The following is a 55910-nucleotide window of genomic DNA, read 5'->3' on the forward strand; positions in this document are numbered from 1 at the left end:
GCCAAGGCCACAGAGGTATAGTGTGAAAAAAGCCAATAAAAACAATGCCAGTCAGGCTTAACTGACTGGCATTAGGGCCAGGCCCCCTCTCATCTTCATGCATTGTGTAATTAACGGATCTGCAGAATGGTCTGCTGCAGCGAACTGTTAACCTCTAGCGAACGGGAGTTGGCCTGGAAGTTACGCTGGGCAGTGATCAGGTCCACCAACTCGGAAGTCAAATCCACGTTGGACTGCTCCAGCGACGATGACTTGATGGCACCGAAGGTGCCCGAGTTCGGGGTTCCCGGCAGGGCATCACCGGAGAGCAGAGATTGCCGCCAGGAGGTATCCCCTACCTGAGTCAACCCCTGGGAGTTGGCGAACTTGGCCATGGCCACCATGGCCACCTTGACGGTGGTGGCATTGCTGTAAGTGGCCGATACTATGCCGTCCGCGGTGATTTCGACCTTGGTCAACCGGCCGACGGTGGAGCCATCCTGAGTCAATTTGTTGACTTCAAATGGTGAGGCATATTGAGTGACAGTACCCAACCGATACTCAAACTTTTGAGTCGGATCAGCACCATTAGTTATGATACCTGCGCCAGGGGTACCCAACGTATCGGTGACAATGGGATTAGGCAACGTGCTGGTTAACTTACCATCAGAGCCGAACGTCAGAGTGGCTGGTGCGCCGCCAGGGGTAATAGAAGTTGTACCCTCATACAAATGCATCTCCCAAGTAGGGGGATTCAATGCTTGTGGAGGTGTTTGATTATCCCCTTTTTTCACAAAATATTGAGTGATGGTATGTGGCTCGCCAAGTGAGTCATATATGACCACTGAGGTAGAAGAGGAATAAGTCTTAGAGTTGGTGGTATCAAGCGGCGTTGCTGTCACATCGATCGGCTTAGCTGACGATGGCAGGTTAAAACTCGCCTCCACCAAAGTGGTTTTAGCCGGCTCGCCGGCCTTGTCCGGGATCTGGATAGGCTTAGTCGCGTTGATGCTGACCGCCTTGGGGGTACCGTCAGAGTTGATCTCGTACCCCTGCAGATAACCGCCAGAGTTGCTGACCATATAGCTGTTTTCATTGAGCTTGAAGGCACCGGCACGGGTGTAAGTGCGATCCAGGTTGGTCAGACCGTCAGAGGTCACAAAGAAGCCGTTACCCTGAATCGCCAGATCCAGTGCGTTATTGGTGAATTGCAGCGCCCCCTGATGGAACTGCTGGGCAACCGCGCCGGTTGCCACACCGTTACCGACCTGGGTCTTGGCATTGACAAAGATGGAGTTGGCGTAGACATCCGCAAACTCGGCACGGGACTCTTTAAAGCCCATGGTGTTAACGTTGGCAATGTTGTTGGCGGTGACGTTCAAGTCTTTTTGTGCCGCGTTGACACCGCTCAAGGCATTGTTAAATGACATATCCAGCTCCTTAGATCGATGCTGTCGACGTGGTTTTTGACGGTGTAACCGTCGGATTTGAATTGGTTCCTGAAATTTGCAGAATATTGTTCAAATATTCGCTACCCAGTCCTCTCAAATTGAGGCGAGTCGGGTTAGTGGCATTGCCCAAGGCAACACTGTCCACTTTGGCATAAGCAAATGTGGCAATACTTTCCGACTTGCCATCGAGAGTGCCGCTGGCTTTGATGACATACTTGCCTGCCGCGACTCGGTTGCCGGCCTTGTCTTTACCGTCCCAAGCAATTTCAACATTACCTTTTTGGTCTCCTTCGAGAGGAAACTCCTTGATAACCTGCCCCTTTTCATCCTCAACGGTAATTTTGACGCCCGAATATTTATTCGTTGTACCAACAGCAACGACCGCAGATAACGAACCATCCTGGTCTAAAAATCCGGTATTGCCCTGTAACAACACATTTTGACCTACCAGAGAAGACGCTTGCAGAGCCTGGCTGGATATCATCTGGTCATTAAGCTTGCCCATCTGGGTAGACAGACTACTGATCCCCTCCGACGTAGACATGGAGGCCATCTGGGAAAGCATCTGGGCATTGTCGACCGGCTTGAAGGGATCCTGATATGACAGCTGCATGGTCAGCAGTTTCATAAATGAAGCCTGATCCAGCTCTTTCTTGGGCGCCGTTGTGGTGCCTGTCGTCTGGGTCGTGGTACGGCTGATACCGTTCACATTATTGGTTGTATCGACCATGCTGCATCCCTCCTATCAGGACTTGCCAAGCTGGAGCGTCTGCTGCAGCATCTTCTTGGCCGAATCTGCAACTTGGACATTGGTCTGGTAACTGCGCGAGGCGTTGATCATGTCGGCCATCTCTTCAACCATGTTAACGTTCGGCTTGAAGATGAAGCCGTCTTTGTCCGCCATCGGGTGGTTGGGGTTGTACTCTTTAAGCAGTGGCGCCTTGCTCTCGACAATGCCCTTCACCTCAACCCCGACCGAGCCCTGCTTGTCAGACATCGCCTGATCGAGCTGGGCGGCAAAGACTGGCCGCCTGGCGTGGTAAGTATTTTCCACACTGGAGCTGACGCTGTCCGCGTTGGCCATGTTGCTGGCAACCGTGTTGAGCCGCACGGACTGTGCGCTCATAGCCGAGCCTGCTATGTCGAAGACCTTGAACAAACTCATCACTGCTCTCCTTTCAGGGCCTTCAGCAGGCCACTGATCTTGCTATTCATAAATTCAAGGGAGGTTTGATACTCGAGGCTATTGCGCAGAAACTCGCTGCGCTCCTGCTGCACATCGACCGTATTGCCGTCACCGGTATCCGGTTGCAGCGGGTTGCGATATTGCACGGTACCCGGAGCGTCCATATTCAAGGCAAAATGCTTTTCGCTGGTCGTTGCCAGACCAAAACCCTGATGCGACTGGGCCTCCTGCAATGCCTGTGCGAAGTTGATATCTCTGGCTTTGAAGCCTGGGGTATCCGCGTTGGCAATATTGCTGGACAGCACTTCAGCCCGCTTGGCGCGAACGCTTATCGTGTGTTGATGAACACCGAATGCCTTGTCAAATGAAAGAGCCATAGCACACCTCCTGCTTGGTATATTTTGTTTGCAAGAGGTGTGCCATAAGCGAATCACTCAACTCGATGGTCTGGGAATGAGCACATTTCAGACCAAAAACCACGGGAGTATCTCGCCCCCGCAGCCAGGTGACGTCTGGCTACCACAGGTTGTTAACCATCTTGGTAGTGGTTGGAAATGGCAAGTAAATAGAGACATTGAGCTGGAGAGAAAGAAAGAGGGAAGCTAATCGCTTCCCTCTTTACATGAACTGGCAAGAACCCAGAATATAAAGGCTATCAGGCCTATTTGACCTTGTAGACTATCCCCGGATTACAGCGGATCATCTCGAACCGGTCGGTCAATCCGGCCAGTGATTCCGACGCCCCCAACATCAAATATCCACTAGGATTGAGGCTGGCAGCAAACTGGTTGAGGATCTTCGACTTCACTTCCGGCGCAAAATAAATGAGCACGTTACGGCAAAAAATAATGTCAAACTTGCCGAGCAGGCTGTAACTCTCCAGCAAATTGATCGGGCGGAAGGTGGTCAATTTTCTGACTCGCTCCACTACCCGCATCTTGTTGTCGCCGTAAGGCTCAAAAAACATCTTCTTGCGCTCGGGTGACAACCCGCGAGCCAGTGCAAGACTGTCATAAATGCCTTCCTTGCACTGATTAAGCATGGTCGTCGAAATATCCGTTCCGACAATTTGCACGCCACCAGGCAAGGTGCCCGGCTTTTTCATCTGTTGTTCCAGCGCCGTCATGGCAATGGAGTAGGGCTCCTGCCCTGACGACGATGCGGCAGACCAGATCTTGATGGGGCGGCCGCTTTTCCCCAATTCCGGGAAAATCTTGTCGGTAAGCAGTTGAAACGGATAGGTATCACGAAACCAGAGGGTCTCGTTGGTTGTCATGGCATCCACCACGGCCATTTTCAGGTCACGCTCTCGCACACTCATTGCACGGGTAACCAGATCAGACAGACTCTCGATGCCAAACTGAGCCATCAACGGTGAAAGACGGCTCTTCACCAGATACTGTTTGTTATCACCCAGCACGATCCCGCTCTGAACCGCCAGAAAGTTGCTGAACTGTTTGTATAAGTCGTCCGAAAGTGTCTTCATGCAGCTGTTCTTCTTTATTAGAGTGCGTTTTGTACGGCCTTGGCCAATTCATCCGGTTGGAACTTGGCGATGAAATTGTTGGCCCCCACTTTCTGCACCATGGCCTGGTTGAATACCCCACTGAGGGAGGTATGCAGAATAACATGCAAATCCTTGAGATTGGGATTATTCCGGATTTCTGCAGTGAAGGTGTAACCATCCATTTCCGGCATTTCGATATCCGAAATCACCAGCGCAATCTGATCCTTGATGGGGCCATTTTTGGCCATTTCCAGCAGCATATTCAGTGCTTCACGACCATCTTTTGCCAGCACGCACTCGACCCCGATGGCCTCGAGCGCACGCTGCACCTGTTTGCGCGCAACAGAAGAGTCATCGGCAACCAGCACAGGACGTCCCAGGGTCGGGTGTTCGACACTCGCTTCCACCAGCTCTTTGCTCACTTCGGTAGAGACAGGGGAGATCTCGTTGAGAATACGTTCAACATCGAGGATCTCTACCAACTCGCCGTCCACCTCGGTGACCGCAGTCATGTAGTTGATGCGCCCCGCCCCTTTGGGCGGCGGCAGGATCGACTCCCAGTTCATATTGATGATGCGCTCGACCGAATGCACCAGAAAACCCTGAATGGAGCGGTTGTACTCGGAAATAATAATGAAGCACTTGCTCAAATCTTCAATCGGACGCTTGCCAACCGCCATGCTGAGATCGATGACCGAAATCGTCTGGCCACGAATGTGGGCGACCCCGCGAATGCAGGAGTTCAGTTTGGGCATCACGGTCAAGGGGGGGCACTGCAACACTTCACGCACTTTGAATACGTTGATGCCAAATCTTTGACGTCCGTTGAGACGAAACAACAACAACTCCAGCCGGTTTTGTCCCACGAGCTGGGTACGCTGGTTGACCGAGTCCAGAATACTGGCCATAAACACTCCCTAAAAACGCTTGGCATTAATCATGCATGCGTGATGGATTGCGTCAGACTATCGATGTGACAACGAACAGATTCTGAAGCAATCATAGTTAAATATGGTGATATGCGTGAACAACTTATCGACCAACGAGCGAAAATGATTAACCGACTTTTACTCATCAGCCTCTTTTTTGGCAGCATATCTTCCAGCTACGCCTCGGACGTCACTACTTATCTGCAAGAAAGGGCACAAGAGTTCGTTTACAGCCAGCTGGATGTTCCGTTGGATGCCAGAGCGGAGGTCACCCCTGCCACGCTGGATGAACGGCTCCCACTGACCCGCTGCGAAGATCTGCTCACTATCAGCTTACCAGCAAAAATGGAAATTCGCCGCAATACAACAGTTTACCTTAAATGTGAGGAAGACAAACCCTGGGACGTCTATCTCCCGGTGCGGGTCAGCATTCAAAAACCCTATGTCACGGTGGCCAACCCCATTGCCAAGGGGGATCTGCTGAGTGAAAGCCAGCTGGTCCTGGCCTATCAGGATCAAACCCTGATCCGCGGCGACTACCTGACTGACACCACCCCTCTTATCGGGGTGCGCAGCAAGCGGGAGCTAAAACCGGGGCAGCCCATCCGTTTGAGCCAGGTTTGTGTAGTGTGTAAAGGGGATCAGGTCACTCTGACGGCAGAAAACAGCAACTTCCAGATCAAAACCATGGCCCGAGCCTTGCAAGATGGCAGCTTCGGAGAGATCATCAAACTCGTCAATATTCGCTCCGGCAAAACCGTTGAGGGTAAAGTCAGTGCTGTGGGTGCCGTATCGGTCACGTTTTAAATCCGGATCCTTGACAACTTTTTTCTAAAGTTTTGACCTGCCGCACCGATAAACAGGTAAGCAAACCTTAAAGCAGACGAAGGTAACTAAAATGGCCATCAACAATATCAACAACTTGGCGAACAATCGGTTGCAAAATACCGCTAATAGCCAGGGGACAGGCAGCAAGTCAGTCACCTCATCGCCCGAAAACAAAGCGGCTACTGTCAAGCTGGACTCCGTCTCCTTGACCAGTGAGGCGCAACAATTGCAAAAGATGCAACAAAACCTCAATACCGCCTCGACCGGCAATGAGAGCAAGGTCGAACGACTGAAAAAAGCCGTCGCGAGTGGCGAATATCAGGTCAACAGTGACGCTGTTGCCAAGAAGATGTTCAGTTTCGAGGCCAATCTGGACAAAGTTCTGGGATGATGGACTTACCTTCGTTACTGCACACCCAAGATGATTACCTCAGCCAGATGCAAGGCATTCTGGAAGAGGAGTTCAGCTTGCTCGAGCAGCATCAGGCACTGGCACTGCCTGCACTGACCGAACGCAAACAGCAGTTGCTTGCTGCGATAGAAACCCTGGACAAGACGCTGGCAGAGATGCCGGAACTGGCACTGCAGCTGGCAGCCTATCCCGACGAGATAGCGCAGCTTCGTGCAAAACTGGATGCCTGCCAGACACAAAATGATATCAACGGTCGATTGCTTGAATTGAGCATGGTTTCCAACCGTCGTCTGGCAACCTTTCTGAGTCAGTTGCGAGATCGCAACAGCCTGACCTATGACGCCAAGGGCAACACTCGCTCTGGCACCCGCTCCTACGGTATCAAGGCCTGACATCTCTTATCAGGCCTTGCATTTTTGCTGTCCGTTTTAAAACATCAGTCGCAGCAACTCTCGCCCATCCTCACACGCATTGACGCGTAGCACCCCGTCTTCATAGCACCCGTAACTGGCAGGCAGCTCGCCGCGCGGGAAACAGATCGACCCAGGGTTCATCAATACCCGATCCCCCTGCCACTCCAGCACCGGCACATGAGTGTGGCCACTCAGGAACAGACTGCCTGCCGGCAGCTGTACCTCGTCCGGACGGTAAAGATGACCGTGGCTGACAAACCAGCGCCGCTCATCGACCAGCAGCTGGTTGTAGGGGGCGGTAATGGGAAAGCGCAACAGCATCTGATCCACTTCGGAATCACAATTGCCCCGCACCGCGATGATCTGCGGTGCCAACTCGTTGAGCCGATCGGCCACCGCAGCCGGGTTATACCCCTCCGGCAGAGGATTGCGCGGGCCATGGTTGAGCAGATCGCCGAGCAGCAGATAGTGATCCGGCTGCCAGGGCTCAAGTTGGGTCAGCACCCGCTCCAGCGCAATGATGCTGCCGTGGATGTCGGAAATGATGGCAAGTTTCATGAAATGCTCCTCACTGCGGGCTGAAATAGAGATCCTTGGTGGCAATCGTCCCTTTCAAATTCTGGCTGGGCAGCCCTCGCAGCGCGGGATCGACCAGTCTCATCTGATTGTAATGATATACGGGGATGATCGGCGCCTCTTCGAGCAGCAACTGTTCGGCATGGTGGTACAGTTCGCCCCGGCTCGCACTGTCCAGCGTGTTGGCTGCCTGCTCCAGCAGCAGATCAAAATCGGGATTGCAGTAGCCGCTCTCGTTGCGCAGATCCTGACAACGGAAGCTGCCCAGCATGGCTGACGGCTCGACGTAATCGCCAAACAGGAAGCTTCTTGCCACCTGAAAATCACCGCTATCCTTGGCCACCTGATAGGCGCCCCACTCCAAACTGTTGAGGGAGACCTGCACCCCCAGCTTCTGCCACATGGCGGCAATGGCCATCGCCATCTGCTTGTGGGTATCGGCGGTGTTGTAGGTAATGCTCAGCTTGAGTGGATTCGCACTGTTATACCCGGCTGCTGACAGCAGGGCTGCCGCTTTGGCCTGGCGGGTCGGCATATCCTCGAGCGCCACAGGCAATACCACCCGGGGATAACCCGGCATCTCCGGCAACAGCGACCATGCCGCCTGTTCATCCTGCCCGCTCACCGCACCAATGAGCTGCTGTCGATCAACCGCCATGGAGAGCGCCTGACGCACCCGCACATCCTGCAGTTCCGGGCGCTTCAGATTGAACGCATAGAGATAGGTGCCAAACAGCGGCAAACCCCACAGCCGCTCCGGGGACTCGCGCTTCATCTTCTGGTAATAGCCGAGGGAGACCTTGTTGGTCAGCTGGATTTCACCGGCCTCATAACGCAGCCGCTCCGCATGTTGCGAGGTGATCGGCAGGTAGGTGACTCGCCCGATACGGGTGTGAAGGTCGTCCCAGTAGTGGATATTGCGCTCGGCTTCGATCCGCTCGTTCGGCGTCCAGTTTGTCAGCCGGTACGCACCGTTGCTCACCAGCTTGCCGGGCTCGGTCCACTGCTTGCCAAACTGGGCTATCGCCTTCTGATTGACGGGCACAAAGGGGCGCTGACTGATGAGCTGCAGGAAATAGGGAGCCGGCCGCTCCAGAGTGATTTTCAGGATCTGGTCGCTTTGCGCCTCAATGCCCAGATTGTCGAGCTCCAGCGCACCGGCATAGATGGATTGCGCGTTGTTGATCCCCGTCGCCAGCAGCAACCCGGCAGAAGGGGAACTGATGGCAGGATCGAGCAGACGGCGCCAGGCATAGACGAAATCAGCGGCCACCAGCGGCTCGCCATTGGACCACTTCAGTTGGGGGCGCAGGAAAAAGCGCCACTCCAGCCCATCGTCACTCACCTCCCAGCGCAGCGCCTGAGCTGGTACGATACGCCCCTGCCCGTCGTCACTGACCAGCCCTTCAAACAGATCGACCAGTACCGCCTCCCCCGGAAAACTGGATCGCACCAGCGCCGGATCCAGCGACTCCGGCTCGGCACCATTGCCCTTGACCAGGGTTTGCCGATCGGCCAGCAGAGGCTGCTGCTCAACGGTGGTGGCATGGGCCAGAGGCCCTGCCAGCACGGCAAGCAATAGCGGGGAGAGCCAGCGTTGCGCCAGCTTGGGGAAGAAACCATACCTCATGACAAAACCTCGAATAAAACCACTGCAGGAGGGGAAGGCCGACGGCGCGCCTGATGAATGCCTGATGCCGCTCTTGTTATCCCCGAAAACGCCCCGTATTGTATCGGGCTTGCCCGGGAGATGGAGTCTTTCGGGTTAATTTTTTCAGGAGTTTTTATGGGTTATGAGTGGCTGGCCCTCGCATCGGCCAGTTTATGGGCAGTTGCAGCGCTAATTTCGGTCAAACCGGCCCGTCATCTCGGCGCATTCGCCTACAGTCGCTGGCGCATGTTTCTGGTCAGCCTGATGCTCGGCACCATGAGTCTGCTCACTGGCGGCTGGCAAACCCTCACCGCAAGCGTCCTGCCCCTGCTCGCCATCTCGGGGCTGGTCGGCATCTTCGTCGGCGATACGGCGCTGTTTGCCTGCATGAACCGGCTGGGACCAAGACGCAGTGCCCTGCTTTTTTCCTGCCATGCGCTGTTTTCCGCCCTGCTTGGACTGTGGCTCTTTAATGAACAGCTGACGGGCTGGCGACTGCTGGGGGCCATGCTGGTCTTTGCCGGCGTGATGCTGGCAATCCTGTTTGGCAGACGCAGTAGCAGCAACGAGTGGGAACAGATCCGTGGCAATCTGGCGCTGGGGATTGGCCTTGGCCTGACGGCGGCACTGTGTCAGAGCGTGGGAGCCATCATCGCCAAGCCGGTGATGATGAGTGGTGAGGTGGATGCGGTGAGTGCATCGGGTATCCGGATGGGCAGCGCCCTGCTGGCCCACTGCGTCCTGCGGCTGGGGCGCTTGCCGCTGGCTATGCCGCTCAAACCGGTCAATCAGCAGATCCTCGCCATGATTGCCACCAACGGTTTTCTGGCGATGGGGCTGGGCATGACGCTGATCCTGATGGCACTGCGGCAGGGCGAGGTGGGCATGGTGGCGATTCTCTCCTCCACCACGCCGGTACTGCTGCTGCCGCTGTTGTGGTGGCACTCGGGGGAGCGGCCATCCGTTGCCGCCTGGGCGGGGGCACTGATTGCCACCTTGGGCACGACGCTGGTGCTGGGTTTCAGCACTCACTGACACCCGGCACCATCGCTGATCAGAACAGGGCAATCTCCTCAGCGGTCAACTCGCGGTATTCACCGGGGGCCAGCTCTTCATCCAGCGTCAGGCCGCCCACCCGCTCGCGATGCAAACCAACGACCTTGTTGCCGATGGAGGCAAACATCCGCTTGACCTGGTGGTACTTGCCTTCATGGATGGTCAGGCGGGCCTCGCACTCGCCGAGAATTTCCAGCTGGGCAGGACGGGTTTTATCGGTCTCGTTACGCAGGTAGACCCCTTCGGCGAACAACTCGATTGCATCCGGGCTCACCGGATCGGCCAGCCAGACATGATAAGTCTTGGCACACTCGTGACGCGGTGAGGTGATACGGTGCGACCATTGGCCGTCGTCGGTCACCAGCACCAGACCCGTGGTATCGAGGTCGAGGCGCCCCACCACGTGCAGCTTGCCCATCGCCGGCTCATCCATCAGGAAGAAGACGGTCGGGTGATCCGGATCCTCGTTGGAGCAGACATACCCTTCCGGCTTGTGCAGCATGAAATAGCGGTTGCGCTGCTCCAGCGTCAGCACCACGCCGTCAAACTCGATCTGGCTCTGCTCATTGATATGAAAGGCGGGCTGCTTGACCACAATGCCATCCACCATGACCTCACCCTGACGGATCAGTTTGCCTGCCAGCGAGCGGGTCAAATCGGAACAATCGCACAGAAATTTATCAAGCCGCATTCACAACCTCGGAGTCCAACAAGTAAAGGGGCGTCATTATATCGGGCGGGGGCGACAACGCCACTGTTAAGGGGTTGCCAATTATGACGAAGTGGTCATCCAATGTTACACTTCTCCGGTGTGACCCATCCGAACGATACTCATAATAATAAAAGTCAGGAAGCCCTCATGAAGTCTCAAGCATCCTATCCCGTCATTCCCGTCAACCAGCTAAAACCCGGCATGTATGTGATTGCTATCGCCAGCCAGACAGGTGGGATGGAGATCGCCCAGATGGGCATGGTGACCAGCGTGGCACAAATTGCCAATCTGGTACGCCAGGGGGTGCTCACGGTGCGCATCGATCTGGCCCGCAGCAAGCTGGGCAGCGCCGAGAGTGACGCCGTTATCTCCCCCGACCTCAATGCCAACAGCGCTCAGGCGGGACGCCGGGCCAGTGCCAACGGTGAAGGGCGGGAGCTGAAGATCCGCCGCCTTTACCAAGAGGCCCGCGAGCTGCAAGGCAAGTTCATTCGCCAGCTCCAGGCGGGTGAACCCATCGACATCACCCCGCTGGCGGAAGTCGCCGAAGAGATGGTGGACACCATGTTCAGCCACGGCGATGCCATGCTCTGTCTGGCCCGTATTCGCGCCAAGGATGCCTACCTGATGGAGCACTCCATGAACGTGGCCATTCTGCTCGCCAACTTCGGTCGCTATCTGGGTCTGGAGCGCAGCGTGCTCAAGGAGCTGACCTTGGGTGGCCTGCTGCACGACGTGGGCAAGATAATGACCCCGGACGAGGTGCTCAACAAACCGGGCAAGCTCACCGACGAGGAGTTCACCATCATGCGCCAGCATGTGGTGCACAGTTACGAGATCCTCAGCAATACACCGGGCATCACCCCCACAATGCTGGAAGTCGCCGCCAACCACCACGAGCGACTCGATGGCACCGGCTACCCGCAGCGGCTCAAAGGCGATCAGCTCTCGCTCTATACCCGGATGAGCGGCATCGTCGATGTCTATGACGCCATCACCGCGGATCGGGTCTACAAAGCGGGCATGCAGCCGACCCAGGCCTTCCGCATCCTGCTCAAGGGGATCAATCAGCACTTCGATGCCGAACTGGTGACCAAGTTCATCAAGTGCATGGGGGTCTATCCGGTGGGAACGCTGGTGCAACTCTCGAACCAGCGGTTGGCCATCGTGATGCAGCGCAACGAACAGCAACCGCTCAAGCCGGTGGTCAAGGTGATCTATCACGCCACCCAGCGTCACTACCTCGAGGTGCAGTGGCTGGATCTGGCCAAATCAGGTGTGCAGGAGAGCATCGAATGCACAGTCGATCCCAAAGAGTTTGGCATCAAACTCGCCAACTTCTTCTAATCCCTTACCTCAGATATTCATGATTGGCGCTGGCTGTCGAGCCAGTGCTGGATCAGAAACTCCTCATCCAGTGGCGAGAGATCAAAACGCAGGCTGGCTTCTTCAATGGCAGAGATATCGTGCTGGTGATGCTCGCTGAGCCAAAGCACCGCACGACGCAAATCTTCACCATGGGGGAGTAGCAAATGGTCGCTCATGGGATACCTCCGGTAGACTGCAGGGCGGCCCGCGAACGTGGCCTCCTCTTTCAAGTCTAGTCGGTCAATCCCCACAACCTGTGCTTCACCCTCCCCCCTTTATCACAGCAATCCGCTTGTCACTGCAATCAGCGACCGAAGGCGCGCTGCCAATCCTGATCAAACGTCACCAGCGCCGCATCCACCGCAGGCACGTTCAGCAACTGCTCCGCCACATCGAGCGGCAAGGTGATGGACTGGCAACCGGCCAGCAGGCAGTCAAGCGCCTGACGGGGAGTGCGGAATGACGCCGCCAGCACCTTGCTGTTCGGGGCGTGCAGCTCAAGCAGCTGTTGCAGCTCCTGCACGGTGGCGATGCCATCGCCCCCCTGGGCATCCAGTCGGTTGACATAAGGTGCGACATATTCAGCCCCCGCTACCGCAGCCAGCCAGCCTTGCAGCGGGGTATAGACCGCAGTGCCCAGAGTCGGCACGCCGTTGGCGGTCAGGCTCTTGATGGCTGCCAATCCCTCCGCACATACCGGGATCTTGATCACCAGATCCGGGTCCAGCTCACGCAGGGCGAACGCCTCGCGCACCATCTCGGTGTCGGTTTTGGCCATCACCTGGGCAAACAAGCGCGCCTTGGGCCCCAGAACGTCGCGCAGGGCGGGCAGCAGCTCGGAGAGCGGTATGCCCCCGGCGGCAGTAATGGAAGGATTGGTGGTGACACCGGCCAACGGCAGGATCCGTGACCAGCGACGCACTGCCGCCACATCGGCGGTATCGAGATACAGCTCCATCTCTAACTCCTTAACGGGATGTTCAATATGTCGCCATTCTAGCGATAAAACATCTGCAAATTGCTTGATCGAAATCAAATCAGCTTTCGAATGAAAGCAAATAGAATGAAAAAACAAAAGGAGGCGGTATGATTTTCGACCTGCAACGATATTCAACTCACGATGGCCCCGGCATTCGCACCCTGATATTTCTCAAGGGGTGTTCGCTGGCCTGTCTGTGGTGTCAAAACCCGGAGAGCCGCTCTCCCACGCCGGACATACTACTCGACCGGCGCCAGTGCATCGAGGGATGCCAGCTCTGCAGCCAGGCTTGTCCGGCAATCTTGCGTGACAGCCAAGGCATCCAACTCACCCGTTCAGCCCTCAAGGCCGACGATATGGAACGGCTGCGCGGCCTCTGCCCCAGCGAAGCGCTGCAGGTGTGCGGCCGCGATGAAACCCTGGACACCCTGATGGACACCATCTTGCGGGATCGTCCCTTCTTCGAGCGCAGCGGCGGTGGCGTCACCCTCTCCGGTGGCGAACCTTTTATGCAGCCCGACTTTGCAGCAGCTCTGCTGGCCCGCTGCAAGGCACAAGGGCTGCACACGGCGGTCGAGAGCTGCCTCCATGTGCCTTGGCATCAGATTGAGCCAAGCCTCCCCTCACTGGATCTGGTGCTGGCGGATCTTAAACACGTGGACAAGGAGCGTTTCTTCAACTGGACCCGCGGCAAGGTAGAGTTGCCCATCGCGAACCTCAAACGCCTCGCCGAGCGCGGCGTGCCGATGCAGATCCGGGTGCCGCTCATTCCCGGCTTCAATGCCGACCGTGCATCGATCGAAGCCATCACCAACACCGCCGCCAGCCTCGGCACCGTGCAGGAGATCCACTTTCTCCCCTACCACACGCTGGGGATGGGCAAATATGCCCTGCTGGATCAGCCCTACCAGGCGCCGGACGCACCGCTCGACGACCCCGATTTACTCCGCTTTGCCCACGCATACGCCCAACGTCAGGGGCTGACCCCTGTGACCAGAGGATAAGATCATGACCCAGCTCGACCTCAATACCCTCAGCCCGCGGATCCGCGCCCACAAAGAGAGCCTGATCCACATAGTGCAGCCACCGGTCTGCACCGAGCGTGCCCGCCACTACACCGAGGCCTATCAGGCTCATCTCGCCCGGCCGCTGCCGGTGCGCCGTGCGCTGGCGCTGGCCCATCACCTCAAGCAGCGCACCATCTGGATCAAGCACGACGAGCTTATCGTAGGCAATCAGGCCAGTCAGGTACGGGCGGCGCCGCTGTTTCCGGAATACACGGTGAGCTGGATTGAGAAAGAGATCGACGAGCTGGCGGACAGACCCGGTGCCGGTTTTGCGGTCAGCGAAACCGACAAGGAAATCATCCACGCCCTCACCCCCTTCTGGCGCGGCCAGACAGTGCAGGATCGCTGCTTCGGCCTCTTTACCGACGAGCAGAAAGCGCTACTGGAGAGCGGCATCATCAAGGCCGAGGGCAACATGACCTCGGGGGATGCCCACCTCGCGGTCAACTATGAGGAGCTGCTCACGCTGGGTCTCGATGGCTTCAAGGCCAAGGTGGCCGAGCGGCGCAGTCGGCTGGATTTGGCGGATTGGGCCGATCTGCAGCGCGAGCAGTTCCTGCACGCCGTCGCCATCACCCTAGAGGCGGTCAGCGATCACATCGGGCGCTACGCCGCCCTTGCCCGCGACATGGCTGCGCAAGAATCGCGACCCGAACGCCAAAGCGAGCTTGAGACCATTGCGCTCAACTGCGCCCACATCGCCCACCAGCCCCCCGAGACCTTCTGGCAGGCGCTGCAGCTCTGCTACTTTATCCAGCTCATTCTGCAGATCGAATCCAACGGCCACTCGGTGTCGTTTGGCCGGATGGACCAATATCTCTACCCCTGGTATCGCCGCGAGGTGGAACTGTCAGAATCCCTGTCACGCTCCCGCGCCATCGAACTGCTGCAAGGGTGCTGGCTCAAGTTGCTGGAGGTGAACAAGATCCGCTCCGGCACCCACTCCAAGGCCTCCGCCGGCAGCCCGCTCTATCAAAACGTCACCATCGGTGGCCAGAACTGGCGGGATGGCGCGGCCCATGACGCGGTCAACGGCCTCTCCTACGCGATTCTGGAGTCCTGCGGCCAGCTGAGATCCACCCAGCCGAACCTGTCGGTGCGCTACCACGCCGGGATGAGCGAGGATTTCCTCGACGCCTGCATTCAGGTGATCCGCTGCGGCTTTGGCATGCCCGCCTTCAACAACGACGAGGTGGTGATCCCCGAGTTCATCAAGCTCGGGGTGAGCGTGGAAGATGCCCACCACTACGCCGCCATCGGCTGCATCGAGACCGCCGTGCCCGGCAAGTGGGGCTATCGCTGCACCGGCATGAGCTTTATCAACTTCGCCCGCATTCTGCTGGCATCCCTCGATGGCGGCCGCGATGCCACCACCGGCAAGGTCTTCCTGCCCCAAACCCAATCGCTGCGAGACGGTAACTTTGGCAACTTTGACGAGGTGATGGCCCGCTGGGATGAGCAGGTGCGCTACTTCACCCGCAAATCCATCGAGATCGACTGCGTGGTCGACAGCGTGCTGGAAGCGCAGGCCCACGACATCCTCTGCAGCACCTTGGTGGATGACTGCATCGAACGCGGCAAGACCATCAAAGAGGGGGGTGCCGTCTATGACTGGGTCTCCGGTCTGCAGGTGGGGATCGCCAACCTCGGCAACAGTCTGGCGGCCCTGAAGAAACTGGTGTTCGAGCAGGGCGTGGTGGATCAGCACGAGCTGGCTGCCGCCCTGGAGCAGGACTTTGCAGGGCTCCAGGGCGAGCAGTTGCGCCAGCGCCTCACCAATGCCGCCCCCAAATATGGCAACGATCTGGACGAGGTCGATCTGCTGCTGGTGCAGGCTTACCAGAGCTACATCGACGAGCTCAAGGGGTTGCACAACACCCGCTTCGGGCGCGGCCCCATTGGCGGCACCTACTATGCCGGCACCTCCTCCATCTCGGCCAACGTGCCGTTCGGTGCCGCCACCATGGCCACCCCGGATGGGCGTCACGCCCGCACGCCGCTGGCGGAAGGAGCCAGCCCTTCGTCAGGTTCGGATCGTCTCGGCCCGACGGCGGTATTCAACTCCATCGGCAAGCTGCCCACGGCGGCGATCCTCGGCGGGGTACTGCTCAACCAGAAGCTGAGCCCGGCGAGCCTTGAGAACGAGCGGGACAAGACCAAGCTGATGAGCCTGCTGCGCACCTTCTTCGAGGTGCACAAGGGGTGGCACGTGCAGTACAACATCGTCTCGCGCGAAACCCTGCTGGCAGCCAAGGCCAATCCGGATCAGTACCGGGATCTGGTGGTACGGGTGGCGGGCTATTCGGCCTTCTTCACCGCCTTATCCCCGGATGCGCAAGATGATATCATCGCCCGCACCGAGCACAGTCTCTGACGGGGCGCGCCCATGGCGCCTGTGACGTCATATGATTGGCAAGCCACCCCACGGGTGGCTTGCCGCTATCCACCACCTTGCATGCGAGCGCACCATGAACCCACGCCACCAACTGATCCTCACTCTGGTCCATCAGGCGCGCAAGATGAGCGTGAGTGAGCTCGCCCAACACACTGGCGTGTCTGAGGTGACGGTGCGCAACGACCTCACCGCGCTGGAGAAACAGGGGCTGCTCAGACGGGTACACGGCTCGGCCATGGCGCTGGAGACCGATGACCCGGATGCCCGGATGAACATCAACTACCTGCTCAAGGAGCGCCTCGCCGAGCGGGCTGCCCAGCTGGTAGAAGATGGCGAGACGGTCTTTATCGAAGGGGGCAGCGCCAACGCCATGCTGGCGCGCCATCTGGCCCTGCACAAGCGGGTCACCATCATCACCATCAGCAGCTATATCGCCCATCTGCTCAAAGACACCCCGGCTCAGGTGGTGCTGCTCGGCGGGCTGTTCCAGCATCAGAGCGAAAGCGTGGTGGGGCCGCTGACGCGCCTCTGCATCGAGCAGGTGCACTTCTCCAAAGCCTTTATCGGGGTCGACGGTTTTCACCCCGAGGTGGGCTTTACCGGTCGTGACATGATGCGGGCCGATGTGGTCAACAGCGTGCTGGCCAAGGGGATGACCAATGTGGTGATCACCGACAGCAGCAAATTTGGCGCCATCCACCCGAGCCAGCTGGGCGCACCGGGCCAGATCACCGTGCTGGTCACCGACGATGCCCTGCCCGCCCCCATGCGTGCGGCTATCACCAACCGTGGTATTGCGCTGCACTGCGTCACAGCCTGATCTGCCCTGACCTTGCCAGCAGTCCCCAGGCCCCTCAACTAAAAAACCCAAACGGGTCTTTAGCCTTGACACTCACCACCTGCTCAGGGGTATGCTCGCCCTCTTGCCGATCGCGCCGGGCTGTGTAAACCCTCGCGCCGCACTGCTGATGACAGGGATTTCAACCATGCAAACCAAAGACAAGTGTCTGGCCGCTCTGGTCATCCTCTGCTGGGGGCTCAACTTCATCGCCATCAAGTGGGGACTGGAGGGGATACCACCGCTACTGCTGGGGGCACTTCGCTTTATCGGCGTGGTCTTTCCCGCCATCTTGCTGGTGCCCAGGCCCGCCATGCCCTGGCGCTGGCTGCTGGCCTACGGCGGCGCCATCAGTCTGGGCCAGTTCGCGTTTCTGTTCAGTGCCATGAAGTTCGGTATGCCCGCGGGCATGGCCTCGCTGGTGCTGCAATCCCAGGTGGTGTTCACCCTGCTGTTTGCCATGATCTGGCTGGGGGAGCGCTGGCAGCCTCACCACTGGGTGGCGCTGCCTTTGGCGGGATTCGGCCTCTATCTCGTCGCCACCCACGGTGAAGGCAACCTGACCCTGCTCGGCTTCATCCTGACGCTGTGCGCCGCAGCCTGCTGGGGCCTTGGCAACGTCATCAATCGCCAGATTGGTCTGCGCTATCAGACCACACTGCCGAGCCTGATCGCCTGGGGCGGTCTGGTGCCCATCCTGCCATTTTTCGCCCTCTCCTGGCTGTTCGAGGGGCCGGAGCTGATGGCCAGCAGCCTGCTCAACTTCAGCTGGCAGGGATTATTGTGCGTGCTCTACCTCTCGTATGTCGCGACCTGGTTGGGTTACGGACTGTGGGGGCGACTGCTGATGCGCTATCCGGTGGCGCAGGTGGCGCCGCTCTCCCTGCTGATCCCCTGTGTTGGCATGGTGGCGGCAGCCCTGCTGCTCGATGAACATCCGACCGCCATGCAGTGGCTGGGCTCAGGTCTGGTGCTGCTCGGCTTTGTGGTGCATCTGCTCGGTGGCAGACTGCGCGGGTTAAAACCACAGAGCGTGACATGATGAGCGCCTGTCAATTCGCGCTATTTCATTGACCTGACAGGATAAAATTTTCATGATGAGCCAGTCCCCATCGGGACGGACATCACCAGAGCGTGATCTGCAGGAAGCAGACTTCAGGAGAGCAAGGACATGCCATCGACCATCACCACCGGGGGGCGCCGCCTCCCCCCTATCATTCGCGCCACCGCCATCACCCTGACCCTATGCTGGAGCCCGTTTGGCTGGAGTGCCACGCTACCTGCTGACTTGAGGTGGGAGAGCAACAACCAGGATCCGGTCTATGCCGATCCGGCCGCCAAGCGCGGCGGCACCTTTCGCACCTTTATGACCAGCTTCCCCCTGACCTTGCGCAAATATGGCCCCGACTCCAACGGCGGCTTTGCCGGTTACGTGCGGGAGAGCAACCTGCCACTGCTGAGCACCCACCCCGTCACCGGCAACCCCATGCCGATGCTGGCCAACGAGTGGGCCTTCGGCGCCGATCACAAGACCCTCTATTTTCGCATCAATCCCAAGGCGCGCTGGTCGGACGGCCAACCGGTCACCGCCGATGACTGGCTCTTTACCCTCAAGATGATGCGCAGCAAAGAGATCAACGATCCCTGGTACAACAACTACTACAGCACCCAGATAGCCGACATCACCAAGTTTGATGATCACACCCTGGCCATCACCAGCGGCACCGAAAAGAGCCGCCAGGATCTGCTCGAATCACTGCCCATCAGCCCGGAGCCGAGCCACGCCATCAAGCTCACCGCCAACTGGGTCAAGGAGTACAACTGGAAGGTGTTGCCGGTCACCGGCCCCTATCAGCTCGATCAGGTGAAAAAGGGCAAGTCGGTCACCTTCAAACGGATTGAAAACTGGTGGGGAGATGACGAGCGTTACTTCCAGCATCGCTTCAATCCCGCGCGGATCGAGATCAAGGTGCTCAGGGATCTGAACATCGCCTGGCAACACTTCCTGCGCGGCGATCTCGACACCTTCCCGCTGGTGATGCCCAACTGGTGGCACGACAAGACCAAAACCGCGGAGTTCGAGAAGGGTTATATCTCGCGTACCTGGTTCTACAACCAGACCCCGCAATCTCCAATGGGGCTCTATCTCAACACCGCCGATCCGCTGCTGAATAATCTAGATGTGCGGCTCGGGGTTCAGCATGCCCTCAACCTCGACAAGATGCTCACCACCCTGCTGCGGGGGGATTACCAGCGACTCAACAGTTATGGCTCAGGTCAGGGTGAATTTACCAACAGCGAGATCAAGGCCCGTCCGTTCGATCCCAAACTGGCACGGGAATACTTTGCCAAGGCAGGCTTTGACAAGGTAGGGCCACAGGGGATTTTGCAAAACGACAAGGGGCAGTCACTGACCCTCGCCATCACCTACACCACCGCAGAGCACGCCCAGCGGCTCACGCTGTTGCGGGAAGAGGCCAAGAAGGCGGGGCTTAATCTGGAGCTCAACCTGATGGATGCCTCGGCCGGTTTCAAATCGATGCTGGAGAAAAAGCACCAGAGCGCCTGGATGGCCTGGGCGGGCAGCCGCTACCCCGCCTATTGGGAGTTCTTCCACAAGGTCAACGCCAACAAGCCCCAGACCAACAACATCATGAACATCGATGATGACGCCATCACGGCGCTGGTGGAGCAGTACGACAAGGAGTTCGACTTTGCCAAAAAGGCGTCCCTGTCACGGCAGATCCAGCAGCGGCTCTATGAGCTGGCCAGCTTCGTCCCTGCTTATCAGGTGCCCTACACCCGGGAAGGGGCATGGCGCTGGATCAAACTGCCCAAGGTACCTGCAACCCCCAAGAGCGAGCAGCTCTACTGGCCCCTCGGTGGCGACAACAGCGGTTACAGCTACGGTGGCCTGCTGTGGATTGATGAAGAGGCAAAGGCACAGACCAAAGCGGCCATCAAGGCCGACAAAACGTTCCCGGTCGTGCTCCTGACTGACACCACTTATCGGCAACCCTAGTCCTGGCCGCCCTCCTCTGCTCCAGCGAGCACAGGATGGCCGCCCCAAAAACGACAGACCCCGCACAGTGGCGGGGTCTTGTTTTGCAACCGGGTTGCTTGCAAGCAAACGAGGCAATTAGCCGCGCTTGGCCTGCTTCTCGGCAATGGCGTCAGCCACATCGCCCGGCTCCAGCACAATACCTTCCTGATCCGGGGTCGGGAACACGGCAACACACAGCTCGTCCTGCTCCATACCGTCAACCCAGCGCTCCAGCCACACCTTGAGGGTGATGGACTGCGGCTTGCAATCGGCCCACTCACCTTCGGCCCACGCCTTGGCGTACTCCGGGTGCGGCCATACCGGGATGCAATCTTCATCATCGGTGGTCAGCATCATGACGCCATGCTCGTCAGTCAGCACAAACAGCTCTTCATGCTCGACCAGCTTGCTGATGAAGTGTTCGTAACGGTAATCAGCGTTCAGTTGCAGCGCGGCATTGCGCTCGGTGTCGCTCAGTTCATAGCTCATTGGCCAAGTCTCTCTCTCGATAAAGGGCGCCATGTTCACATCTTGTCGGCAGCTTGTCCAGCTTGCACCCGCGCCAGGAGGGTGGGAGCGCACTGCGAATATGAGCCAGTAATGCACTGACCTTGCGCGGCTGCCGCCCATAAGGATAGAGCAATCCCACCTGCCATGGCACCGCTTGCCAACCGGTCAAACAGGGGATCAAGCTGTCCGGATGGGCCCGGTTCAGCGCCCGGACACGGGTATCTGGTAAAATACCGATGCCCCGGCCACGTCGCATCGCGCTGATCTGCATCCCCACATCATCAAACAGCAAGCGGGAGGGCGTAGGCTGGCACAGATACTCCCCCTCCTGTATATGCCGTAACAGCACCCCGTCGTTGATCGTCGCGCCCCCACCAATCCAGTCATGGGTGCTCACATCCCTGGGGTGTTGTATCGGCTGTTGTCCTGCCAGATAGTCCGGGCTGGCATAAAGAGAGGCGGGCAGTTGCACCAGTGGTTCGTAACGCAAACCACACTCGGGATCTGCTCCGAACCAGCACCAGATCTCACCCTGAGCGGCACTGTTGGGAGAGAGCTGCTCGTCTGTTTTCAGACTGATCCTGGCCCCGGGATAGTGCTCCAGAAACGACTCAAGCGCTTCCACAAACCATGTCTCGGCGCAGACGGGGTGACAGCGTACCAGCAACTCCCCGCTCACCTCTTCCCGCAGATCCTCCATCACCTGCAGCCCTTGCTGCGAGAGTCGCAACATCTGCCGGGCATAGGATTCAAACAATCGGCCCGCCTCCGTCAGCTGTAGTCGATTACTCTGACGACGCAATAACGGCTGACCAACCCGCAGCTCCAGCTGGGCGAGACGACGGCTCATGGTCGATTTCGGGAAACCGAGTTGATCGGCGGCAGCGGTTAGACCGCCGCACTCGACCACAGCGCAGAATATTTTTATTTCGATCAGGTCCAGCATTCACATTCCCGCATCAATCGGCTGTTGGCGCGAGCTGGCGAACCAGAGCTTGCTGATTTTGCATCAGCCAGACTTCGATCGGCTGATCTCCCAGCCGCAGCAAGGGGTCCGGCTGCCAGATGCCAAGGGAACGCCCTTTGTGCGGACGACTGGTCAGCACCAGATCGGCCTGCTGTTGCGGCACCAACGGCAGACCGAGCGCCTGCGCCAGTGGCATCAGCCGTTGATCTGCCACCGCCAGGCTGGCCACATTGTGCGCCAGCAGCACATCGTCAAACGCCATGGCACTGCCCTGCACCGCCCGCAGCAATCGCTGGCGATTGCGTTCAATCTGCGCGCTCTGGGCTGGCCACATACGGGCCAGATCCCGCGCGGCCACATTTCCCATCAGGGTCAAATTGCCAAAATCGAGCCAGAAGTAGTCCCCCTCCCCGTCCGCTCGCAGGGTCACTTTGGCGCCAGCCGGCGCCAGCTCCCGCGCGACATCAATGGGCACGACCCGGATCTGGCGCTGGCGCAACAGGGGATAAATCGCCAGCTCCGGCTGCAACGACTCCATCGTCAGCAGGGCATCGGCCGGTCCCAGAGTGGCCACATCCACCTTGCTCAGCCAGCCGGGGATCCGGTTCAGCGGCAATCTGGCGGGCGGCAGATAACGGGCGACGATACCGGTGTCGGCCAACAGCGAAAGGTTGATGGCGTGCAACACCGGCACGGTACTGACCACGGTCGGCGCGGCCCACAACGGCAACGCCAGCAGGCCGAGCAGCAAACAAACAAAAGATCTCATTCAATGGTTCTCCAGCGACGGTAACCGAGCGCAAGTACAAAAAAGAGCGAGGCAAACATCACGATGGCTGCCCCGGAAGGCAGTGGCAGGGCGCCCGCCATCGGCACCAGAATGCCGAGGAAGCAGCTGAGGGTTGAAAACAGCACCGATAGCCAGAAAAACTGGGCACCACTGCGACTCACCAGTCGGGCCGCCGTCGCGGGGATAAGCAGCAGCGCCCCCACCAGAATGGCCCCAATCACCTTGACCGAGGCGACCGTCATCAGGGCAATCAGCAACACGAACAGATAGTCATAGAGACGCACCGCCACCCCGCGGCTGCGCGCCAGCTCCGGCGCCAGACTCGCCAGCAGGGCGGTATTGGTTCCGCGCAGCAACATCAGCAGTGCAGGAATGGCAATGAGCTGCAGCACCAGAAGGTCGAGATCCTTGACCGTCAGGATCGAGCCAAACAGCACGTTTTCCAGGATATGTACGTTGACCCGCTTGGCTACATAAAGCAGCAAGGCGGCCCCCAACGCGATGGCAAACGAGAGGAACACGCCCACCAACGCATCATAAGGGATCTGGGTGCGGCTCTTGACCCAGTGGAGCAGCAGGGCAAATAGGATGCAAAAACAAAACAGCGCCACCAGCGGCGCCGTGGCGGGCTCCCCCAGCAAGATCCCGAGTGCCACACCGGTCAGGGCACCGTGACCGACCGCTTCGGAGAAAAACGCCAGCCGCTTGACCACCACCAGCGGGCCCAGCGCCCCGAGCAGAGGCCCCATCAAGAGAGCCGCAACCAGGGCATTGGTCAGGAAGGCGTACTGGAACATCTCGGGCAAATAGCCGCTTTCAAACAGGGAGAATACCCATTGACGCAGACTCTCCATCACGCCACCTCCAGTTGGGCATCGGCAAACACCTCATCCGGAGTGCCGACCGCCGCCAGCCCGCCATCAATCACCCACACCCGGTCGGCATAACGCCTCACCCAGGCCATGTCATGATGCACCACCAGCAAGGTTGCCCCTTGCCCACGCAGTTGCAGCAGCAAGCGGTTAACCATCTCTTGTCCCTCTTGATCCAGCCCGGTCATGGGCTCATCCAGACACCAGAGTTGACTCCCCTGATCCAGCCCTTGTGCCAACAACAGGCGCTGGCGTTCCCCCCCAGACAGCTGACCGAGGCGCAAATGTCCCTTGCCGGTCAGCCCGACTTGCGCCAACAGCTGATCGATCCGCACTTTCGCCGCCGACTTCATCGGCAACCACAGGGGGCGGCGCGAGAACGTCGCCAGCAGGAATTCGTTGATGGTGATGGGCAGAGATGGCTCAAACTGGCTCTGCTGCGGCACATAGGCCACCGGACCCGGCGCCCCCACCCACTCCCGAAACACGTCGCCGCTATGGGGTCGCAGACCCAGCACGCACTTGAGCAAGGAGGACTTGCCCGCCCCGTTGGGGCCGACGATGGCATGCAGCTTGCCCGCGGCGAAGGTGCCATCGATGGGCTGGAGTATGCTCACCCGATTGAGCGACAAGGCAAGCCCTTGCAGCAGGATTGACGGCCCCATCAGCTGGCCTGCGCCGCCAGTGACAGCGCCTTAACCAGGGTCTTGAGGTTGTGATCCATCTCGCGGCTCACCAGATCGGGGTCATAGTCACCAAACGTCATGTGGGAGAAGTGGTAAATCCGGATCCCGGTGGCGTTCTGGATCAGCTCCACGTAGCGGTTATCCATATCCAGTTCGGTAAACAGCACCTGAATATTGGCCGCCTTGATCCGCTCAATGGTCTGCTGCAACTGGGTCGCATTGGGCTCAACCCCGTGGGCCGGTTCAATGACGGTGTCGATGCCGATGCCAAACTCCTGCAGCAGATAGCCGTAGGCATTATGGGTACTGGCGATGCGCACACTGGCCAGATCCAGCGTCAACAACTCGGCCCGGTAGCGGTTCTTGATGGCTCGCAGGCTGCGGGCATAGGTCAGGGCATTTTGCTGAAAATAGTCGCGATTGGCCGGGTCAAGGCGCCCCAGCTCGCGGGCAATGGTATAGACCTGACGCACCGCGGCATCGATGGCCACGAAGGTATGGGGGTTGTAGCTCCCCTTGCTGGTGGCGAGCAGCGGCAAATCGGCATTGGCGTAAATCCGGGTCAGCTTGGGCAGCGCCAGCCCCTCAAGGGCATGCACCGCAAACTCGTCATGGCCGATGCCGTTGAGCACCAGTGCATCCATGCTGCTCAAGCGCTTGATATCGCTCGGTTGCAGTTCATAGCTATGGGGGTTGAAACCGCTCTCGATCAGCGGCACCACCTTGGCACGATCACCCACGATATGGTGCACATAGCTGTAATAAGGGTGCAGGGTGATCCCCACGGTCAACGGCTTGCTCCATGCAACAAGGGGGGTCAGCAGCAGGCTCAGGCCCAGAAAAATACGCATCATGGTGTCATCAAAATCCAGTGGAGAGGTGTAGTGCAGTCAGGGATGCCGGATGCCCCTTCGCCATCGAGAAAAATGGCATGAGCGGACAACGAGACAAGCCAGCGCGCATCGGGCTGGCCCACTCGCGGTCCCAGCCAGCAGCCATTGGCCAACTCTTGCCAGCCCCCCTCGCTAAAAGGGGGGATCAGGGCTTGCTCCATGGCGGCCAGCGCGGGCCAGTGGCCGTCACTGGCCATAAAGCCGGCCTCATCGAGGGCGATAACCAGCTCGGTCAGCTGTTGACGGCCAGCCGGGGTGAGATCAGGCGTTTGTGCCACAGGCGTGTCTGGCGCCTGACGCAAATAGATCCCCACTACCCCGCACAACAAGACGGCGGCGGTGAACAGTGCCACCCAGCGATTCTCATTGCGACCATCATCCGGCACGACGCGCTCACGACAGCCGCTCATCTCAGAGCAGCTCGGCATAATCAAATTCAGCGGGTTCTTCATGTCCGGCATCGAAGCGGATATAAAACTCCCCCTCCGGCTCGGTGAAACGCGCTTCCGAGCGGCCGTTGGCCTTGACGGTGAGCAGCACCTCGTCGTCATAGCTATACATGACGACCTCGGCACCGCTCGCCAGGGTACCGTCGCTGTAGCCCACCTTACAGACCAGTTCGTCACCTTCACGACCACAATCCATCACCGGATAGTGAGCTTGAGCGGCCAGCGGCATCAGCAGGGCCAGGGCGGGCAGCCACTTGTTACACAGGATCATTGCGGCAATACCTCGAAGGTCAGCAGGTAATTGATCGCAACCTTGTCAGCCATCGGCGATTGGCTGGCCTGCTCAATGTTGGCAGAGAGCAGGTGCGGGCCGGTCTGGGTCGGGGTCACCGTCACCACACCATCCTTGTCGCTGACCAGTTCCTGCTGCTGGCGCCCGTCGCGCCACTGAGTACCGTGCCCCACCACTTCCACCTTGCGATCGGCCAACGGCTGACCCTCAAACGTCAGACGAAAACGGGCTGCTTCACCGACCACCACATCACTGGGGTGGGTCAAGGGTTGCAGCTCCAGTCCCTGACCCGTGCTCTTGAGCACGGTATCGCTCGGGGTGTTACGGGTGACATAGAAGGCGCTGACATTTTGCATGGCATAGGTGGTCACCCCTTGCGCCTTGGCGGGCACCTGAGCGGCCGCCTCCTGCTTGTTCGCCATGATCCGGCGTTCGGTATTGCGCTTGCCAATGGTGTAGGTGGTGACATAGCGAGGCGGATTGCGTAGCTCGATCTTGTAAGTGCCCACTTCATTCACGGCCAGATCGAACACGCTGCGGCGCTGTCCCTTGTAATAAGGACCGGTTCGGCCGGGGTTGCCTGCCGGGTCATAGACGGTGACATTGTCCAGCCCGATCGGCTTGTCAAAGCTGAAGACCCCGTGGGAGGCGGTACCATCCACGGTGATCCAGTGATCCTTGTCGCTCGACACGTTGAACTCGCTCGGCAGCATCCAGACCGGATGAGCGGCCGCACAGGTGGCGAACAGGGCGAGCAGCCCCCAGCCAGCAGAATATTTGGTCATGATTTAACTCCGGTATGTATGGTGATCGGGCCCAGTTCGGCGACCGGTTTCAGGTGATAGCTGGCTGTTTGGCCAAGCTCAATGGGTTGGCTGACCAGAGAACGGCTGCCATGTTCGCGCACGGCTTCGATATGAAGGGTGTAGCGTCCCGCCGGCAGGGCATTCCCCTGATGGTCACGGCCATCCCAGTACAGCTGGTGCACGCCCGGTTTACGGGTCGCCCCGGAGACGCCATCCGGCAGGTCGTTCTCATAACGACCACTCTTGCGCCACCAGCGCCGCATATCCTTGAGCCAGTCCGCCTCTTTGCGCCAGACGGCGATGGTTGCCACCGCCTGTTGCCGGGGGTTTTCAACCCAGACCGCAACATAAGGACGGTATTGGCTGCCTTCGTGGCGGGGCAGTTCCAGCGACAGAGTGACGTCAGCAACCGCTGGCAAGCTGGCCAGCGAGAATGCCAGCATTGTGGATTTGAGCATCCGGGACTCCGTTTAGTAGTAGAGGATCACGAAATAAAGCACGCCCATCAGGGCCGCGCCCGTCACACTCAGGCCAAACAGGCTGGTGCGACGTTTGCGCTGGGACAACACCAGCCAGAACCCGGTCAGGGTAAAAAGCAGCATCACCAACGAACTTAAGTCGATAAACAATCGCCACATCTCACCGCTGTAACGACCCATGTGCAGATCGTTGAGCACGGCCAGGACGCCAGATGGCTGGGTCTCAATCCTCACCTCTGCCAAGGCAGGTTCAATCTCGACCAGGCTGTAACCGCCGGGACGCTTGATGTCGAGGGTGAGCAACTGCTCTTCGGCATTCCACTCCATCACCATCTCTCCTCCCTCGAGCCCGTGTTGCTGGCGTAACCAGTGAAACAGCTGAGTACCAGCCAACAGCGGATCCTGTTGCCATAGGCCGGTTTCGGCCCACAGGGGCGGTAATGACAGCTGTTGCTGGATCAGGGGAGACGGGGCGGGTAGCCATTGGCGGTTATTGAGAGTCAATCCGGTCAGGGTGAAAAAGAGCATGACCATCAGCATCAGCATGGAGCTGTAGGTATGCAGAGGCCGGACCCAGCGAGGTACATGGTGAGGACGGGCAGAGTGGCTCGACATGATAAAGAAAAGCTCCCGCAGGATGGTCGTCATAAGCGGCGGCAAACTATTGCAAATGCAAATCATTGTCAATGGCATTTAATTAACGTTATTGACAGCAACACTTTTTTTGCGGGAGGGCGGCGTCGTCATGTTGTGCTACTGAAAAAATAACCAACTGATTTTAAATGAAATTAATCCTAAAACGATTAATTAACTATCACCCGAGGTACAGCCTCCCCTCGCGAGTTCCAGTTTTTGGAACGACAGGTTCCATAAACATCGCTCTCTGCTCGTTGTGACTTTGCATAGAATGCTGCCGCGACAGGATGATAATGATTATCAATAAGAATTTTGGTAGTTCAGCAGAGTTCAGAATATAAACAGGAGAGCTAACATGCCCATACCCCAACCATCCCGCCTCGGTTACGCCATTGCGCTCGCCTTGCTGCCTGCGGGTGCAACCCTGGCCCAGACCATCAATGAAACCATGGTGGTCACAGCATCCGGATTTGAGCAGAAGGTCACCGATGCCCCCGCCAGCATCACGGTCATCACCCGCGAAGATCTGGAACAAAAACGGGTGGCCAGCATTGCTGATGCACTCAGCGATGTGGAAGGGGTGGATGTGGGAGGCAGCGTCGGCAAGACTGGTGGCCTCAATATCAGCATGCGGGGTATGCCCAGCGACTACACCCTGGTACTGATCGATGGGCGCCGTCAGAACAATGTGGGGAACGTGACCCCCAATGGATTCGATGAAACGTCCAACAGCTTTATGCCGCCAGTGGCCGCCATTGAGCGCATCGAAGTGATCCGTGGCCCCATGTCGACGCTCTACGGCTCAGATGCCATGGGGGGCGTGGTCAATATCATCACCCGCAAACCCGCCAAGAAGTGGATGGGTGCCCTGACGCTGGAAAATACCCAACAGCAACACAGTGAGTTTGGCGACAGTGCCGGCGTCAGTTTCTATACCAGCGGCGCCGTCATTGAAGACAAGCTGGGACTGACCCTGCGTGGCAGCCTGTTTGATCGCAGTGCCTCTGACATTCGCTATCAAGATGAGAATGGCGTGGAAAATACGCCAATCATGGGGGCAAATCCGGTTAAATCGGATATCCGCAACCTGGGAGGACGGTTGACGTTCACCCCTACCGACAATCAGGACATCTGGTTGGATGTTGACCGCGGTACCCAAGAGTATGACAACGGTGAAGGCCAGCTTGGCACCCTGGATACGCCGACCAAGATCGGGGGGTATGACAAACAGCAACGCTATACCCGCGATCAGTATGTGCTGGCTCACGATGGCCGTTTCAATTTCGGCAACCTCTCCAGCAGCATTACTCGCAGTGAAACCGACACCGCAGGGCGTACCCTGCCCAAGGGCGTTCCGGGCAAAACCGCAGGCGCACCGCGCACTCTGGAGCTGGAGAACACCATTGTCGACAGCAAACTGGTCACCGTACTGGGCGATAACACCCTCTCGGTTGGTGGTCAGTGGTGGAAAGCCGAGATGATCGACGGCGTTGCTACTGCACCGTTTGAGCATACCCAATGGGCGCTATTTGCCGAAGATGAGTGGCGTTTCCTGCCCGACTGGGCACTGACCATCGGCGCCCGTCACGATGATCACAGCGTATTTGGCAGCCAGCTCAGTCCCCGTGGATATCTGGTATGGGATGCCAGCAGCAACTGGACCTTTAAAGGTGGTGTCAGCCAAGGTTACAAGACCCCTCGTCTGGATCAACTGACCAGCGGGATCGTCGGATTTGGTCGCCAGGGCGCCTTGCCGCTGATCGGCACTCCCAGCCTGACGCCAGAAACCACCACCAGCTCTGAAATAGCCGCCTACTATCAGGCCGATAACGGCTTTAACGCCAACGTCACCCTGTTCCACAACGACTTCCACGACAAAATCGCCAGTGGTACGCCGGTGGCTAACTGTCACTACAGCAAGGCGCCCAATCAGCCGGGTTGTATCGACATTGGCACCAACTGGAATGACATCAAGGAGTTTGGCCAGACGGTCAACATCGATGAAGCCATTACCCGGGGCGTAGAGGTGGGCTCTTACATTCCGTTGGCCGAGTACTGGGATCTCAAGGCCAACTACACCTTCACCGACAGCGAGCAGAAATCGGGCAAACAAGCGGGCCAGCCACTGACCGATACCCCCAAGCACATGGTTAACATGAAGCTGAACTGGCAAACCACCACCCAGCTCAATACCTGGTTGCAGGGGGAATATCGCAGCAAGCGTTGGCGCGGAGTGGGTGCCGAGCAAGATGCGTTTGGTGATTACAGCGCGTTTACCCTGTTCCATCTGGGGGCGTCTTACCGGATCAGCGACAACGTAACCGTCAATGGCACCATCTACAACTTGCTGGATGAGGACTTCTTGCAGTACCACGCCTATAACGACGGTGGCAAAACAACTTATGCCAACGAATACAACAACAATCAGGAAGGTCGCCGCTTCTGGATCTCGACCAACATTACCTTCTGATCTGCTGACTTTTGCTTAACCAGGATGGCCCGTCATGGGCCATCTATTTTCAACCTTCCCTGGCCAAACGCACATCATGGGGGAGCAGATACTCTTCTCCCGACCACTCCTCGCGCTACTGCTCAACCTTCCTGTACAACCGCTGTTTGTGGTGGAACAGCCTCTTAATCTGCATACCGAAACCACCTTCCTACTCACTCAATCGAGGGAGCGCACAGGCTGATGTCCGTTTGCTCACTGAGCTTTTGCCGCAGCCAGTAGGCGGACTCCACTTCGACAAAGCAGAGCAGATCCCGGCCCTTGGCCGCCATCGCCATCAGCTGTTCAAAACGCAGCTGTTGTTGCTGCTCCCAGGCGGCAGCGAGTTTGGCCCCGTGGGCCTCATCCACCACTTCTCGGCGCAGCTCAAACAGGTTATCGGTGATCGGGCTGTTGATCTTGGCGGCGCTGTGCCAGTACATCAGCAGGTTATCCATCATCTCGCTGTCGTAGTTGGCAAGAGCATCCAGCTCGGGCGTCTCGCCACTGTCGCTGGCGGCAAAATCACACCAGCCCGCATCGAGTGACGCCAGCTCATGAGCCCCCTTGGCATGCTTGCGCAATAGCGCGATGTCGGCCCCCTTGCGTGCAGGCAACCACACCTCGCCCTGATGGGCATCCAGCAGGGACGTCAACGAAGCAGCGGGGTAGACAGGAAAGCGAGCACAAAGTGAATGCAGCAGGGATACCAGAGTGATCTTGACCATGAGCGATACCTTGAACAGGACGAACAGCCACCAATAGACCGTCCGATTTAAAGAAGTGCCCTATCCTATCACGTTTGGTCCGGCTCGGCCCTTGGCGAAGCTGTTAGCCAACCATCTGATTACGCCGAAAAAAACAGCATTTGAAACACGGCATCCAGCCAAAGATCAATAATTTGAGCCAGCGCCCACTAAAGTGGATCCGGGGATGCTAGTTTGCATACATCTTTAGCGTAAGGAGTAAATCCATGATTGGGATCGACCAGGTTTCTAACGACTTTGTAAACGATTTGAAAATACTGGCATGCTTTGATCCGGCCAACATGAGCCTGGGGATTAAATTACGCAGCGATATGTCTGATGAATTGTGCCAAGCCGCGGTTCGTCTGCATCAGCAGGGACTGATCAGTGCAGAAGATGGTGGCTATCTCACCCCGTTTGGCATGACCATGGTTGAACACCTGCAGCACCTGCTGGTCGCACTCAAACCGCTTTGACGGGCTGTGGTGCCCAGAGTGAAAAGTTAAGTAGCTCCCAATGTGCCCCCTGGCGAAGATGACAGGCAAACAGCAAAGGACCTTCGGGTCCTTTTACTTTGCCATCCACCAGCCACTCCCCTTCCCTTTCAGGCACCAGTCGTGCATGGACCTCATAGGGCTGTAGAGCAGCCCCCATCCTGACCTGGACAAATTGCTGGCAGATAGCCTGCACTTCCATCGCGGATTGAACCGGTACCGGCGCGTCAGAGATCGGAGTAAGGGTGGCAACAAGCAGAAGCGATAGCAGCATGATTCAGCACATGTGAGTCAGTAGCGGGAGCCAGATAAACAAAAAGCCGTGGCACCAGAGGTACCACGGCTTTCTTAAATTCTGTAAGAATTACAGAGCAGTTACGTTCTCAGCCTGCGGGCCTTTCTGACCTTGGGTCACAGAGAACTGTACGCGCTGACCTTCAGCCAGGGTGCGGAAACCGGCACCTTGAATAGCGCTGAAGTGAACGAAAACGTCCGGGCCGTTTTCTTGCTGGATGAAGCCAAAACCTTTGGTTTCGTTGAAAAACTTAACGGTACCGGTGATCATGTTAGACATATCTTTAAACCTGTATTCAAAATAATTACTTATGCTTTTCAGCGGATAAAGCTCAAAAAACGGGATTAACTTATGAACAACAGGACAAGATGTAGAACATCGTATTCATTGACATAACTATCGCCCTTTCAAGCTGATTTGGATTATACGTGGCTTTGTAGATTACGCAAACAAATTTGTGCCCTGCTGATAACAGGGCACAACCGTTTATGGGCGATTTATGATGTGGGCGCCTCCAGTGCTTCGACCAAGGTCTTCAGGAAGCGCGCAGCTTCCCCGCCCGTGCATGCCCTGTGGTCAAATGTCATCGACAGTGGCAATGCCCTGACGGGGCGTGCCTCACCATGTATGAACATCACTTTCTCGAACAATTTACCTGCCCCTATGATGGCCACCTGCGGCGGCGTGACGATGGGGCTGGCATAGCGGCCCGCGATAGCACCGAAGTTAGTGAGCGTAATGGTCGCCCCCTGCAACATTTCGCGAGGCACAGCGCGCGCCTTCACATCGGCGATCATCCGATCCAGCCCCTGCCGGATATCTGCCCCCTCGCGCTCGGCTACGTTCTCCATCACCGGCACATAGAGACCATGTTTGGAATCCACCGCAATGGCCACATTGACCTCGTTGAACAGCCGTCTTGACAGGGTTTCGCCATCAAACCAAGCATTCATCGAGGGCTCGGCGCGGCACGCCACGCCAATGGCCTTGATAAGGCGCACCGTCACGTCTTCATCGGATCGCCAGTGACGCAAATCAACCTCGTCGGTGATGCTGACCGGCACCACCGTCTGATGAGAGTGCTCCATCGCCTTGGCCATGGCCCGCCGCGACCCTTTGAGAAACTCGTTGCCACTGCTCTGCTGGGCCTCGAATGCCTGCTGCACGTCCAGCTCGGTCACCATGCCGCCGCTGCCATTTCCCCTGATCCGCTCGATATCCAGACCCAGTTTTTGTGCCAGCAGCCGCACCGCTGGCATAGCTTGTACCAGCATGCCACCCGGGGCAATGGCCCCCACCACGAAGTGATCCTCGATACGCTGCTGATGGGCGCTTACCTTGCCCACCACTGTGCCATCATCCTCGCCACCTTCGAACTCCACCAGTGGCGCACCGATATGGAGGATATCCCCCTCGGCGCCACAGAGACGGGCAATCACCCCGGCCACCGGAGAGGGCACATCCACCAGCGCCTTGGCGGTTTCCACCGACAGCAGCACCTGATCGACCGCAACGATATCACCTGCACTCACCTTCCATTCGACGATCTCGGCTTCAGCCAACCCTTCACCCAGATCCGGTAATTTGAAAAATTTCATAGCCACTGGTTCTCCATCAGCTGGTGAGCAGCATCGGCGATATCCTGCTCGGTGATGAGGTAGTACGCCTCGTTGCGATAGTAGGGAACGGCGGCATCCACGCCGGTCAGCCGCCTGGGCGGCGCCTTGAGGCTGGGAAGTGCCTGCTCGGTCACCCGCGCCACAATTTCGGCACCGACCCCGAAGCTACCGCACGCCTCGTGCACCACCAGCAAGCGCCCAGTCTTGCGCACCGAGGTGAGGATGGTCGCCATATCCAGCGGCTTGATAGTGGCCAGATCCAGCACCTCGCACTGGATGTCCTGCTCGGCCAACAGGTTCGCCGCCCGCATCACCTCCTGAATGCAGGCACCCCAGGCCACCACTGTGATATCCCGGCCCGGGCGCAGGGTGAAGCAGACATCCAGCGGCAGGCCGACACCGTCATCCACCACCTCGGATTTCATCGAGCGATAGATGCGATCGGGTTCGAAAAACATCACAGGATCCGGATCACGGATGGCCGAGAGCAGCAAGCCATAGGCGCGCCTCGGGCTGGAGGGGATCACCACCCGCAGCCCGGGAATATGGGCAAACAGCGCCTCGACGCTCTCGCTGTGGTGCTCCGGCGAATGGATGCCTGCGCCATAGGGAGAGCGATAGACAAGGGGACAGGAGAGGCGGCCACGAGTACGGTTTCGCATCCGCGCCGCCTGACAGATGATCTGCTCCATCCCGGGGAAGATGAAGCCCTGAAACTGGAACTCCGCCACCGGCTTGAGCCCCTGGGTGGCCATGCCGACCGCCACCCCGGCGATCAATCCTTCAGCCAGCGGCGTATCGATCACCCGCTTGAAACCGAACTTGTCGCGCAGGCCAACCGTGGCGCGAAACACACCGCCGTTGACTCCCACATCCTCGCCCAGCACCACCACATCCGGGTCGTGTTCCATCTCGTAGTGAAGGGCCATGTTGACCGCTTCCAGCAAACTGATCTCACTCATGGCCAACCTCCTGCTTCATCCCCTTGGCAATCACTCGCTCGCGCTGGGGCAAGAGTTCGGCGGGCAGGCTGGCGTAGTGATAATCGAGCATCGCCTCCGGTGGCTGGGGCGCCATCGCCTCATAACGGGCGACCGCTTGCTCTACCTCCTGCGCGGCTTCAGCGAGCAAGCTCTGTTCCTGCTCTTCATCCCACCAGCCCTGGCTGTGCATAAACTGGCGCAGCCGCTTGACCGGCTCTTTCGCCCAGGCGGCCTCGACCTCTGCCCCGTCGCGATAGCGAGTGGCATCGTCAGCCGTGGTGTGATCGCCGAGACGATAACTGACCGCCTCGATCAGAGTCGGCCCCTTGCCGCTGCGGGCCCGTTCGACGGCACTGCGGGCGGCATCGTAGACCGCCACCACATCGTTGCCATCCACCTGCAGGCTGCGCACCCCGGCGCCAATCCCTTTCTGGGCCAGCGTAGGGGCGCTCGATTGCAGCTTACGCGGCACCGAGATGGCCCACTGGTTGTTGTTGACGATGATGACCATGGGCAGGTGCCATACACCGGCGCAGTTGAGCCCCTCCAGAAAATCCCCCTTGGAGGTGCCGCCATCACCGATGGTGACCACGGCAACGCGCGCTTGATTACGCAGTTTGAAGGCAGACGCAATGCCACAGGCGTGGGTGATCTGGGTGGCGATGGGGACGCAGATGGGGAGATCTTCAGAGGGGGTCACATCGGGTTTGAGAAAGTAACTGCCCCGCTCGTCACCGCCCCAATATTGCAGGTTCTTCTCCATCGGCACGCCCCGCACATAGAGGGTAGGCATGTCCCGATAGTAGGGGACGTAGACATCCTGCGGCTGCATGGCGAGACCAATGCCAATCCCCACGGCTTCTGCGCCGAGATGGGAGGGAAAAGTACCGAGTTTGCCGGTTCGTTGCAGCGCAATCGCTTTTTTGTCATAGCTGCGCACCATCACCATATTGCGGTAGAAGGTGTGCAGTATCGCCTTGTCCAGCCAGGTCGGTAAGGTGGCGACCGGGCACCCTTCCGCATCGAGGTAACGAAGGAAAGGGATGTCGACATGGGTCATAACTGGCTCCTTGCCGTTGTGAGCGTCACCGATGCTGGTGACACCCAGATGTAAATACCTTGTTAAATAAAAAGCAAAGGAATTTACTCAGGTAAGACCAGTAGAAACTTCTTTAAAGTAACGAAGGAGCTGAATTTTCGGCGATGAGAGGCACGTTATGCCGTAAATGGTGCAACTTTGCAGCACTGAATGCAGGATGCCAAATGTGAAAAAGGGGAGCCTTGCTCCCCCTTGAGTTACTTCAGTCAGCGGCTACGCCAGCCACTGTTGCAGCTGGCGGGCCATGCCAGCTGGCAGCAGGTGAGCACGGCCCAGCAAGCGGCTGCGCCAGGGCTCTGCCAGCAAGGTGGGGCAAATTCGCATCTCCCGCCCCCTGTCAGCCACGCGCACCAGCCGATCTATGAGAGTCTCCAGCGGCGGATGCGCCGGCCAGTGGGGATAGAGACCGGCTGTCGTGATACCGACCAGTTCGCTCACCCTCTCCTCCTCATCTCCCATCTCATCAACCATTGGCCAGGGGTGAAGCACCTGCAGCCAACCCGGCCGTGCCGCTTCCAGCAACTGGCCCAGGGTCGGCTGCGTAAAGTGCGGATCCCCTGCAGCTTTGAGCAGATGGCGCGCCCCCGCCAGCACCACCACGCCGCGGGCGGGAAGTGCAAGAAGATGGTCGGCCAGCGCCTGATCCCGCCCCCTGTTGTGCTGCTGCCACCGCTTCGGGCTCATCTCCTGCCACTCGAATAAGGGCTCGCAGAGATGCACCCGCAGCCGCATATGTTCAGGACGCGCCAGATTGTTCTGGCGCAGGGCGGAAAAGAGAGCCGGAAACTCGGGGGCCATCCAGGCGGGAAAGGCGCAGGAGTCGAGCCAGACCGGATAGAGCCGCGCCAACGTGAGCGGCGCCCCCTGCCAGCTCTCCTCCCCCGCCAGCCAGGCATCGAGCAAGCCCTGATGGCGGCGGTTGCCGCACTCCAGCATCAGATCGGTCATTATTCCCCAAAGCGCCGGATCGCAAAGCCAGGCGTGCTGGCGCCGGATAAAATCCGGGTGCCAGTGCGGCTCCCCCAGCCCCACCAGCTTGCCCGCCAGCAAGGCCTCCCGGATGGCGTCTATCGGAGTCATGGCGACCACTCTGACCACGTTTTCACTTTCCTGCGCTATCCCCGACATCAGGTTTATCTCCTCGCTCTCGCCCACCATGACAACCCGCTTCTCGCGTTTATTGATGACATCAGTTATCACGGCCAGATCCATTCCCCCCCTGATAGTCTCAGCCATCGATCACGGGTGGTGGTTGCCATTACACCGCACCCGCCTCGTCAGCTCGTCAGCTCGCCAGTAAAAATGTGTTGCGAACGGAACAAGATAGTCGAGATAATGATAATGCTTATCATTTATATATTATGGAAGATGTAAATAATGAAATTCTCAACCTCCCGTTTTATTGCCCCCAGCCTGCTGGCCACCACCATCGTCACCCTGCTGACCCAGCAAGCGATCGCCGCCAACAACGCGCCTCAAGCCGATGAGGTGATCACCGTCACCACCACGGCGCACAATACCCGCTCGGCACCGGCCTCTATCTCTGTCATCACCGCAGAACAGATCGCAGCCGCACCGGTCAATGACCTTGCCGACCTGCTGCGCCACGAAGTGGGCATTCAGGCAGAAGCTGACACCAATGGCCGCAGCGATATCGGCATTCGCGGCATGTCGGGCAAATACACGCTAGTGCTGGTGGATGGCAAACGCCTCTCCTCCTCCAATGCCCTGTGGCGCGGTGGCAACTTCGACAACACCCCGGTGCCCCTCGGCATGATCGAACGGGTCGAGGTGATCCGCGGCCCCATGTCGGCACTTTACGGCTCCGATGCCATCGGCGGTGTCATCAACATCATCACCAAGCAACCGGGCAAAACCTGGCAAGGGGCAGCCGATGCCGACTTCAAGGCCATCGAGGGCAAAGATGGCGGCGATCAGCACAGAACCAACCTGGGCTTTACCGGCCCGCTGACCGACAACCTGCTGATCCGGATGAATGGCGAAGTGTATGACCGTCAGGCCTGGACTCCGCCCGAAGCAGCCGACGGCATCCCCCTCATCGAAGCCAAGCAGACCCGCAACTTTGCCTCCACCCTGAGCTGGCTGGTAGATGAGCAGCAGCGCTTCGAGTTTGACTATCTCTACAACCAGGATGAGCGCCCCCTCGATATCTTCCGCAAGACCGGCAACAAGGTGCACAGCCGCCAGCAGCAGAACGATCGCAACCTGTTTGGTCTGACTCACAAGGGGAACTGGAGCTGGGGTGACACTACCGTCATGGCCAACTATGAAAGCTCCCAAATCGACGATTTCAATACCAGCTACTCGGCCCCGCAGCAGCGCGAACTGGAAGAGAACACCTTCACCCTCAAGGGCTACACCAACCTGGCGCTGGCCAACCACTACCTGACGCTGGGTGGTGAATATCTGGATCGGGAGCTGGTGGATGCGGTGAGCTACAAGGATATCGGCGGCAAAGAGAGTCACTCCCAGGAGGCGCTGTTTGCTCAGGACGAGATCGGCCTGACCGACAGCCTGACCCTGACTCTGGGTGGCCGTTACGATCACCACGAGATCTACGGCAGTCATTTCACCCCGCGCGGCTATCTGGTGTACGAGCTGAACGATGTGGTGACCGTGAAAGGCGGAGTCAGCCAGGCCTTCAAGGCGCCGGCACCGCACCAGTACTCCAATGGCTACAGCATCGAGAGCTGCGGCGGCAGTTGCCGCATCTATGGCAGTGACAAGGTCAAGCCGGAAACCAGCACCAACTACGAGCTGGGCGTCATCGCAGGGCAAGGGATCTGGGAGACCAGCGCCACCCTCTTCTACTCCGATATCGACGACATGCTCACCTTCAAACAGCTGCCGAACTCCACTGACCGTACCTGGTACAATCTGGAGAAGGCCACCACCAAAGGGCTGGAGCTGACCGGCAGGCTCGATCTGACCGACCACATCAATCTGGGTGCCAACTACACCTACCTGAAAGCGGAAGGCGATCAGGGTCAGGCCCTGCCCGAACGGCCGGAGCACAAGGCCAACGCCAAGCTGACCTGGCAGGCCACCGAGCGGGTCAATGCCTTTGTCGGCACCACCTACACCGGCACCCAGTTTGCCGAGCAGACCGTCAACAAGGTTGTCCTACTGCACAAGCTGCCCAGCTATCAGACCTTCGATCTCGGCACCGGCTTCAAGGTCACCGAGAACTTTGACCTGCGACTGGGGATCAACAACCTGACCGACGTGCGCCTGCAAGAGAAAGACACCGTCTTCCAGAACGTCGAACCGGGTCGCAGCTACTACGTCAGCGGCTCAGCCCGCTTCTAAACTGGCCGACAGGCAGACAACAAGCAAAAACAAACGTGGCCCCATTGGGGCCACGTTGTTATTCGCGGTTTGACGTTCATCAGGCGACCGATTCACGCTCCACCAGCTGGGCTTCAAACTTGAGCGCCAGGCCGTCAACCGGCTTGTGATCGAGCAGGCGCAGCGCCAACTCGGCGGCGCGGCTGCCCATCTCCTCGATGGGGTAACGTACCGTGGTGAGCTTGGGATAGATGTAGCGGGCATAGGGGATATCGTCGAACCCTACCACCGACACCTGCTGCGGGATCTTGTAACCCCGCTCCAGCAAGCAAGAAATCGCCCCAGCCACCATGCCATCGTTGAAACCGAGCACGGCGGTGAACTCGACACCGCGGGTCAGCAGTTCACTCATCGCCACATAGCCGCCGTTCTCGTCGGCAAAGGCGCGGCTGATGAGAGCCGGATCAAACGCGATCCCGGCCCTGGCGAGAGTCTGGGTATAGCCCGCCATCCGCTGCAGGCCATCGACAAACTCTTCATCATCGGAGGTGATAAAGGCAATTTTGCGATGACCGGCATCCAGCAAGTGCTGGCACGCGGTGGTGATCCCGGCCTTATTGTCCAGCCAGACGCAGCGATCTTCGGCCCCGGGTACCTGACGGTTGATAAAGACAATGGGGGTAGAGCCTGCCGCCAGCTCGCTCAGCTCCTCGTCCGGCAGCGCCTTGCTGTGGAGGATCAGCGCATCGCACTGGCGCTGCAGCAGTGCCTGAATCGCATGACGCTCGCGGGCGATATCATGGTTGCCAGACATGACGATGGTGAACTTGTTGGCCTGATCGACCATGGTCTCGATGCCACGCATCATCTGGGCAAAGAAGGGGCCACCGCAGAGGTCGCCGACCAGCACGCCAATGCAGTTGGAACGCTTGCTGACCAGTGCCTGAGCAAAACTGTTGGGTCGAAAATTCAGTTCCTTCATGGCCGCCAATACGGCCTCACGCTTTTCCGGTGCTACCTGTGCCGTGTTGTTGATAACGCGCGACACGGTGGAGATAGACACATTTGCCAGCTGAGAAACGTCTTTAATCGTTGCCACTATCCATTCCTTTATTGTGGGGGAACCTGTCGGTGCCGACGCCTGAGTATACCCTGCAGCCTGATGTAATTCCCTGAGCCAGGTCACCGAGCATGTTTCCTTTGGTAACAGAACCTTACCCGATGATACCCGGCGTCAGGAAAATTTGAAAACAGGGGCCGCGGGCGGCCCCCGACTCAATAGGCGTGATTGAGCTCCCGCTCCGACATGAAGCGCAGCGGCTGCTGCAACTTGTGCTGATAGATGAGATCGAACGACAACACGTTTTGGACGTAGTTGCGGGTCTCCTTGTACGGGATGCTCTCGACCCACACGTCCATCGGCTTGTTGTCACTCTGATCACGCCAGCGTTTTACCCGGCCCGGCCCGGCGTTGTAGGCGGCCGCCGCCAGGATCCGGTTGCCATCATAGACATCCAGCAAGCGCTTGAGATAGGCGCTACCGAGGCGAATATTCATTGCCGGATCAAACAGTTGCTGCTCGTTGCGATAAGGCACCCCCAGCTTGCCGGCGGTCTCTTTGGCGGTGGCCGGCATCAGCTGCATCAGGCCGCGCGCCCCCACCGGCGACTGGGCCAGCGGATAGAGGGCACTCTCCTGACGGGAGATGGCATAGAGCAGGCTGGTGTTCATGGTGCGCTCTTGCGCCATCTGGGAGAAGGTGCGCTTGAGCGGCAGCGGGAAGCGCAGGTCGAGAGCATCCCACGCTTCGGCGCGAATGCTGGCGAGAATGGCCAGCTCGTGCCACCCCTGATTGAGGGCGATATGGCCAAACTCGATGCGCTGGGCAACCGGATTGCGATCCATGTTGTGGATCCACTCCGAGCGGGCCGCCGCAATCTCGTTCATCGACAGCAGCTCGCGCACCCGCAACAGGAAGGGCCAGCGCTGGCTGGCCGTGCGCCAGTCCGGTACATGCTTGACGCTCTGATTCTTCATGCGATAGGGCACACCGGTGCGCTGGGCCGCCATAAAGCCGTAGAAACCGCGCAGGTTGGCGGTCTCCAGATAGAGATCTCGCGCCGGTTTTTGCTGCCCCTGCACCTCAAGGGAGCGCGCCATCCAGTAGCGCCAGCGATCCTCTTTCTGACGGGCCATCGGCATCATCTTCACCCAGCCGGAGAGGCCACGCCAGTCCTGCTCCCAGATGGCCAGTCGCGCCCGCAGCTCGGTGATATCGGGATCCGCCAGCTTTTTCACCGTGCTGTCGACCCAACTGCGCTGGGCAATAGCGCGATCCAGCAACAGACGGCGGGCAATGGCGCGCTCCACCGGTTTCACCTCGGCCTGGGTCAGCCCGAAACGGCTTCGAAACAGCGCCAGCTGGCGCAGCACCGACTCCGGCTCCTGATTGGCATAGCGGGTCAAACCGAGGGAGAGCAGCTTGCGTGAATAGGGGTTGTTGCTGAAATAGGCCGGATTCATCGCCTTGGCGGGTTGCTCGAACAGGGTCACCATCTGATCGCCATAGCTCTGCAAGCCGCTACCCAGGGTCGCGCCAAGGTGGCGGATCAGGTTGGGGTTTTCCGCCTCGAACGCCAGCGTCATCCGCTGCCAGATCTTCTGCTGGGTACGCTGACCGGATGCCTGCCACAGCTGGAACAGCGGGGAGCAGGCATCGGGGCGGGATTGTCCGCTCATCCAGATCTTGCCCGCCCCCTGCAACGCCTCTTTCGGCTTGCCGGTGTAATAGAGCGCCTGATAGTGCATGCAGAGCAGATCGGTGGAGCTCGGCTTGGCGGGATAGAAGCGCAGGAACTGCGACCACTGCTGGCTCTGGGCCAGATAGGTCAGATAGCTGCGCTCCAGCCGGTTGGACTGGGGGGTATCCCCATGCTGGCGGATAAAGCGGGTCACATCGTTGTAATCCGCCGCCCCCGGACGAAAGGCGAGCTGATAGTAATCGAGATAAGGCAACAGGGGGTAATGGGTCAAACGGGCACGAATTTGCTGGAAACGGGCCTGATCATTGGCCCGTACGGCGTCATACGCCTGACGGTAGAGCGTCTGGTCGGCAGTCTGCGCCATCAGGATCGGCACAAACAGCGCCGACAAAACTATTCCCCATACAGCTTTCACTGAACATCTCCATTGAGGGCAATACACCGCCCGGTGGCGGTGGGTCTACTGCCTCTCATTCTACCCGTTGCCGGGCAGCGCTACAGCGGGGAGCAGGGACTATTTTTCTGCCTCGCTCAGTTGCATCTCGCGCAGTTGCTCCGGTCTGGTCAGCCGCTGTACATATTTCTCCAGATAGGGCACCGGCAGCGGCTTGGAGGCGAGATAGCCCTGATAGAAACTGCACCCCTGCGCCTTGAGAAACTCCAGTTGCTGACGGGACTCCACCCCTTCCGCCGTGACGTTGAACCCCATATGTCGCGCCATGGCGATCACCGCCTCGACGATGGCCATGTTGTCGCCATCTTTCGGGATGTCCTGAATGAAGGAGCGGTCGATCTTGAGCTCATCGGCAGGCAGCCGCTTGAGGTAGCTCAGGGAGGAGTAACCGGCGCCAAAATCGTCGATGGCAAAGCTGATGCCGAGCTCTTTGAGCTCGGTCATCTTGCTGATGGTGTCCTCGGCATGACCCAGCACCACGGACTCGGTGATCTCCAGATTGAGGCAGGCCGGATCCATACCGGTTTGCGCCAGCACATCGTGGATCCGCTCGACAAAGTCGGTGGCATGGAACTGCTTGGCACTGACGTTAACCGAGATCTGCGGAATATGGATGCCGTTCTCCTCCCACAGCACATATTGGGCGCACGCCTCGTGCAGCACCCAGTTGCCGATATCGACAATCAGGTCCGTCTCCTCGGCGATGGGGATAAACTCGGCCGGCGAGACCAGCGAACGACCGGCCGGCTGCCAGCGAATGAGCGCCTCGACACCGATGATATCGCCGCCATCGACCATATGCTGGGGCTGATAGTAGAGGGTCAGCTCTTGCTGGCTGAGGGCGTTGCGCAATTCGTTGTGAATGAGCAAACGGCGATCCGCCTGCTGCTGCATCGAGGCATCGAAGAAGCGACGGGTCTTGCGGCCAGCGGACTTGGCCTGATACATGGCGGTATCCGCCTGCTTGAGCAGATCATCGACCCCCTGCTCCCGATCCGGAAACAGGGTAATGCCGACGCTGGCACCGATGTGCAGCACCTGCCCCACATAGGTATAAGGAGCGGCAATCTCGGTGATGAGCCGCTCGGCAATGATATCGGCCTGCATCTCCGCCTGGGGCGGGCTGGCCGAGAGCGATGGCAGCAGCAGTACAAACTCGTCACCACCGAGGCGGGCCAGACAATCCCCCTGTCGCACCAGCCGTTTGAGACGGGCGGCAACCTCCTTGAGCAGCCAGTCACCGGTAGCGTGGCCGAGGGAATCGTTAATGGTCTTGAAGTGATCGAGATCGATAAAGAGCAGCGCGCCAATCAAGCCATCACGGGTCGCCTCGTTGAAGGTCTGCACCAGAGTCTCGTGGAGCTGACGGCGATTGGGCAATCCGGTCAGCTCGTCGTAATAGGCGAGATCCTGAATGCGCCGCTCGGCCGCCTTGCGCTCGGAGATATCCTCGAAGCAGATGACAAAGTGGCTGATCACCCCCTTCTCGTCCTGCACCGGCGTCACTATCTCCCACTGGGGATAGGTGTGACCATCGACATGGCGACGCTGGGTCTCCCCCTGCCAGCGGCTCAGGGTATTGAGCTCGTAGCCGAGCCCACCCAGATTGGGCCAGAGATCCTCTTCCAGATGCAGGCCCAGCACCGATTGGCTGTCAAAGCCGGTGATCTGGCTGAAGGCGTTGTTGACCCGCAGGATCTTGAACCCCGGATCCGTGATGATGATCCCTTCGTGGGTCTCGAATGCAACGGCAGAGAGGCGCATCTGGGCATCGGATTGCAAGCGCTCCAGCTCGGCCACCATCCGTACCGAGAAGGTATTGAGCACCGAGGTGAGGTTGCTGGTATCTGCCGGGGCCGAATAGAGCAGCGCCAGATGACCCAGAAGTTGACCTCTGGCATCAAACAGCGGCTGACCATAGTAAGTCTGCCCGGCCGCCAGCCAGGGTTGATACTCCTGCGACTCGTCGATCACCTCGAAACAGATGGCACCTTGCTTGTAGAGCTCCTGACAGGGGGAACCCGCCAGCGGGTAATCCTTCTGCGCCAGCCCGTCGGCGGCCAGCACTCTGACCCGGTCGGCACCGCACAGCTCCCCCACCCAGACCGCATCCACCTTGAGAATGTGAGCCAGCTGGCTGACCAGGGTATTGAAGAAATCGAGCCCGGTGCGGGCAGAGAGCGCCTGTGCCAACTGGGTGAGCAGGGTGGTTTGCAGCAATGGCAAAGAGAGGTTGAGGGAGGAGACCGCGCTGTTGGCAGTATCGAGAGGGGCCAGCCAACCACAGCAGATCTGCTGGGTGGGCACAAATTGGCCGCTCCAGAGCACATGGTTGAGCTGACCCTGATCATCTTTCAGATGACCGATGAACTGCTCTGGCAGATGTGATTCATGAAGCCGGACGAGAAAGTCGGCAAAGCCTGCCTCATCTTCCGGTAACAGGCGAGCGGCCCAGGGATGATTGCCCTCCCCTTGCCACTGCTGGTAGGCCCCCTGATCAGAGAGACTCCACTGATCATGTTGCCGATCGAAAAACCACATGACTTGCGTGGCTTGCTGCTTCATTTACCACCCCAACACAACAACCAACCACGTTTGATGTCCCATCGGGCACAGCAACGCCCCCTGCATCCACTCATCAGATCAGCGGTTGCGAGGGAAGAGTACAAACATGCGATATCAAGCAGTGGAAACCGGACATGAGGTCGACACGAAGTGCTGCCAAGAAGGGACAGAAACGATCCTATTCCCGTCATACTGCCTGCCAGTTTCATGGAGCTCAAGCTGTTTTTGGCACGAAACCGGAAAAGATCACAATTTATAAGTTGCTGAATAGCCAAGGGAAGGTTATGTGACATGGATCACATTTCAATCTTTACCAATGAGTAATCTGAAGGTGAAGACACAAGCAAGACGACCCGAAGGGGGCCAATATGAAAATCGAAATTACCAGCAAAATCATCGACATCACCCCGGCTATCCGCGAGCGCATCGAATCCCGTTTTGAAAAGCTCGAACGTCTTCAGGTGCCTCTCATCACACCCCATGTGATTGTTTCCAAAGAGCGTCTGATGTTCACTGTCGAAGCCAGTGCTGGCATCCCCAACGGCAAACTGTTTGCCCAGGCAGAGCATGAGGATCTCTACGCCGCCATCAACGAACTGGGTCAAAAGCTGGAGCGCCAACTCAATCGTCACACCGAGAAGCCGATTGCCCGTCGTGCCAACGCCGCGCTCAAAGAGCAGCCGCAACCGGATGAAGCCGACGCTTGATAGCATGCCGCAAGGCTAAAAATTCCAAAGAGCATAAAGGCGGGGTCACCCGCCTTTTTGTTGCCTGTAATTTACCCCACCAGCACCGCGTTACGCCAGTGAACAGGCGCCATCAACTGAGCCAGTGCAACCGGGTATCCACCCCCTGTTGCAAACGGTTGAGGATCGGCAACAGTACCAGCGGATCCTCCTGGCGTGGCATATCGGCCAGCTTTCCTTGCAACCGCTCCCGCGCCAACGGCGACAGGTTGTCGTAGACCGCCTCATCCAGCAGCGGTTGCTTGACCGCCAGCGGCGGTGTTTGCAGCGCCAGCCAGAGCCGCACATCCACCATGCTTCCCCCCTGTTGCAACCGCTCATTGATGGCACTGCAGTCACTCCCCGCCCCTTCAGCCACCAGCACCTCTGCCGGTCTCAGGTCAAAGTGCAGACGCCAGTCACGGCTCTGGGGACTGGCCGCCGGTTTGGCATCAAACCAGGGCTGCTCCTCCACCGCGTCGGTGAGCAGGGCCAGATGCAACCGGAAATCCGCCCGATCGCCATGCTGCAGGTCACGGTTGAGGCGCTGCCCCAACTGGCCCTCATCGACGAGCAGGTGATTACGGATTGAACTGGGCAGCATGAGATAACTCTCGAAAATGGCGATTTCACTGGTTATCGGCCACAAATCCAATTCTTTTAATGGAAAAATCCTGCTTGGGGGTTCACAAAACCAGAAGATCTGTTAGTATGCGCCTCGCACTTGTGGAGGGGTTCCCGAGCGGCCAAAGGGATCAGACTGTAAATCTGACGGCTCTGCCTTCGAAGGTTCGAATCCTTCTCCCTCCACCATTTCAAGTGCGACAAATTAAAAGCAATACCCCGTGGAGGGGTTCCCGAGCGGCCAAAGGGATCAGACTGTAAATCTGACGGCTCTGCCTTCGAAGGTTCGAATCCTTCTCCCTCCACCATTTCAAGTGCGACAAATTAAAAGCAATACCCCGTGGAGGGGTTCCCGAGCGGCCAAAGGGATCAGACTGTAAATCTGACGGCTCTGCCTTCGAAGGTTCGAATCCTTCTCCCTCCACCATTTCAAGTGCGACAAATTAAAAGCAATACCCCGTGGAGGGGTTCCCGAGCGGCCAAAGGGATCAGACTGTAAATCTGACGGCTCTGCCTTCGAAGGTTCGAATCCTTCTCCCTCCACCATCATTAAGAAAACCCGGCCTAGTGCCGGGTTTTCGCATTTCTGACCAGCCCAATCCGTTGTTCCTCTGCACTGCTGCCCTTTATCGCCGTTTGCCGGCTGCCGATCGCGCAATAAAAAACGGGAGGCCTGCGCCTCCCGTTTACTCTCATCTCTGCCCTGTTACGGGGCAAAGCGTTACAGGGTGAAGCGATAGAAGATATCGACCGCCTGGGCCACCCCGCTCATCGCCTGCAGGTAGAGCCGTGGCAATACCTCGTAGCGCAGCTTGAATTCGGCGATGGGGCTGAAGACCCCGACCCCGTACTGGAACTGCAAGCCCGGCAGCAGATAGGCCGACAGAGTCACCTGGGTGTTGTCACCACTGCCCGCGGTATCGAGGGAGACATCGCTCATCCCCAGCGACTCGCCGATGCTCGACACCACGCCGTTGGCCTGACTCACCGCACCGGCTACCAGCAGGCCGTTGAAGCCGCCATCCTCACCGCCGGTCTGCAACCCTTTGCCGCGCAGCAGATAGGAGAGCTGTTCCGACTGCGCCATCTGCGGCTCGGAGTAGACAGTGATCTCCGGCTTGCTGGCAGGGCCGGTCACCCGTACCCCGACCGTCACCTGACCCTCGATGGTATCGGGATCCCGGTTGGCTTCGATGTTGAGGAACGGCCGATCCAGCGGACCGGAGAAGAGGATCCGCCCCTCCTTGATAATGAGGTTCTGACCATAGGCCTTGAAGCGACCGTTGGTCAGCACCAGCTGGCCATTGCCTGCCAGCGGCTTCTCGGGCTCCTGACGGATATTGAGACCACCGGAGACATCGGTCTTCAGCCCCATGGCATCGAGCTTCACATCGTTGCCAAGGCGGATCGCCACCTTCATCGCCAGCGGCAGGCTGGCCTGCTTGGGAGCCGGGGGCAGATCGTCATAGACCACGGTCACATCGTCGGAGACCGCCACTGCCGAATCCGGCAGGCTCTTGACCAGAATGCGCGCCCAGGGAATATCCACCTGACCGGTAATGCGGGTCTCCTCCCCCAGCGACACCGCGATATCGGGCGAGACTCTGACCCGGCCCATGCCTGGATATTGCGCCTCCAGATCCTTGCCCTGAATGGTGAGGCTGCCGCTGACCGGCATCTTGGCCCAGCTGAGCCAGCCGCCCAACGCCAGCGGCCCCTTGCCCACCAGCATGGAGCCATCGAGCTCGGCGCGGTTGCCCTCGATCTTGAGGCGGGTCACCAGCTTGGTCAGGGTCACCATGTCGGAGTGGGTCTGCACTTCACCGTCACGCAGGTTGAGCTGACCAAACAGCAGGGGCGCCGCCAGGGTGCCGTCGAAGCGGGCATCGGCGGAGATGATCCCTTGCAGGGAGCGCACCTCAGGAATGAGCGGCGCGAAAGTATTGAGCTTGAGATCGTCAAACTTGAGCTGACCGCCGAGCAGACCGCGACCGGCAGGCTCCTTGATCAGCAGATCGGTATCGATATTGCCGATCTGTTTGGAGGCAAAATCGAGGCGGATTGCCGCCTGCTGCCGCTCGAAATCCAGGGCCAGAGCCAGCTGCTGATAGTCGGTCTTGAGGCCATCGGCGACAAAGGTGCCCGGCGTGGTGCGCACCACCGCATGCAGGGTCGGCTGATTGCCACGCCAGCTGGCGCGGCCGTCGGCCGAGAGCATCGCCTGCCAGCGGAAGTTGTCCGGTAACCAGGGGCGCAGCCGCTTGAGATCAAACTCGCTCAGGGCAAACTCCAGGGTGCCCTGGGCAGCGGAAACCTGACTCCCCTTGACGCAGAGGCTGGCTCCCTGGGAGCCGAGACAGAGATCCCCCATCGCCAGCCGCTGACGCGGCAGATCGAGATCCAGCGCCCAGGGGGAGCTCAAGTCCCATCGGCGCAGCGGGGTTTTCAGCTGCAACTCGGAGAGCGCCCCGCGCCAGTGATCCCCCCGCACGCCACCACCCAGTTTGAGGTTGGCCGCAACAGGGTCACCCTTCATGGTCAGGGTCAACAGATGCTGACTGATATCGCCGCTGAGGTTCAGGGCCAGCTGGCTGAGCTTGGTTTCGCCCTGTTTCAGCTGCGCCACCAACAACGCGAGCTCACCGGCCGGTTTGGCGCCGATCGCCGCGTTGCCCTTGAGGCTAATCCCCTTCAGGTCGGTGCCGGCATAGTAGAGCCGGTCGGAGGCGAGATCCGCATCGATTTTTGGCGTCTGCTGATTGCCACTGACCTTCACCTGTCCCTTGATATCCCCTTTCAGGCCGGGATAGATGCCCCCCAGCTGGGGAGCCTGCAGGTTGGCATCGAGCTTCCACTGGGCAGTGCTGATACTGCCCTTGGCCTGCAACTGGTTGGGGCCACTTTGCAGCGAGAGCGCCGGGATCTGCCACTCCATCTTGTCGTTGCCGCTGAGCTCCCCCTTGAGGGCCAACGGGTACTGGTTGAGTTTGCCATCCACCTTGAGCTTGGGCAGTTTCAGCTCCCAGTGGCCCGCTTCGTTCATCACGAAACGGCTCTCCAGCTCACCGGCCAGCGTCCCTTTCAGCTCAGGCACCAGCTCGGCCGGATTGATCCCCTTGAACAGGGTGGTCCCCTGCCACTCAATCCCCTTGTTCCAGGCCAGCTTGCCATCGAGTTTCAGCTCCCCCTTGAGGGCGTTGAGCTGCAAGGCGATCTTGCTGAGCCGCTCCAGATCACCCTTGCCATCCAGCGCAAGCTTGAAGGGGGGCACATCGGTCCCCTTGCCGGAGGTATTGAGGGCAAACTGGTAGCCGGAGAGCTTGCCCTTGGCAGTCAAGCTCCCCTTGTCCAGCCGATAGCTCGGCTCATCTTTGGCAGGCTTGTGAAGAGGCCAGCCGAGGTTCTTCCAGTCGAGGACCAGATCGAAAGGCAGATCCGGGTCGAGCGCGGCCAGCGAGCCCTTGAGATTGGCGGCAACCGGCCCCTTGGCCGACAATGCCAACTCCAGCTTGCCAACCGAACCGCTCAGCGCCAGCTTGGCCTGCTGCCCTTGCAGCTCGCCATCCAGCAGCCCTTTGCGAGCCTTGGCATCCAGCATCACCGCCAGTGGGTAGTCATCACTGAGCTGGATGTTGCCCTTGAGCGCCAGATCGGCCATGACGTGGCGCAGCGAAAGCTCGCGCACCTCGATGCGATCATCGACGGCAGTGGCAGAGAGCTGCAGCTTGTCGAGCCCTTCGATCAGCTCGCCCTGCTTATATTGCACCTGGGTCACGCTGACCCCTTCCAGCTGGATGGGGAAAGGTAGATGAATAGCGGGCAGGACAATCGGGGCTGCCTTTGCCATGTTCGCAGCTGACGCCCCTTTGCCCTGTTTGGCAGTCTCGGCGCTGGCCTTGTCGGTGCGCGCAACCGCAGACTCGGCTTGTTTCTCGTGAGAGGCCGGCTGCTTGGCGGATTTGGCTGGGCTGGCAGGCGCCGCGTCATCCAGCGTCACTTTCAGGTTATCGAGCACCGGGCCGCGCACAATCAGCCCCTTGCGATTGAGGGTGGCGCCGATATCGAGCGACCCCAGGGTCACGGCCACGCCGGGCACCACCAGATCGAGATCCGCGACCTTGAGGCTGTCGATCTGAATCTTGAGCGGCAACGGGTGCCAGACAAAGGGTTCGGAAGGCTCTTCCGGTGTCGGCTCGGAGTCAGCTACCTTGACCACCGGATGGGTCACCGCCAGGGATTTTATCCAGAGCTTGCCCTGCAACAACTTGCCGAGATCCCAGTCGAGCACGGCGCGATCGACCGTGACATCCACCAGCTCATCCTGCCAGCCCGCCCCTTCCAGGGTCCAGCCGTAGCCAAGCTGACCGGCCACCAGCTCCCCTTTGAGGGAGGGCAGCGCCCCCTTGGCCTGTTGCCACAACCACTTGTTGCCCTGATGGGTAAAGCCCAGCAGGCTGACGCCGATCAGCAGCAGGAACACCAGCCCCATCAGCCAGAGAAAAATGCGTTTTAGCCAGATCACAATGCAGACCCCCGCGCAAGATACAGCCGCAGCGGCCAAAGAAAAAAGCGTTTAGACAACATCATAATTCAGGCCCCAATGCGAAATGCAGCCGCAAGGGCTTATCCTCCTCCGATACCCCGACCGCCAGATCCAGCCTGACCTGACCGATGGGGGTGACCCAGCGCACACCCACACCAGTACCGATCTTCCAGGGTTCGCTGTAATCGATGGTGGAGGTGCCGCCATCCACAAACATGGCCCCCAGCCACTTCTCGCTGAAGCGGTAGTTGTATTCCAGACTCGCCACGCTGGTGTAGCGGCCACCGGTCAGCTTGCCATCCGGCCCGGTCGGGGAGATGGTCTCGTAATCAAAGCCGCGCACCGTCTGATCGCCACCGGTAAAGAAACGCAAGGATGGAGGTACCAGCGAGAAGCTGTCACCTATGATGGCCCCCTGCTCGGCCCGCATCAGGAATCTGTGGTTATCCCCGAGGGTACGCAGCCACTTGCTGCGCCCCCACACCCGCATAAAGCTGATGTCGGAGCCCCATCTGGGGTCGGAGAACTCCAGCGTCAGCTGTTGGCGATCGCCCCAGTCCGGCACCAATCCGCCGCGCATCCGCAACCGGGACCAGGAGACCCCCGGGATCAGCAGCAAGCTGTTCCCCTCGTCGGCGCCCTGGGTATAGATCTCGTTCTCCAGCCGGATAAAGACGTCCCGATCCCAGCTCTCCGGTCGCCGCGTCCAGCGGTGTACACCGACAGTGGTGAGATCGGAGCGGGTATCGTTGTTGTCCTTGTACTGGTAACCGGCCTGTACCGAGTAGTAGTCTCGCAGCGGGTTGCCCACCGGGATCTGGTAGTCGAAACTGAGTTCAGACTCTGGCGCCGACACCTTGGCGGTGGCAAACAGACGGTGGCCGTAGCGGTTGACCCAGGGTTTCTCCCAGGTGGCACTCAATCTTGGCCCCACGTCGGTGGCGTAACCGATACCGGTCTCGATTTCGTGATCGACCCGGTTATCCAGTGTCACCGCAATGGGCACCCGATAGTTGCTCGCCTCGCTCAATACCGGCTTGATATCGACCTGACGGAACAGCTTGGTGGAGGAGACATCCTGCGACATCTCAGCCAACCGGATGGCGAGATAGGGGTCACCGCTCTGGATGTTGATAAGCGGGCGAATAAGGTGGAGCGCTTCGGGGGTGGCATCGTAGCGGATCTCGCCGAACCGGTAGCGATGGCCCGATTCGAACAGGATGAAGATCTCCGCCGTCCCCTTGTCCGGGAACACCTTGACCTGACTCTTGCTCAGCTTGGCATCAAAGTAACCGCGGGCCAGCCCGAGGCTGCCGAGATCCGCCTTGATCGATTCATATTTGGCGTGATTGAGAGGCTCCCCCTCTTTCAGCGGTAACTTGTCCAGCAGGGCGCTGTAGAGCTCGTCGCTGCCCGCATCCCCCTCCAGCAGAATATCGAGGCGAGAGACGATGACCGGCTCCCCTTTGTCCACCTCAATCACCACTTTGGACGGGCTCTTCTTGTCGCGACTCAGGGTGATTTTCGGCTGGTAGTAGCCATAAACTTGCAGCGCTTTTTGCACGCTCTCGGTGATCCTGGCGCGGGCCGGGCGGTATTGCCGCTCCTGATAGATCGGCAGGGCATTGAGGTAGGCTTCGACGTTATCCTTATTGTCCCCTTTCAACCCCTTGATCTGATAGGTGAGCTTGGCGGCAAACACCGGCGAGGCCACCAGCGACAGCAACAAGCCTACCACCAGTACCAACAGGCCGCGGCGAAACGCAGGGCCGGACAGTGAACGCCCTGCCAGCAGGGATGAAATGCATCCTGTCAAAGGTCAATATTCCTGAATCTGTGGTGAAGGAAACCAACGCCCTTTCGGGCCAAACCCGAAAGCGGCGCAGCACGCCATGGGGTGCATGGCCGTGACACAAAAAGGCGCGCCAGAAAAATGGCGAACCTTATCCTAACATAGGCATCGGCCAGCGACAGCGCGGCGCCATTGGCAAATTCGCCATATCTTTTAAGAGGTTGACCACAAATCACACATTTTGGTGACAATTACGACGCTCCGCTTTCCCGATGGGGGCGAACTGACCCGCCCTGAACATGGCTCACCCCGTCATCAGGCACCATTTGTCACCTCTCCCCCTCCCCTTACAACCAACCATCCACCACGACAGGGTTTGTCGGCATCACACTACCCTCACCGTTTAACAGGCCCGGCACGCGCCAAAGCCCGCCGTACGGGGTGATTAAGAATTGCTCGCTCAGCGCAATCGAATTATCCCGCTGCCTTTGCAAGCGCCCCTCCCTCACACTTGAACCATCAACTGAAGGAGACACATCATGCATGCACGTAGCGAACAGATGGCTGACTATATTGCCGATCGTCTCGAGTTCATCACCTTTCTCGCCTGTTGCAGCGCCCTGCTGGCCCTACTGACCGGCATGAGTGGCCAACAGGCGCTGGCCTTTACCGCCCTGAACCTGCCGTTTGGCCTCGGTATTCTGCTGGCGATGGCAATGCTGGCCCCGCTGCCCGCCCACTGGCGACTGCCGGGGATCACCTTGCTGCTGGCAGGTTGCGCCCTGATGACCCTGCAACTGGGGGGCGAGTGGCTCAATCCGCTGGCCATCTGGAGCCTCTACGCCCTGCTCGGGCTGGAGATCATCTGGCAAGCTCGCCCCCGCGCCGTGCTGGCCACCCGCGCTCGCCAACAATAGGGCTGACCAGCGCCGGTAAACGGCGGGCTGTGAGGGCTGACGCCGGTGGCAAATTGGGGTACTCTTGCGCCCCCATTTGCCACCACACTTGGCATTAACAACCTTCGCCATCACTCCCAGGAGCGCCCCGATGAAAAAAGCCTGTGCCCAGCACATTCTGGTCAAGACCGAAAAACAGTGTCTGGAGATCAAGGAGAAGATCGAGAAGGGAGCCGACTTCGGCCAGATGGCCAAACGCTTCTCCACCTGCGCCTCTGCAAAACGCAGCGGCGATCTGGGGGAGTTCAACAAAGGGGATATGGTCAAGCCCTTTGACGATGCCGTCTTCAAGGGCGAACTGCTCAAGGTGCTGGGACCGGTGCGCACCAAGTTCGGCTTCCATCTGATCAAAGTGCTCTATCGCAATTAAAGCGAGCAGCCCCATCGCAACTGACCATTTTCTCGGTGAAGCGCCCATCAGGCGGGCTTCACCGCCCCCTGCATCCCACTCGAAAAATTGGCTAAAACAACGCCAAACTCGCATCAATTTACTAACGTTATCAGGCAATTAAGTTTATCCTTCTCGGCATTATCCACATTCGACGATGGATCCCGTGCTATGCCCCGCTCTTGCTTGTGGCCCCTGCTGGCCTGGTTACTCCCGCTCGCTGGCGCCCTCGGCAGCCGCTTTCATCTCTGGCCCTGGTGGATCGGTTTTGCGATCTGTCTCATCGGAGCCCTTGTCTCCCTTATCTTGCTGGTGCGCCTGCCCTGGAGCCGTAACCGCTACGCCAGCGGCCTCGGCGCCTTGCCGCTACTGCTGCCCCTGACATTTGTGGCACAGGCGCTGCGGATGCCGCTGATCAATGATGTGAGCACCGATCCCTACAATCCCCCCCTGTTGCGCTGGGCGGCAGAGCTCAGAACGGCGCAGGATCTGCCAATAAATAGCGCCCCGCTGAAAGCAGTTGAGACAAAACCCGGTCCTCTCTTTACCAGGGTCTCTCCTGCCGAAGTGGTGATTGAAGCCAGCGAGCTGATGCAGGAGCTGGGCTGGCAGATACGACCAAGCCCCGATGGTCTGGATGCAGTGGTCACCACCGGCTGGTTCGGCTTTCAGGATGATGTGGCGCTGCGGGTCTTTGCCGGCCCCAAAGAGACTCGCATCGATATGCGATCGGCCTCCCGTCAGGGGCAGAGCGACTTGGGTACCAACCGGGCGCGGATCGAGGATTTCCTGATCCGCCTGAACGAGCGCCTCGGCCAGGCCTACAAACCCAATTTGAAACCGTAAGTGTGAAACAACAAGAAGGTAACTGATGCGCGTTGAGGTCAAACCCGACCGGGAATATGCCTGGTTTATCCGCCCCTTTTTCTGGCTGCAAAAGCGCAACTATGGTCAGGTACTTATTCCGGGCAAGTGCTGGGGCCGCTCGCCGCGCCTGTTTGCCGCCGTCGCCACCCTCTACGGCGTCATCAACCGTAAGCGCTCCCCCATCGATCCCGTGTTGCGTTCTCTGGTGACGGTGCGGGTCTCCCAGCTCAACTGGTGCCGCTTCTGTGTCGACATCAACGCCATGACCCTGATCAAGCGAGCGGGCTCCAGCGAGAAGGTGGAGGCGCTGGCCAACTGGCGCGAAAGCCCCTTGTTTGACGAGCGGGAGAAAGCGGTGCTCGACTACACCGAAGCGATGACCGGGCTGGATGGGGTGAGCGATGAACAGGCGGCCCGCCTCAAGCTCTGGTTCGATGACGATGCCATGGTGGAGCTGACCGGTCTTATCGCCTTCCAGAACATGTCGGCCAAGTTCAACGCCGCCCTCGATATCGCGCCGCAGGGCTTCTGCCAGCTGCCGGTGCAACCGGAACGCCCTGCCCAGCCAGACAGCAAGGACGCCTGATGAACCGGACCCGCCTGCTACTTGCGCTGGTGATGGGGGGCCTTATCGGCACCTTCTTTGCCCTCGATCTCGGTCGTTACCTCAGTCTGGACGCCTTGCAGGCCCAGCAGGCGGCACTGGCGCAATGGGTCGACAGCCATTTTGTCTCGGCCAGCCTGCTGTTCGTGCTTATCTATGTGCTGAGCACCGCCCTCTCCCTGCCCGGCGCCAGCCTGCTCACCCTGGGGGGCAGCGCTGTGTTCGGCGTCGCCTGGGGGCTGCTGCTGGTCTCCTTTGCCAGCTCCATCGGCGCGACGTTGGCCTTTCTCAGTGCCCGCTTTCTGCTGCGCGACTGGGTCATAGCCCGCTTTGGTGACAAGCTGACCACCTTTCAGTCCGGCATGGCGAAGGAGGGGGCTTTCTATCTGTTAAGCCTGCGCCTCATCCCCGTCTTCCCCTTCTTTCTGGTCAATCTGCTGATGGGGCTCACCCCCATCAGAGTCAGCACCTACTACTGGGTGAGTCAGCTTGGCATGCTGCCCGGCACCTTCGTCTATGTGCTGGCGGGCAGCGAGCTTGGCCAGTTAACCAGCACCGGCAATATCCTCTCCCCCGGTCTGATGGTGGCGCTGACCCTGCTGGGGCTGATGCCCTGGCTGGTCAAGAAAGTGACCGCCAAGATCGCACAGCGGCGTCTGCTCGCCCCCTACCGCAAACCCGCTCGCTATGACTACAACCTGCTGGTGATAGGTGCCGGTGCCGGTGGGCTGGTCACCAGCTATATCGCAGCGGCAGTGAAGGCCAAGGTGGCGCTCATCGAGAAACACAAGATGGGGGGCGATTGCCTCAACAGCGGCTGTGTCCCC

54 protein-coding genes and 4 tRNA genes (1 of these 58 running past the window's edge) are annotated in these 55910 nt (G+C 58.9%); 23 read left to right on the forward strand and 35 right to left on the reverse strand.

Translation table 11 applies throughout. From position 1 onward, the window contains the following. Positions 1-110 precede the first annotated feature (110 nt). From flgE to BSP75_RS02275, 6 genes are all read right to left on the reverse strand, one after another. On the reverse strand, positions 111-1409 hold the full coding sequence (flgE, locus tag BSP75_RS02250; RefSeq protein WP_075112067.1) for a flagellar hook protein FlgE: 1299 nt from the start codon (positions 1407-1409) through the stop codon (positions 111-113). Between the two features lie 10 nt (positions 1410-1419). Then, on the reverse strand, positions 1420-2160 hold the full coding sequence (locus BSP75_RS02255; RefSeq protein ID WP_042657133.1) for a flagellar hook assembly protein FlgD: 741 nt from the start codon (positions 2158-2160) through the stop codon (positions 1420-1422). Positions 2161-2175: 15 nt separating this feature from the next. Continuing rightward, positions 2176-2595 carry a flagellar basal body rod protein FlgC gene (gene flgC / locus BSP75_RS02260; RefSeq protein ID WP_005350658.1) on the reverse strand — a complete coding sequence of 140 codons (420 nt, stop codon included), beginning with the start codon at positions 2593-2595 and terminating at the stop codon, positions 2176-2178. Continuing rightward, on the reverse strand, positions 2595-2993 hold the full coding sequence (flgB, locus tag BSP75_RS02265; protein ID WP_005334169.1) for a flagellar basal body rod protein FlgB: 399 nt from the start codon (positions 2991-2993) through the stop codon (positions 2595-2597). Before flgB ends, flgC begins: the two co-directional genes overlap by 1 nt. A 284-nt stretch (positions 2994-3277) precedes the next feature. Continuing rightward, on the reverse strand, positions 3278-4102 hold the full coding sequence (locus tag BSP75_RS02270; RefSeq protein ID WP_075112068.1) for a protein-glutamate O-methyltransferase: 825 nt from the start codon (positions 4100-4102) through the stop codon (positions 3278-3280). 17 nt (positions 4103-4119) lie between these two features. Next, entirely contained in the window at positions 4120-5031 is a 912-nt protein-coding gene (locus BSP75_RS02275) for a chemotaxis protein CheV (RefSeq protein WP_075112069.1), read from the reverse strand. A gap of 144 nt (positions 5032-5175) precedes the next feature. Between BSP75_RS02275 and flgA the strand changes: the two genes are divergently transcribed. The 3 genes from flgA (at position 5176) to BSP75_RS02290 (ending at position 6684) form a co-directional block, all read left to right on the forward strand. Next, positions 5176-5859, forward strand: coding sequence for a flagellar basal body P-ring formation chaperone FlgA (gene flgA, locus BSP75_RS02280; protein WP_075112070.1), 684 nt, complete (start codon positions 5176-5178; stop codon positions 5857-5859). Positions 5860-5950: 91 nt separating this feature from the next. After that, positions 5951-6271: a flagellar biosynthesis anti-sigma factor FlgM gene (flgM, locus tag BSP75_RS02285; protein ID WP_005334177.1), complete on the forward strand. Its 321-nt coding sequence runs from the start codon at positions 5951-5953 to the stop codon at positions 6269-6271. Then, positions 6268-6684, forward strand: a complete 417-nt coding sequence (locus BSP75_RS02290) for a flagellar protein FlgN (protein WP_075112071.1) — start codon at positions 6268-6270, stop codon at positions 6682-6684. The genes flgM and BSP75_RS02290 overlap by 4 nt, the downstream gene beginning before the upstream one ends. Before the next feature lie 36 nt (positions 6685-6720). Here BSP75_RS02290 and yfcE read toward each other — a convergent pair whose 3' ends face one another. Both yfcE and BSP75_RS02300 read right to left on the reverse strand, forming a co-directional pair. Then, positions 6721-7263 (reverse strand): phosphodiesterase, encoded by a 543-nt coding sequence (yfcE, locus tag BSP75_RS02295; protein ID WP_075112072.1) that lies wholly within the window; start codon positions 7261-7263, stop codon positions 6721-6723. Positions 7264-7273: 10 nt separating this feature from the next. Then, a complete protein-coding gene (locus BSP75_RS02300) occupies positions 7274-8911 on the reverse strand; it encodes a peptide ABC transporter substrate-binding protein (RefSeq protein ID WP_075112073.1) in 1638 nt (545 codons plus the stop codon). A gap of 156 nt (positions 8912-9067) precedes the next feature. Between BSP75_RS02300 and BSP75_RS02305 the strand changes: the two genes are divergently transcribed. Next, positions 9068-9967, forward strand: a complete 900-nt coding sequence (locus BSP75_RS02305; protein WP_075112074.1) for a DMT family transporter — start codon at positions 9068-9070, stop codon at positions 9965-9967. A gap of 19 nt (positions 9968-9986) precedes the next feature. On the opposite strand, the gene rsuA is transcribed toward BSP75_RS02305, so the two are convergent. After that, positions 9987-10679, reverse strand: a complete 693-nt coding sequence (rsuA, locus tag BSP75_RS02310) for a 16S rRNA pseudouridine(516) synthase RsuA (protein WP_075112075.1) — start codon at positions 10677-10679, stop codon at positions 9987-9989. A gap of 168 nt (positions 10680-10847) precedes the next feature. On the opposite strand from rsuA, the gene BSP75_RS02315 reads away from it, so the two are divergent. Next, positions 10848-12047, forward strand: coding sequence for an HD-GYP domain-containing protein (locus BSP75_RS02315; RefSeq protein ID WP_075112076.1), 1200 nt, complete (start codon positions 10848-10850; stop codon positions 12045-12047). Between the two features lie 17 nt (positions 12048-12064). Here the strand turns inward: BSP75_RS02315 and BSP75_RS02320 are convergent, their stop codons facing one another. Together BSP75_RS02320 and fsa are read right to left on the reverse strand one after the other, a co-directional pair. Further along, positions 12065-12244 (reverse strand): hypothetical protein, encoded by a 180-nt coding sequence (locus BSP75_RS02320; RefSeq protein WP_042057439.1) that lies wholly within the window; start codon positions 12242-12244, stop codon positions 12065-12067. Between the two features lie 128 nt (positions 12245-12372). Beyond that, positions 12373-13026: a fructose-6-phosphate aldolase gene (gene fsa / locus BSP75_RS02325; RefSeq protein WP_075112077.1), complete on the reverse strand. Its 654-nt coding sequence runs from the start codon at positions 13024-13026 to the stop codon at positions 12373-12375. 128 nt (positions 13027-13154) lie between these two features. On the opposite strand from fsa, the gene BSP75_RS02330 reads away from it, so the two are divergent. The 5 genes from BSP75_RS02330 (at position 13155) to BSP75_RS02350 (ending at position 20369) form a co-directional block, all read left to right on the forward strand. After that, positions 13155-14051, forward strand: a complete 897-nt coding sequence (locus BSP75_RS02330; RefSeq protein ID WP_075112078.1) for a glycyl-radical enzyme activating protein — start codon at positions 13155-13157, stop codon at positions 14049-14051. Between the two features lie 4 nt (positions 14052-14055). Then, positions 14056-16488 (forward strand): formate C-acetyltransferase/glycerol dehydratase family glycyl radical enzyme, encoded by a 2433-nt coding sequence (locus BSP75_RS02335; RefSeq protein ID WP_075112079.1) that lies wholly within the window; start codon positions 14056-14058, stop codon positions 16486-16488. A 94-nt stretch (positions 16489-16582) separates the two neighbouring features. Further along, on the forward strand, positions 16583-17329 hold the full coding sequence (locus tag BSP75_RS02340; RefSeq protein WP_075112080.1) for a DNA-binding transcriptional regulator YciT: 747 nt from the start codon (positions 16583-16585) through the stop codon (positions 17327-17329). A 166-nt stretch (positions 17330-17495) separates the two neighbouring features. Next, on the forward strand, positions 17496-18389 hold the full coding sequence (locus BSP75_RS02345; RefSeq protein ID WP_075112081.1) for an EamA family transporter: 894 nt from the start codon (positions 17496-17498) through the stop codon (positions 18387-18389). A gap of 129 nt (positions 18390-18518) precedes the next feature. Continuing rightward, positions 18519-20369 (forward strand): extracellular solute-binding protein, encoded by a 1851-nt coding sequence (locus BSP75_RS02350; RefSeq protein WP_075112082.1) that lies wholly within the window; start codon positions 18519-18521, stop codon positions 20367-20369. Positions 20370-20486: 117 nt separating this feature from the next. Here the strand turns inward: BSP75_RS02350 and BSP75_RS02355 are convergent, their stop codons facing one another. The 11 genes from BSP75_RS02355 to BSP75_RS21235 are packed head-to-tail and all read right to left on the reverse strand — an operon-like array spanning position 20487 to position 27749. Beyond that, complete coding sequence (locus tag BSP75_RS02355; protein ID WP_075112083.1) at positions 20487-20879, reverse strand: DUF2750 domain-containing protein; 393 nt, start codon at positions 20877-20879, stop codon at positions 20487-20489. Beyond that, the gene (locus BSP75_RS02360; RefSeq protein ID WP_075112084.1) at positions 20869-21846 is read right to left on the reverse strand and encodes a LysR family transcriptional regulator; all 978 of its coding nucleotides are present in this window, start codon (positions 21844-21846) and stop codon (positions 20869-20871) included. Before BSP75_RS02360 ends, BSP75_RS02355 begins: the two co-directional genes overlap by 11 nt. 13 nt (positions 21847-21859) lie before the next feature. After that, complete coding sequence (locus tag BSP75_RS02365) at positions 21860-22636, reverse strand: hypothetical protein (RefSeq protein WP_148140595.1); 777 nt, start codon at positions 22634-22636, stop codon at positions 21860-21862. Continuing rightward, positions 22633-23511: a metal ABC transporter permease gene (locus BSP75_RS02370; protein ID WP_075112086.1), complete on the reverse strand. Its 879-nt coding sequence runs from the start codon at positions 23509-23511 to the stop codon at positions 22633-22635. The genes BSP75_RS02365 and BSP75_RS02370 overlap by 4 nt, the downstream gene beginning before the upstream one ends. Beyond that, entirely contained in the window at positions 23511-24194 is a 684-nt protein-coding gene (locus BSP75_RS02375) for a metal ABC transporter ATP-binding protein (RefSeq protein ID WP_075112087.1), read from the reverse strand. Before BSP75_RS02375 ends, BSP75_RS02370 begins: the two co-directional genes overlap by 1 nt. Next, on the reverse strand, positions 24194-25069 hold the full coding sequence (locus BSP75_RS02380; RefSeq protein WP_075112088.1) for a zinc ABC transporter substrate-binding protein: 876 nt from the start codon (positions 25067-25069) through the stop codon (positions 24194-24196). The genes BSP75_RS02375 and BSP75_RS02380 overlap by 1 nt, the downstream gene beginning before the upstream one ends. Next, complete coding sequence (locus BSP75_RS02385) at positions 25066-25518, reverse strand: hypothetical protein (RefSeq protein ID WP_075112089.1); 453 nt, start codon at positions 25516-25518, stop codon at positions 25066-25068. The genes BSP75_RS02380 and BSP75_RS02385 overlap by 4 nt, the downstream gene beginning before the upstream one ends. 1 nt (position 25519) lies before the next feature. Then, positions 25520-25828: a hypothetical protein gene (locus BSP75_RS02390; RefSeq protein WP_075112090.1), complete on the reverse strand. Its 309-nt coding sequence runs from the start codon at positions 25826-25828 to the stop codon at positions 25520-25522. Continuing rightward, complete coding sequence (locus tag BSP75_RS02395) at positions 25825-26634, reverse strand: DUF4198 domain-containing protein (protein ID WP_042657114.1); 810 nt, start codon at positions 26632-26634, stop codon at positions 25825-25827. The genes BSP75_RS02390 and BSP75_RS02395 overlap by 4 nt, the downstream gene beginning before the upstream one ends. Continuing rightward, the gene (locus BSP75_RS21230) at positions 26631-27113 is read right to left on the reverse strand and encodes a DUF2271 domain-containing protein (RefSeq protein WP_083617011.1); all 483 of its coding nucleotides are present in this window, start codon (positions 27111-27113) and stop codon (positions 26631-26633) included. The genes BSP75_RS02395 and BSP75_RS21230 overlap by 4 nt, the downstream gene beginning before the upstream one ends. A 12-nt stretch (positions 27114-27125) precedes the next feature. After that, positions 27126-27749, reverse strand: coding sequence for a PepSY-associated TM helix domain-containing protein (locus BSP75_RS21235; protein ID WP_171971572.1), 624 nt, complete (start codon positions 27747-27749; stop codon positions 27126-27128). Between the two features lie 376 nt (positions 27750-28125). Between BSP75_RS21235 and BSP75_RS02405 the strand changes: the two genes are divergently transcribed. Then, positions 28126-30240: a TonB-dependent receptor gene (locus tag BSP75_RS02405; RefSeq protein ID WP_171971573.1), complete on the forward strand. Its 2115-nt coding sequence runs from the start codon at positions 28126-28128 to the stop codon at positions 30238-30240. A 194-nt stretch (positions 30241-30434) separates the two neighbouring features. On the opposite strand, the gene BSP75_RS02415 is transcribed toward BSP75_RS02405, so the two are convergent. Then, the gene (locus BSP75_RS02415) at positions 30435-30986 is read right to left on the reverse strand and encodes a hypothetical protein (protein WP_075112092.1); all 552 of its coding nucleotides are present in this window, start codon (positions 30984-30986) and stop codon (positions 30435-30437) included. Between the two features lie 245 nt (positions 30987-31231). Here BSP75_RS02415 and BSP75_RS02420 point away from each other — a divergent pair, with 245 nt between their 5' ends. Next, a complete protein-coding gene (locus BSP75_RS02420) occupies positions 31232-31480 on the forward strand; it encodes a TIGR02647 family protein (protein WP_033136857.1) in 249 nt (82 codons plus the stop codon). Here the strand turns inward: BSP75_RS02420 and BSP75_RS22125 are convergent. From BSP75_RS22125 to BSP75_RS02450, 6 genes are all read right to left on the reverse strand, one after another. Further along, the gene (locus BSP75_RS22125) at positions 31467-31772 is read right to left on the reverse strand and encodes a hypothetical protein (protein ID WP_075112093.1); all 306 of its coding nucleotides are present in this window, start codon (positions 31770-31772) and stop codon (positions 31467-31469) included. The two genes, BSP75_RS02420 and BSP75_RS22125, sit on opposite strands and share 14 nt — an antisense overlap. A 90-nt stretch (positions 31773-31862) precedes the next feature. Beyond that, positions 31863-32072, reverse strand: a complete 210-nt coding sequence (locus tag BSP75_RS02430; protein WP_075112094.1) for a cold-shock protein — start codon at positions 32070-32072, stop codon at positions 31863-31865. Between the two features lie 218 nt (positions 32073-32290). Next, complete coding sequence (locus tag BSP75_RS02435; protein WP_075112095.1) at positions 32291-33391, reverse strand: dihydrolipoamide acetyltransferase family protein; 1101 nt, start codon at positions 33389-33391, stop codon at positions 32291-32293. Beyond that, entirely contained in the window at positions 33388-34374 is a 987-nt protein-coding gene (locus tag BSP75_RS02440) for an alpha-ketoacid dehydrogenase subunit beta (protein ID WP_075112096.1), read from the reverse strand. The genes BSP75_RS02435 and BSP75_RS02440 overlap by 4 nt, the downstream gene beginning before the upstream one ends. Continuing rightward, positions 34367-35455, reverse strand: a complete 1089-nt coding sequence (pdhA, locus tag BSP75_RS02445; protein WP_075112097.1) for a pyruvate dehydrogenase (acetyl-transferring) E1 component subunit alpha — start codon at positions 35453-35455, stop codon at positions 34367-34369. The genes BSP75_RS02440 and pdhA overlap by 8 nt, the downstream gene beginning before the upstream one ends. Before the next feature lie 252 nt (positions 35456-35707). After that, positions 35708-36694 (reverse strand): hypothetical protein, encoded by a 987-nt coding sequence (locus BSP75_RS02450; protein ID WP_253186601.1) that lies wholly within the window; start codon positions 36692-36694, stop codon positions 35708-35710. 177 nt (positions 36695-36871) lie between these two features. Between BSP75_RS02450 and BSP75_RS02455 the strand changes: the two genes are divergently transcribed. Beyond that, positions 36872-38824, forward strand: coding sequence for a TonB-dependent receptor (locus tag BSP75_RS02455; RefSeq protein WP_075112098.1), 1953 nt, complete (start codon positions 36872-36874; stop codon positions 38822-38824). Between the two features lie 79 nt (positions 38825-38903). On the opposite strand, the gene BSP75_RS02460 is transcribed toward BSP75_RS02455, so the two are convergent. The 3 genes from BSP75_RS02460 to BSP75_RS02470 all read right to left on the reverse strand — a co-directional run bounded on the left by BSP75_RS02460 (position 38904) and on the right by BSP75_RS02470 (position 44584). Then, the gene (locus tag BSP75_RS02460) at positions 38904-39902 is read right to left on the reverse strand and encodes a LacI family DNA-binding transcriptional regulator (RefSeq protein WP_075112099.1); all 999 of its coding nucleotides are present in this window, start codon (positions 39900-39902) and stop codon (positions 38904-38906) included. Between the two features lie 176 nt (positions 39903-40078). Continuing rightward, a complete protein-coding gene (locus BSP75_RS02465) occupies positions 40079-41980 on the reverse strand; it encodes a transglycosylase SLT domain-containing protein (protein ID WP_075112100.1) in 1902 nt (633 codons plus the stop codon). A 99-nt stretch (positions 41981-42079) separates the two neighbouring features. Next, the gene (locus tag BSP75_RS02470) at positions 42080-44584 is read right to left on the reverse strand and encodes an EAL domain-containing protein (RefSeq protein WP_075112101.1); all 2505 of its coding nucleotides are present in this window, start codon (positions 44582-44584) and stop codon (positions 42080-42082) included. Between the two features lie 368 nt (positions 44585-44952). On the opposite strand from BSP75_RS02470, the gene raiA reads away from it, so the two are divergent. Further along, entirely contained in the window at positions 44953-45291 is a 339-nt protein-coding gene (raiA, locus tag BSP75_RS02475; RefSeq protein WP_005334257.1) for a ribosome-associated translation inhibitor RaiA, read from the forward strand. Between the two features lie 112 nt (positions 45292-45403). Here the strand turns inward: raiA and BSP75_RS02480 are convergent, their stop codons facing one another. After that, a complete protein-coding gene (locus BSP75_RS02480; protein WP_075112121.1) occupies positions 45404-45913 on the reverse strand; it encodes a VC2046/SO_2500 family protein in 510 nt (169 codons plus the stop codon). Between the two features lie 124 nt (positions 45914-46037). Between BSP75_RS02480 and BSP75_RS02485 the strand changes: the two genes are divergently transcribed. The 4 genes from BSP75_RS02485 (at position 46038) to BSP75_RS02500 (ending at position 46479) form a co-directional block, all read left to right on the forward strand. Next, positions 46038-46122 (forward strand) — tRNA-Tyr (locus BSP75_RS02485). Between the two features lie 34 nt (positions 46123-46156). Beyond that, positions 46157-46241: transfer RNA gene (locus BSP75_RS02490), tRNA-Tyr, on the forward strand. A 34-nt stretch (positions 46242-46275) separates the two neighbouring features. Next, positions 46276-46360 (forward strand) — tRNA-Tyr (locus tag BSP75_RS02495). 34 nt (positions 46361-46394) lie between these two features. Next, positions 46395-46479: transfer RNA gene (locus tag BSP75_RS02500), tRNA-Tyr, on the forward strand. Positions 46480-46654: 175 nt separating this feature from the next. Here BSP75_RS02500 and BSP75_RS02505 read toward each other — a convergent pair. Further along, a complete protein-coding gene (locus tag BSP75_RS02505; protein ID WP_075112102.1) occupies positions 46655-50455 on the reverse strand; it encodes a translocation/assembly module TamB domain-containing protein in 3801 nt (1266 codons plus the stop codon). 61 nt (positions 50456-50516) lie between these two features. Then, positions 50517-52292 carry an autotransporter assembly complex family protein gene (locus BSP75_RS02510; RefSeq protein WP_075112103.1) on the reverse strand — a complete coding sequence of 592 codons (1776 nt, stop codon included), beginning with the start codon at positions 52290-52292 and terminating at the stop codon, positions 50517-50519. 515 nt (positions 52293-52807) lie between these two features. On the opposite strand from BSP75_RS02510, the gene BSP75_RS02515 reads away from it, so the two are divergent. The 5 genes from BSP75_RS02515 to BSP75_RS02535 form a co-directional block, all read left to right on the forward strand. Continuing rightward, a complete protein-coding gene (locus BSP75_RS02515) occupies positions 52808-53185 on the forward strand; it encodes a hypothetical protein (protein ID WP_042057467.1) in 378 nt (125 codons plus the stop codon). Positions 53186-53315: 130 nt separating this feature from the next. After that, complete coding sequence (locus BSP75_RS02520) at positions 53316-53594, forward strand: peptidylprolyl isomerase (RefSeq protein WP_005334269.1); 279 nt, start codon at positions 53316-53318, stop codon at positions 53592-53594. A gap of 189 nt (positions 53595-53783) precedes the next feature. Beyond that, positions 53784-54458: a DUF1499 domain-containing protein gene (locus BSP75_RS02525; protein WP_075112104.1), complete on the forward strand. Its 675-nt coding sequence runs from the start codon at positions 53784-53786 to the stop codon at positions 54456-54458. Between the two features lie 25 nt (positions 54459-54483). Beyond that, positions 54484-55065 carry a carboxymuconolactone decarboxylase family protein gene (locus BSP75_RS02530; protein WP_075112105.1) on the forward strand — a complete coding sequence of 194 codons (582 nt, stop codon included), beginning with the start codon at positions 54484-54486 and terminating at the stop codon, positions 55063-55065. Then, positions 55065-55910, forward strand: the 5' portion of a protein-coding gene (locus tag BSP75_RS02535; RefSeq protein ID WP_075112106.1) for a bifunctional TVP38/TMEM64 family protein/FAD-dependent oxidoreductase. The gene runs 1308 nt beyond the window's last position; the window shows 846 of its 2154 coding nt (coding positions 1-846); it begins with the start codon at positions 55065-55067; its stop codon lies beyond the right edge, outside the window. Before BSP75_RS02530 ends, BSP75_RS02535 begins: the two co-directional genes overlap by 1 nt.

The organism is Aeromonas sp. YN13HZO-058 (genome assembly GCF_001921245.1).
Taxonomy (GTDB): Bacteria; Pseudomonadota; Gammaproteobacteria; order Enterobacterales; family Aeromonadaceae; genus Aeromonas; species Aeromonas allosaccharophila.

What these genes read in the sequence shown, in the direction of transcription:
- BSP75_RS02315 (WP_075112076.1), top strand. Translation starts at nt 10,848, where the DNA reads ATGAAGTCTCAAGCATCCTATCCCGTCATTCCCGTCAACCAGCTAAAA.
- BSP75_RS02375 (WP_075112087.1), bottom strand. Translation starts at nt 24,194, where the DNA reads ATGGGGCCGTCAATCCTGCTGCAAGGGCTTGCCTTGTCGCTCAATCGG.
- BSP75_RS02270 (WP_075112068.1), bottom strand. Translation starts at nt 4,102, where the DNA reads ATGAAGACACTTTCGGACGACTTATACAAACAGTTCAGCAACTTTCTG.
- BSP75_RS21230 (WP_083617011.1), bottom strand. Translation starts at nt 27,113, where the DNA reads ATGCTCAAATCCACAATGCTGGCATTCTCGCTGGCCAGCTTGCCAGCG.
- BSP75_RS02415 (WP_075112092.1), bottom strand. Translation starts at nt 30,986, where the DNA reads ATGGTCAAGATCACTCTGGTATCCCTGCTGCATTCACTTTGTGCTCGC.
- flgB (WP_005334169.1), bottom strand. Translation starts at nt 2,993, where the DNA reads ATGGCTCTTTCATTTGACAAGGCATTCGGTGTTCATCAACACACGATA.
- BSP75_RS02345 (WP_075112081.1), top strand. Translation starts at nt 17,496, where the DNA reads ATGCAAACCAAAGACAAGTGTCTGGCCGCTCTGGTCATCCTCTGCTGG.
- BSP75_RS02520 (WP_005334269.1), top strand. Translation starts at nt 53,316, where the DNA reads ATGAAAAAAGCCTGTGCCCAGCACATTCTGGTCAAGACCGAAAAACAG.
- BSP75_RS02420 (WP_033136857.1), top strand. Translation starts at nt 31,232, where the DNA reads ATGATTGGGATCGACCAGGTTTCTAACGACTTTGTAAACGATTTGAAA.
- BSP75_RS02480 (WP_075112121.1), bottom strand. Translation starts at nt 45,913, where the DNA reads ATGCTGCCCAGTTCAATCCGTAATCACCTGCTCGTCGATGAGGGCCAG.
- BSP75_RS02470 (WP_075112101.1), bottom strand. Translation starts at nt 44,584, where the DNA reads ATGAAGCAGCAAGCCACGCAAGTCATGTGGTTTTTCGATCGGCAACAT.
- BSP75_RS02340 (WP_075112080.1), top strand. Translation starts at nt 16,583, where the DNA reads ATGAACCCACGCCACCAACTGATCCTCACTCTGGTCCATCAGGCGCGC.
- BSP75_RS22125 (WP_075112093.1), bottom strand. Translation starts at nt 31,772, where the DNA reads ATGCTGCTATCGCTTCTGCTTGTTGCCACCCTTACTCCGATCTCTGAC.
- BSP75_RS02335 (WP_075112079.1), top strand. Translation starts at nt 14,056, where the DNA reads ATGACCCAGCTCGACCTCAATACCCTCAGCCCGCGGATCCGCGCCCAC.
- BSP75_RS02380 (WP_075112088.1), bottom strand. Translation starts at nt 25,069, where the DNA reads ATGATGCGTATTTTTCTGGGCCTGAGCCTGCTGCTGACCCCCCTTGTT.
- BSP75_RS02300 (WP_075112073.1), bottom strand. Translation starts at nt 8,911, where the DNA reads ATGAGGTATGGTTTCTTCCCCAAGCTGGCGCAACGCTGGCTCTCCCCG.
- BSP75_RS02455 (WP_075112098.1), top strand. Translation starts at nt 36,872, where the DNA reads ATGAAATTCTCAACCTCCCGTTTTATTGCCCCCAGCCTGCTGGCCACC.
- flgE (WP_075112067.1), bottom strand. Translation starts at nt 1,409, where the DNA reads ATGTCATTTAACAATGCCTTGAGCGGTGTCAACGCGGCACAAAAAGAC.
- BSP75_RS02365 (WP_148140595.1), bottom strand. Translation starts at nt 22,636, where the DNA reads ATGAGATCTTTTGTTTGTTTGCTGCTCGGCCTGCTGGCGTTGCCGTTG.
- BSP75_RS02390 (WP_075112090.1), bottom strand. Translation starts at nt 25,828, where the DNA reads ATGATCCTGTGTAACAAGTGGCTGCCCGCCCTGGCCCTGCTGATGCCG.
- BSP75_RS02305 (WP_075112074.1), top strand. Translation starts at nt 9,068, where the DNA reads ATGGGTTATGAGTGGCTGGCCCTCGCATCGGCCAGTTTATGGGCAGTT.
- BSP75_RS02440 (WP_075112096.1), bottom strand. Translation starts at nt 34,374, where the DNA reads ATGAGTGAGATCAGTTTGCTGGAAGCGGTCAACATGGCCCTTCACTAC.
- BSP75_RS02405 (WP_171971573.1), top strand. Translation starts at nt 28,126, where the DNA reads ATGCCCATACCCCAACCATCCCGCCTCGGTTACGCCATTGCGCTCGCC.
- raiA (WP_005334257.1), top strand. Translation starts at nt 44,953, where the DNA reads ATGAAAATCGAAATTACCAGCAAAATCATCGACATCACCCCGGCTATC.
- BSP75_RS02355 (WP_075112083.1), bottom strand. Translation starts at nt 20,879, where the DNA reads ATGAGCTATGAACTGAGCGACACCGAGCGCAATGCCGCGCTGCAACTG.
- yfcE (WP_075112072.1), bottom strand. Translation starts at nt 7,263, where the DNA reads ATGAAACTTGCCATCATTTCCGACATCCACGGCAGCATCATTGCGCTG.
- BSP75_RS02370 (WP_075112086.1), bottom strand. Translation starts at nt 23,511, where the DNA reads ATGGAGAGTCTGCGTCAATGGGTATTCTCCCTGTTTGAAAGCGGCTAT.
- flgA (WP_075112070.1), top strand. Translation starts at nt 5,176, where the DNA reads ATGATTAACCGACTTTTACTCATCAGCCTCTTTTTTGGCAGCATATCT.
- flgM (WP_005334177.1), top strand. Translation starts at nt 5,951, where the DNA reads ATGGCCATCAACAATATCAACAACTTGGCGAACAATCGGTTGCAAAAT.
- BSP75_RS02360 (WP_075112084.1), bottom strand. Translation starts at nt 21,846, where the DNA reads ATGCTGGACCTGATCGAAATAAAAATATTCTGCGCTGTGGTCGAGTGC.
- BSP75_RS02435 (WP_075112095.1), bottom strand. Translation starts at nt 33,391, where the DNA reads ATGAAATTTTTCAAATTACCGGATCTGGGTGAAGGGTTGGCTGAAGCC.
- BSP75_RS02395 (WP_042657114.1), bottom strand. Translation starts at nt 26,634, where the DNA reads ATGACCAAATATTCTGCTGGCTGGGGGCTGCTCGCCCTGTTCGCCACC.
- BSP75_RS02430 (WP_075112094.1), bottom strand. Translation starts at nt 32,072, where the DNA reads ATGTCTAACATGATCACCGGTACCGTTAAGTTTTTCAACGAAACCAAA.
- flgC (WP_005350658.1), bottom strand. Translation starts at nt 2,595, where the DNA reads ATGAGTTTGTTCAAGGTCTTCGACATAGCAGGCTCGGCTATGAGCGCA.
- BSP75_RS02330 (WP_075112078.1), top strand. Translation starts at nt 13,155, where the DNA reads ATGATTTTCGACCTGCAACGATATTCAACTCACGATGGCCCCGGCATT.
- BSP75_RS02385 (WP_075112089.1), bottom strand. Translation starts at nt 25,518, where the DNA reads ATGAGCGGCTGTCGTGAGCGCGTCGTGCCGGATGATGGTCGCAATGAG.
- rsuA (WP_075112075.1), bottom strand. Translation starts at nt 10,679, where the DNA reads ATGCGGCTTGATAAATTTCTGTGCGATTGTTCCGATTTGACCCGCTCG.
- pdhA (WP_075112097.1), bottom strand. Translation starts at nt 35,455, where the DNA reads ATGACCCATGTCGACATCCCTTTCCTTCGTTACCTCGATGCGGAAGGG.
- BSP75_RS02530 (WP_075112105.1), top strand. Translation starts at nt 54,484, where the DNA reads ATGCGCGTTGAGGTCAAACCCGACCGGGAATATGCCTGGTTTATCCGC.
- BSP75_RS02275 (WP_075112069.1), bottom strand. Translation starts at nt 5,031, where the DNA reads ATGGCCAGTATTCTGGACTCGGTCAACCAGCGTACCCAGCTCGTGGGA.
- BSP75_RS02290 (WP_075112071.1), top strand. Translation starts at nt 6,268, where the DNA reads ATGATGGACTTACCTTCGTTACTGCACACCCAAGATGATTACCTCAGC.
- BSP75_RS02515 (WP_042057467.1), top strand. Translation starts at nt 52,808, where the DNA reads ATGCATGCACGTAGCGAACAGATGGCTGACTATATTGCCGATCGTCTC.
- fsa (WP_075112077.1), bottom strand. Translation starts at nt 13,026, where the DNA reads ATGGAGCTGTATCTCGATACCGCCGATGTGGCGGCAGTGCGTCGCTGG.
- BSP75_RS02320 (WP_042057439.1), bottom strand. Translation starts at nt 12,244, where the DNA reads ATGAGCGACCATTTGCTACTCCCCCATGGTGAAGATTTGCGTCGTGCG.
- BSP75_RS02350 (WP_075112082.1), top strand. Translation starts at nt 18,519, where the DNA reads ATGCCATCGACCATCACCACCGGGGGGCGCCGCCTCCCCCCTATCATT.
- BSP75_RS02525 (WP_075112104.1), top strand. Translation starts at nt 53,784, where the DNA reads ATGCCCCGCTCTTGCTTGTGGCCCCTGCTGGCCTGGTTACTCCCGCTC.
- BSP75_RS02255 (WP_042657133.1), bottom strand. Translation starts at nt 2,160, where the DNA reads ATGGTCGATACAACCAATAATGTGAACGGTATCAGCCGTACCACGACC.
- BSP75_RS21235 (WP_171971572.1), bottom strand. Translation starts at nt 27,749, where the DNA reads ATGTCGAGCCACTCTGCCCGTCCTCACCATGTACCTCGCTGGGTCCGG.